Below are 57,671 nucleotides of genomic sequence, written 5' to 3' on the forward strand. Positions count from 1 at the left end.
TGAGGCGCGCCAGTGTCTGCTCCACCGGCTCGCGCAGCGCCATCGCGCGGATGAACACCATGTTGATGTCCGAGAACGGGTGGTCGTAGCCCTCGTCGAAGGCCACGCCCGAAGACATGGTGAGCGCGTCCTCGATCGGCACGTCGCCATACGACGAGTCGGCCAACGCCGGCACGTAGGCGCCGATCGGGTCGCGGACGGACGCGATTCGGCCTTCCTCTACGGCGATGCCGATTAATGCCGACACGACCGACTTCGCCACCGACCAGGAGGTGAAGGGCGAGGTCTCGTCGGCGCCCGGGTGATAGGCCTCATGGGTGATCGCGCCACGGTGAACAACGATCAACCCGGTCGTCACCGTACGGTCGAGAAAGGCCTCGAGGTTCCGCTCGGCGCCGTCGTAGCGGTAGGTGGCGGGCAAGGGGCGCGGGTCGACATCGAAGGCCCAGACGCTGCCCTCACGCGGAATCGGACGAGTTGGGAAGATCCGGTCCATTGCGCGAAAGTTCTCGACCCGATGGGCCTCGGCGAACAGGGTGAATCCGGCCCAGTACGGGCTCTGCCGCAGCCAGAGGACACCGGCCAGCCCCAGCACCAGCAGGCCACCCAAGCCCCACAGCGCGATGCGCACCACACGTCTTCCAAGTGTCATCGAACCAAATCCAAGGCGTCCATTCATGGCACAGCATCTTGCCTGCAGCGCTGGGTTAACGCACGCTCGGCTGACTTCGCCCACCGATTCAACCGGCGCCTCGACAAGGCCGACTTGCTGCAGCGCCTTGTCAGACCCCCATACCAATTGGCGGTTGATGACCGCCCAGCATGAGCCCACTCACCGTGGACAACAAAAAGGTCATGATGAGCCCCGCAATGACGGCCCGGTGGAAGATCGGTATCGGGCGCTCGCCCACATGCTTCAGGAGTTGCCAGGCCAGGAAGCCCTGGGTGGCCGTCAAGAGGATGGCTGCTACCGCCATCAATCCAAACATCGCCGCGTGGAACGAGTCTGCGACGTTGTAGTGCGAAGGAGAGCCTGAGCCCGCCTGAAAACTGATATAGGTCACTTCGAACAGTGAGGTCAGGATGAGGGTCCAAACCATCTTCCGGTTGGCCGGCGATACCCTCGCATGCTGGGGCAAAAGCCCCATGAACCACGCAGTGCTGAGTGAGAACAGCGCCGTGGACGCCATGAACTTCAGCGGCTTGGCCCATACGCTGACGTCCCCGATGGTGCGCGAGTCAATCACCAGCAACACGAGCGTGGGCACCATCAGGGCGAGCATCATCAGCGCATAAATCGTCAGTACGCGCTGGCGCCGCATGAGCTCGGTGATCGCTCTCCTGCCTACAAAGACCCGTGGAAGGACCATCTCTCTGCTGAAGTGGATCAAGGGACACCTTGCTAGTTGACACCGTCAACAATGTTGTTCTAGTGTGTAGACACTGTCAACAGCCTGGAGCGTCTGATGTCCACACACCCCTCATTCTTGAACCGGTACGGCCCATGGGCATTGGTGACGGGTGCATCGGACGGCATCGGCCAGAGCTTCGCCGTGGCACTGGCCCGGCGCGGTATGGACGTGGTACTGGTCGCCCGCAGGCGAGAAAAACTCGAGTCTCTGGCCCAAAAAATGAGACAGGAGCACTCGGTTCAATGCCGGGTGGTCGCTGCTGATCTCACGACTGCCGAGGGGCTTGCCGCCGTACTGGAAGCCACGTCGGAACTGGAAGTGGGTCTCGCCGTTTGCGCAGCGGGTTTTGGCACCGCCGGCCCGTTTCTCGACGGGGACCTGGACAACGAACTCAACCTGCTGCAGTTGAACTGCGGCGCGACCACGGCATTGAGCTGGCACTTCGGCAAGCGGCTTGCGACGCGCGGACAGGGCGGCCTGATCCTGCTGAGTTCGATCGTCGCCTTTCAAGGTGTACCCCGTTCAGCCCACTATGCTGCCAGCAAGGCCTATGTCCAGACCCTTGCGGAAGGTTTGCAGCTTGAGTGGCGAGGCCGTGGGATCGATGTGTTGGCCGTAGCGCCGGGGCCGGTGAACACGGGTTTTGCCAGCCGATCCCAATTGAACATGGGGAAAGCGGAGAGCCCGGACGTGGTAGCCGAACAGAGTCTGAAGGGGCTCGGCCGGGGCGGCACGGTGCGCCCGGGCATGCTGTCCAAGTTGTTGGGCTACTCGTTGGCCATGACTCCGCGCTGGGGTCGCACCCGAATCATGGGCCTGGTGATGCGAGGCATGACCAGGCACCAGCACGCCTGACCGGCCAAGACCACTTCGCGAGAAACCGCCCCATGCCCACAGCGAAAGCCAAACCAACCGATCTGAAAGAAGCGTGTGTCCAGGCCGCTCACGAAGTCATTGCCGAGCACGGTGTGGAAGGCCTGAGCATGCGTGACGTGGCACGCAAACTGGGGATTTCCCATCAGGCACCCTACCGGCACTTCGAGAGCCGCGATCATCTGCTGGCTGAAATCATGCGTCGATGTTTTGCCGATTTCGCACTGCACCTGGATCAACGCCCTCCCAGCACCGAGCCGCACGCGAATCTGGAGGGGATGGGAGAAGCCTATCTGTCGTATGCAGAGCTCAAGCCTCTGGAGTACCGGTTGATGTTCGGCACGCCTTGGCCGGAACCCGCGCAGCACCCGGATCTGGTCAAGCACGCCCTACACGCCTTCGACATCTTGCGCGACAGCTTGCGGAGGATGCATGGCGACGGCCCAGGTCGACGGGCCCAGGCCGACCTGGACGCCTTGTTTATTTGGTCCACGTTGCATGGCATGGCCAGCATCAAGCAGGCCAACGTGATGCAACACCTCGAGCTCGAGCCCGATGTCATGGACCGCTTCAAGGCGGACTTGATGGCCAAGATCGGTATCGCCCTTGCTGGAGGAGAAGCGACAAACAGCGCATCCGAGAAGGCGAAGCGATGACACTGACGAGGCTTTTGGCGCTGGGTGGCATCAGCGTCACGATGATCGGGTGCGCGGCCTTCAACTACGTTGAGTGCGAGGCAGTCGCTGCCAGCGCTGGTTGAACATCTTCGGCGTGCCGGTGTGTCTGGACCCATCGACTCGAACCCTGGTGCTTGCGTGCCAGATGGGCGGAGGCCACCTGGGCCCAGCGCCGCCGTTGTCTCCACGGGCTGATTGGGGAGCCTCACACGTGCGGTCTGTCTCGACGGTCCGGCGGACACGGTTGTTTGGGAATACTGCAAGCGGGCGGAGGTGTTTATGGGGGCCTTGAGCCGCTCGATGGGTATTGCGGGACTGGCGTTGGTCGGTGCGCTCAGCGGATGCGTAGACCACGCCGGCTCGGTGCCGGCGCTGCAGCCACCGGAGATGGCCGTGCGGGCCATGGCGGCGCAGTCCCTCGAGGACACACGTGTTCTCCACTTCGCCGGGGTGGTGGAATCCCGGGAGCGGGCCACGCTGACGTTCCAGGTCGGCGGCGTGCTGCGCGAACGCGTCGTCGAACTGGGCCAGAGAGTGACCATGGGGCAGCCGCTGGCCCAGTTGTTCAATCCTGAACTGGACCCGGCACGTGACGTGGCCCGGGAACGCTTGCGGGAGGTGGAGGCCGAGGCTGAGCAGGCCCGGGGTGATCTGATCCGCGCCCAGCAGTTGTTCGAGCGCGGCGTGCTGGCGGAACAGGAACGCGATCGGCAGGCCGCCCGGCTCGATGCACTGGAGGCGTCCATGGGCAGCGCCCGCGCGAGTCTGCGCCAGAGTGAGCAACTGCAACAGGAAACGCGCCTGTTCGCCCCGTTTGCCGGAATCGTAGAGACGGTGTTTGCGGAACCCGGGGAGTACGTGGGGGCCGGCCAGCCGGTGGTCCGACTGGCGGCCGCAGACGGGCTGAAGGTCGAGGTGACGGTGCCGGCACGGATGCTGGACGGCCTTCGGGTGGGCGACACGATTCCAGTCGGGAGCCCCCTCGAAGGCTGGAGCGGCCAGGGCCGGGTGACGGAAATCGGTGCCAGCGGTTCCGAGGGTCGCGTGCTCTACCCCCTGGTGGTGGGCCTGAACGGCGTCCCCGCGCGGGCCGGCGACGCCGTGGAAGTGATCCTGACCGACCGTCGGCCAGCTTTCGTGGCAGTGCCGTTCCAGGCGGTGATGCGGTCCGCTAACGGGCTTGCGGTGTTCCGGGTCGAGGGTGGACAGGTGCGGCGGGTACCGGTGACCGTGACTCGGGTGCAGGGAGAATGGGCCCTGCTGGAGGATGGCGCACTGCAGGTCGGGGACGCGGTGGTGTACTCTGGCCTGACCCGGCTCGCGGACCGCGATGCCGTGAGATTGCTGCCATGATCTCCTGGTTGCAGCACCGGGTGCGCCTGATCGGACTGGTGGTGGCGGCGCTCAGCGTGTTGGGACTGTTGTCCTACCTGACCATGGCGCGTCAGGAGGACCCCAGCTTTCCCTATCGGGCCGGGTTGATCACGGTGCCGTATGCCGGCGCCACGGCCGAGGCGGTCGAACGTCTGGTACTGACCCCACTGAGCGATGAGCTCCTCCAGGTGGAGGAAATCGACGCCTTCTCGGCCACCGCGCGCACCGGTGTGGCGTTGGTCAGCATCGGCCTCAAGGATCGCATCTACGACACCGACGCCGCCTGGGAGCGGGTTCGGCAGGCGATGGAACGCGCACGGGCGGAGTTTCCGAGCGGGGTCGGCACCCTGACGCTGGACGATCGCCAGATCGACATCCCGGCCGTGGTGCTGGCCGTTCGTGGCGATGCCTCCCTGACTCGTCTCACGCTGGAGGCGGAGCGGCTGAAGCGTGCGCTGATGGACCTGCCCGGGCTGTCCCGCGTCGAACTGCTGGGCGACGTGGACGAACAGATCGTGATCGCCATCCGCGATGCGGAACTGGGCCGCCTCGGCCTGAGCCCGGATCGCCTGGCGCAGGTGCTGGCCTCCCGCAACCAGGTGATCCCCGGGGGATTCATCGTCGTCGGTGACACCCGCCTGGGGCTCCTGCCGAACACGGAATTCCCCGACCTTGAGGCTCTCCGAGGCACCCAGATCTCCCTGCCGGGCGGGGGCAGTGTGCCCCTGTCCGCGATCGCCGACCTGTGGCGGGCGCCCCGCGAGCCGGCGCAGCCCAAGGCGTGGTACGACGGGGATCAGACCGTGCTGGTGACCCTGATCGCCCAGCGCGGTCAGGTGGATGCGATTCGCTTTGGCGCCGAGTTGCGCCAACGGCTCGACGAGCTGCGCAGCGACTTCGCGCCGCTCGTGATCGACGAGATGTTCTTTCAGCCGGACCAGGTCGAACAGCGGCTCGGCGACCTCACGCGGAGCCTGCTTCTGGCGCTGCTGATCATCAACACCGTGGTGTTTGTCGGCATGGGGTGGCGCATGGGGCTGGTGGTCGCCACGATGCTGCCGCTGGTGGCCCTGATCAGCCTAGGCCTGTACAACCTGGGCGGGGGCATTCTCCACCAGATCGCGGTCATCGGGATGGTGATCTCGCTGGGGATCCTGGTCGACAACGCGATCGTGATGGTGGAGAACATCCAGGACCGGCTCAACCGCGGCGAGGATCGCGGGCAGGCCATGGCGAATGCCGTACGCGAACTGGTGGGGCCCCTCGGGGCGGCCACGGCCACCACTCTGGCGGCCTTCGTGCCCCTGCTCCTATCCCGGGGTGCGACTGCGGATTTCACACGGGGCATCCCGGTGATGATCATGCTGACCCTGAGCATCAGCTACCTGCTGGCCGTCAGCGTGGCGCCCGTGGTGGCCGCCCGGTTCCTGCGGCCGGCACCCCGCGTACAGAGCGTCTGGATGGCGGGCCTCGCGGGTTTTCTGGCCCGACTCAGTACCGGGCACCCCTGGATGGTGATCGCGCTCGGGCTGGCCCTGCTGCTGGGTTCGCTCGCGCTGACCCCCTGGATGAAGCTGCAGTTCTTTCCCAATGCCGACCGGCCGCAGGTGGTGGTGGAACTGTATCTGACCGAGGGCACCGACCAGGCCCTCACCGAGGGGGTGGCCACGGACCTTGAGGCCGCGATTCGCGAGCGGCCCCGGGTGCGGCAGGTGCACCGGTTCGTCGGGTCCAGCGGCCCGGCCTTCTACTACAACCTGCCCCGGGCCAACGAGGCCCCGAACCAGGCCCGCCTGGTGGTGAACATGGCGAGCCTCTCGGATACCGAGGGCCTGATCCGCTGGGTGCGGGCGTACGTGGCGGAGCAGCGGCCGGAACTGGACGTGGTGGCCACCACGCTGGGTCAGGGACCGCCGCGGGTCGCCCCGATCGAGGTGCGCGTGTTCCATCCGGACGAGCGCCGCCGCATCGCCGCGGCGGAACAGATCTTCGCCTGGTTGAAGGCCATCCCTGATACTGCGGACGTGCGTCACGACATCGATCTGGGCGTGCCCGCCCTCGCGTTCGAGGTCGACGACGCCCAGGCCGCTCGCCTGGGCCTGAATCGGGCGGATGCGGCCCGGGCCCTGTTTGCACGTTCCCTCGGGCAACCGGTGGACATCTACCGGCAGGAGGCAGATCCGATCCCGATCGTGCTGCGGACCCCGGAAGGCGTCGCGCAAACTCCCGAGCAACTGCTGTCGACCCGGGTCTTCAACGCAGCGGGGGATGCGATTCCACTGCCCGCGCTGGCCCGGGTCGAGGCGCGGTGGCTCCCCGCCACCATCCAGCAGCGCAACGGTGTGACCCTGTATACGGTGACCGCCCACCTGGAGCGGGGTGTCGGCTATAACGAGGTGTTGCGCGCCCTGGAAGCGAACATCGCGGCGGCACCCTTGCCGGCCGGTACGCGGATCGAGTTCGGGGGTGACGCCGAAGGGTCCGGGGACGCCAACCGTGCCATTGCGACCACGGCTCCCGTCGGCCTTCTGTTGTTGCTGTTCTTCCTGCTCCTGCAGTTCAATTCCTACCGCCGGATCGGCATCATCCTCGTCACCGTTCCGCTCGCGGCAGTGGGAGTGATCCCCGGCCTGGTATTAACTGGCCAGCCATTCGGGTTCCAGTCGCTGCTCGGTGTCATCGCGCTGGTGGGCATCGTGGTGAACAACGCCATCGTGCTGATCGACCGGATCGACCAGAACCTCCGCGAGGGCCGTCCGGTGCATGAGGCGGTGGCCGAGGCAGTCCGGCGGCGCACGCGCCCTATTCTGCTTACCACCGCCACCACCGTCGCCGGCCTGCTGCCGCTCGCGTTTTCGGCATCGACCCTCTGGCCGCCCATGGCCTGGGCGATCATCTCCGGTCTGCTGGCCTCCACCCTATTGACCCTGCTGGTGATCCCTGCGCTCTGCTGCACGCTGATGAGGGCTCTAACCCAACCGACAGCAACCACGCCAGTACCATTGCATGCATGATGATGATGGTTTGGGCAGTGAGATCGAACTTCGCCATTTGCCACGACTCGAATACCGAGTGCTGTTGATCTGACGCCCGAAGCGCGATCAATGCCGCTCCTGCGAAGGGCACCCAACGACAAGTCAAATCCTGTCATGGTATACACCACGTGCCTCGGTCACAAAAGCTTTCGAGCAACAGATGCTTTTGGAATGGATCAACAGCACGCTTGAGGATGAGAGCCGGAAACAGGCCATTGGCTTCGATACACGACAAGGTATCCTCAATCGTCGGATGACGTCCAAGGTTGAGTGGGATCACATTCAAACCATTGAGGTCGCCGGGCTCGACGAGATCGCGTTGAAAACAGGACATCGTGATGTGATCGTCGTGGTCAGTGCCGATATTGATGGTGCGCTGCAGGTGATTGGCTTGCTCAGTGAGCGCACCAAAGCTGCCGTTCAGGCATTTTTTAAGAGCATTCCCAAGCGGTTACGACGTACCGTCAAGGTCATCTGCACGGATCTCTATGCCGGTTTCATTGGGGCTGCGAAAGCCGTTTTCGGAAAACGTGTGCTCATTTGTGCAGATCGTTTTCGTATTGCTCTCCGGTATCGAGAGAGTTTTGAGACCCTACGGAAACGGGAATGGAAGCGGTAACGGCGGACGTTCACGAAATCGACATTGGATCGGTTCAAAAACGTGCATTGGCTCTTGCGCCATCGCCGCGCGGATTTCACCGACGATGAGCGTCGTATCCTCAATCGTTTGTTTGTTCACTCGCCCCAAATCAAAGACGCTCACGATGCGTGCGAAGCGCTCACCGTGATCGATGAAAGCCCTCTCTCAACAGGACAAGGAAAACGTCAAATTCGTCGCTGGATGCGACAGGTCTCGAATCGCGGAATCAGGTGTTTCGATCGCTTTCTTGGGACGCTTGGAACGCATTTCGCTGAGATCACCAATGATTAGGTCAACCGTCAGACGAGCGGGTTTGTTGAAGGCCTCAACAATCAATTGAAAGTCCTCAAACGACGCTGTTACGGCATCACCAACCTCGCCCATTTGTATCAAAGAGTGTGCTTAGATCTCAGCGGATACGCTCGCTTCGGCGTGAGACCAATATGAATCAATGCGTTAGATTTTTCGTGTTCAGCGACTTTTCGTAGTTGATGTGTACGCAAAATATAGCGTTAAATAATTGTTTTTAAATCCTTTTTACATTCTCCTGAAATCCGGGAGAGCACGGCTCTCGGAATTTTATGTCATTAATTCAATAATTTAGTTCCTATACCGCCTCTCAACGCTTATCTGTCGCCCACGCGATATCCCGCACCGTCAAAAAACGTTCACATCGGTTCTCTGAAATTGCCCAATTTAAGTGGCCTGGATAGAGGTTGCCGTGATGGGTTTCGAGATTGTTTCTCGCTACAGTCATTAATGTGCGTCAGCGTACCGAACAACGCGAGGAGCCGGCCTAAAGTAAACACCTGTTCGCCGCAAGTGCGACGAACAGTTTTCCGGTGCTAGGCCGCTGGAAACCACGTAAAAAAGCAAGGTCCATGACCGTAATATGAATGGAGATGACCATGAACTACACAGAGCGCGATACCCTCGGCATGTATCGAGGCGGGACCGACGCAGGCCCCGGCCCCGAGTTGATGGGAGCCGATACCCTCGTTGGCAATGATGTCTACAACCAGCAAGACGAGGATCTCGGTGACATCAAAGAGATCATGTTGGACATGCGCAGCGGTCAAGTGGCTTACGCCGTGCTGTCCCTTGGCGGTTTCCTCGGCATGGGTGAGAAATTATTCGCCGTGCCATGGAGCGCCTTGACACTCGATACCGAGAACAAACGTTTCGTGCTGAACGTCGACAAGGATCGCCTCGAAAGCGCCCCGGGATTCGACAAGGACATGTGGCCGGATATGGCAGACCCGTCTTGGGAACAGGGCATTCAGGCGTACTACGGGACCACGCCCGATTCGGGCGAGCGGCCCCAGTAAGGAAGTACTGAACTATCCATTCCCGGGATGATCAACGGCCGGGCATCCTGCCCGGCTGCAAACGCGGATGAAACATCCGAAACCACACACTGACTGCGACTCAGGCCCTTGGGTCGATCCGACAACATATTGGTTTCATCCGATGATGTCGTGAATAAAAAACCGAGCTTCTCGCAACCGGAGACTAACAATGAGTGAGACTCTTCCGAACCATCCCTTAACTGATTCATTCAGCCGGCATAATTCATTGACTGCGACCGATGCAGATATCTATCGCGGTACCGATTCCATCGCGACAGCTTATTCCAAAACCCCTTATCGAGGCGATCGCGCTTTGTCTTGGGGCGCGATCTTTGCCGGTGCGGCCGCGGGCGCAGCCCTGTGGTTGATTCTGCTGATGCTGGGGGTCGGTTTAGGTCTGTCCGCGGTCTCTCCCTGGCAGTTCGAAGGCGTCACGGCAACGACCCTCGGCGTCTCGACCATCCTCTGGTTGACCTTGTCCCATCTCGTGGCCGCCGGGCTGGGTGGGTACCTCGCCGGGCGGTTCCGCACCGACTCGATCTCGGCTTCCAAGGACGAGGATTACTTTCGCGACACCGCACATGGCTTTCTGTCGTGGGCTGTGGCCACGCTCGTGAGCGCTGTACTGCTGACGTCCGTCGTTGGTTCGATTGTCGGCGGGGGCATTCAAGCCGGAGTAGCCGGCAGTGTCGCGGTGGGTCACGCGATCGTCGTCGGCTCCGAGAACGAATCCGAATCGCCGAACAACACTCTGAGCTATTTCATCGACTCGCTCTTCCGCGCCGGCACTACGGGTGGTGCTGCAGACCCGAGCTCGGCCGCGGCGACAATGGAGAGCGCGCGCATCTTTATCAATGGAATACGTGTGGGAGAACTACCCGACGAGGATCTGCGGCATATCGGGCAGGTGGTCGCGGACAGGACCGGCCTGAGCCAACGCGACGCGCAGGAGCGAGTGGCGAATACCTTTGCACGCCTGCAGACCACGCTGCAGGAGACCGAGACGACCGCGCGAGAAGCGGCTGACGAGGCCCGCAAGGCGTCAGCCTATGCGGCGCTATGGGCGTTTATCTCGATGCTGATTGGCGCATTTGTCGCCAGTCTCGCCGCCACCCTCGGCGGCCGTCAGCGCGAGGCATGACGCCTTCACCCAACCATCAACTTCGGAGACTGCCATGCGTTCGATCCTACTGCTCTTTCTTGGGGTTCCCATTCCGATCATCATCCTGATCGCGATCTTCTTCCGCTGAATCTCGCCACCCCATTGATCGGCTGCCGGGCGAAGGTACTTGAGGGCGCTCGGCCCGACAGTCGTGCATCGGTTGTAATCAGCGAGAGCAGTATGCATTGGCGGATCTGCACTTCGCTGTCGCAACACGCTATTGCTCGTCACTGCCTTGCGCAGCACGTCCGCGATGCGCGATGCCCGGTCGCTGCGGGATGACGTCTTGCCGAGAATGGCGCCCTTGTGCAATTGACCTGCATAACAGGCCGACCGGGGACCGAGCCGGCCGACACCAATCAGCTCGCTCCATCGAGATAGCCCGGAGACTGTGGTTTGTTCCCGTGGCATCACCTTCAATGGCCACGCACCGATGACCGGCAGGCCGCCCCGGCTCACGCCGTGCTGATCTCCTGATCCACACCGACTGCCGCTTGGATGACGGTCTGTGCGATCGCGGTCTCCTGCTCCGATTCGGTCTGCGCGACCAGCACGATCTGGTCGCTCGCAATCGCATCCCTGATCAGATCCGCAAACCGCCGTTCCTCGTTTCCGGCGTCGCCCGAGGCCCCGGCCACGGCACCCACCACACCGCCGACACTCGCACCCCAACCGAGCAGCATGAGAGGCGCGAGCAGGGGGCTGGCGATGAACAGCGTCACATTCGTCGCCACCAGAGCCATTCCCGCAAGGGCACCGAGACCGGTGCCAACGGCGGTACCGATGGCGCCGTCGACGACCACGTCCTTCAGAACGGCGTCGCTGCGCTCTTGAACCGCAGACGGCGGCGGAAGCGCATCGCTTGCAAAAATCTGCATCCGCTCCCGCGGCAGCCCTTGCTCGGCAAGGCGGGAGAACACGCGCTCAGCGTCGTCGCGGTGGGCAAAAAACCCCGCGACGTAATGGTGGTATTCACTCATGTGCTTTCTCCTGTGCCGAAAATGTACGCGACAGATGGACTTTGAGCCTATCCGATCACAGCGGATTCATCCGTGCGACAGCGTACAGAAGGGAAGCGATGGCCTGTCGCCACCGGGTACGAATCCAACCTCTAGGGTCGCAAAGCGGGCTGGTGCTCAAGTCTGAGCACATCACTTGTGACAAGAGCCCATGGCCTCAGGATAAACCGATCCACCGTCCGAACTTCCGAATCGCGCCTACCGGTGTCGAAGGCATAGCTGGTGACCGACCCGTCGGAGGTATCGAGGATCGAAAAGAGCGTGAGCCGATTGCTCGCGACAAAGGGCAGGACTTGGTCGCCGTCGGTTTCGGGGGCAATACTCGGCGCAATAGGTTCGAGTCCGTTCGGGTCGCCCTGAGCGGTGGCGTTGGAGGCGTCCCAGGGGGTCGACGGCAACGGACGGGTTTCGCCGCCGAGGACATGGAAGGCCCCGAAGCTGTTGCCAACATTCGAGGTTTCCAAATAGTGCACCCCTTGATCGAAGAAGCGGTTCCAGAGGTGCGAGTGTCCGTTCACGACCAGCTGCACACCGGCCTGTCGAAGCAGCGGCTCCAGGTCCCGAACCAGATAGTCGTCTGCGCGCGGATACTCGTAGCGCACGCCGGTGAGTGCCCCGTTCGTGTCGCGCTCTTCGATGCGCACCGGATCGGTAAAGGGCGGCGAGCTGTTGGCGCCTAGGCTATGGATGGGTTGATGCATCAAGACGACGCGATACTTTGCGTTTCGGAATGCGGGACTCGCGACCTCGCGTTCGAGCCACGCAAGCTGATCGCTGCCGCGGTCGATCCGCTCGAAGATGTGCTGTCCCCAGCCTTGGTCGAGTGGGTCGTCCGGGAGCGGGTCGACCTCGCGATAGCGGCCCGGTCGAGCGGCGTCGAGCTTGGGCGTGCGCCAGATCTGCGTAACGTAGAGTCCGACGACGCGGATGTCGCCGAAGGTCTCGGCCCAATAGGTTTCGCCGCCGGGCGAGTCATCCGGCAGTGCGAAGAGTTCCAGATAGCTGTCGAGATTGAAGCTGTTGTCCGTGATCCAGCGCGCGCGGATCTCGGGATCGCCGTTCGGATTGATTTCCCCGGCACACTTTTCGTACGCCGTCTCGGCAACCTTGCGCGGCACCGCCGCGTTGAATTCGTCGGCGAGACCCCGGCCGGGCAGCGACCGCCCCATGACCTCGTGGTTGCCGATGATCGTATAGAGCGGCGCATGTTGGATCAGGCGTCCGCCGCGATAGCGGGTCTCGTGTCCATCTTGATCTTCGATGATGGCCGAAGCGCGACCCTGCAGGGCCGGGAAGAAGGCGGTCCCGCGGGCATCGTCGAACCACTGGGAGGCGCGATCCGGATGATTGACCAAGTCGCCGACGACGAAGACGGCATCGACCCGCCCGACCGTCTCCTCGACCTTTTGAAGATTGGCGGGGGTCATGGGGAGCGTTTGGTGATCAGACGTCAGCAGGATCTTAACGGCCTGACCGGGCGGCGGTTTGGGCGCGAGCGTGAAGACATCGCTCAGGACCGGGCGACCCGTGTTGTCGAGACTCAACACGCGGTAGGGCACCCGCTCGCCCGGCCGAAGCCCCTCTGCCCGAGCGGCATGCCGCCGAAGCTGTCTTTCGATCGGGCCGTCCGGCGCGTCAACCGGAGGCCGAGAATCGCCGTCTTCACGCATACGCGAGAGCCGTCCGGTCGAAGCTGCGGTCACCCGAACCGCGAGATCGGCAGGGATGACATCGGCCGGGCCGTCCGCAATTCGCGCGGGATCCGGCTCCGCGATGCGCGCGGCATCCGAGCCGAACAGCAGCCAATGGCCCTTGCCGGTGAATTCGGTGACCCAAGCCACCTCGACCGAGTCATGGGTCGGACGCTGCAGGTAGGGGTCGGTGAGGAGTTGCGGCTTGATGGGTAGATCCTCGGCAGATCCGACGCACATGGCCGGGGCGCTAGTCAGGAGCAATCCGGTTAGGATACATCGGACCACCAACCCGGTTACCGGAGAACCGGCGAGCGGTTTTGGCCGAAGGATGTTCGGGGGGAATGTTTCTTGGCACATGATGGCATCCACCTCTCTATCCCGTTGCCGCTTCGGCCATCACGGACTCTATCGGCTTGGAATGACGCTTCGGTGACACCCGATGATTCGTTCGACCGCTCGGAGATTCGGTCGAGGCCCGGGGTACGGCATCGAGCTGATTGACCTGGCATGTTGCCTTCGTAACGTTCTTCACGACCAAGGTCGACGGGAACGGGGCGGGCTATCGATCGTGGACCTCGAAGGTATAGTCGTCGGCCCGGGGAGCTTTTGGCACGGCAGCGAGGGCGGCAACCTCGGGGGCCGCGAGAACCTGGTGCCGGAGGTTAACCCGGGTCATCCAAGCGATCGTCCCCACCGTCAAAGAACGGTCACATCGATTCTCTACAATCACGCAATTTCCTTGACCGGGAAGGAGGTTGCCGTGATGGGTTTCGAGAGATCGCGCCGTGTGTTCTTGGTTGGGGTGGCCGCGCTGGCCGTGGTATTGGCCGCGCCCGCGAATGCCATGGATCCGCGCTACACGGACGCCGACGGTGATCTCACCGCCGATCCGCCCGCGGATCCCAAGGACTGGCTCGACCCAGATGTGCTGATCTTCGCCTACACGCCGGTGGAGGATCCGGCGGTCTATGCGAAGGTCTGGGATGGCTTTCTCAAGCATCTGGAAGAGAAGACCGGCAAGCGGGTTCAGTTCTTCCCAGTGCAATCGAACGCGGCTCAGATTGAGGCGATGCGGGCCGGCCGGCTCCATGTTGCCGGCTTCAACACCGGATCCAACCCGCTCGCGGTCAACTGTGCCGGCTTCGTGCCCTTTGCCATGATGGCCTCGGCCGACGGCAGCTATGGCTACGAGATGGAGATCATCACCTATCCCGGCAGCGGCATCGAGACGGTCGAGGACATCAAGGGGAAAAAAGCTTGCCTTCACCGCACCGACCTCCAATTCGGGCTACAAGGCACCCTCTGCAATGCTCAAGGCTGAGTATGGTCTGGAGGCCGGGAAGGACTTCGAGCCGGTGTTCTCCGGCAAGCACGACAACTCCATCATCGGTGTCGCCAACAAAGACTATCCGGCGGCGGCGATCGCCAACTCGGTGCTGCAACGCATGATCGCGCGCGACGTGGTCCAACCCGAGCAATTAGTGAGCCTTTACACATCACAGACCTTCCCGACCACCGGGTACGGTCTGGTCTACAACTTGAAGCCGGAGCTTGCCGAGTCGATCAAGGACGCTTTCTTCAGCTTCCCGTGGGAGGACTCGGCGCTGGCTGCCGAGTTCGAGAAGTCCGGCGAGGCCCAGTTCATCCCGATCGATTACAAGACCCATTGGGAGGTGGTTCGACAGGTCGATGCGGCGATGGGTGGGAGCTACGAGTGTCGTTAAGGCGCCGACTCTCAGCCGCGGATCCCGTTGTCTTGCCGGTTTGCAATGATCCCGCCCATGGGATAGACAAGCGCAGCGCCGTCTATCCTCGGGTGTTCGTTCGTCCCACGGCCGCGCTCAGCGGCTGATGTCGGCTAGGTCCTACCCGAAATCCGAGCACGCCCGAATGACCCCATGCTCCGTCTCGAATCCCTGACCAAACGCTATCTCACCGGTGATCTGGCGCTCGCCGATGTGTCGTTCGAGATCCCGGCAGGGCAGGTGGTCGGGCTGATCGGGCCGTCCGGGGCGGGGAAGTCGACGCTGATCCGTTGCGTGAATCGTCTGGTCGAGCCGACCTCGGGTCGAATCTGGTTGGGGGATCTGGAACTGACGCGGCTCGGCCGCCGGGGGCTCAGGCGCGCGCGCCGTCGCATGGGGATGATCTTCCAGGAATATGCCCTGGTCGAGCGGCTGACCGTGATGGAGAACCTGCTTTCGGGCAGGCTCGGATACGTCTCTTTCTGGAGCAGTCTGATCCGTCGGTTTCCGCCTGCGGATATCGAAAATGCCTTTCGGCTCTTGGATCGCGTCGGCCTGACGGAGCAGGCGGACAAGCGTGCCGATGCACTCTCGGGCGGTCAGCGCCAACGCGTCGGGATCGCTCGCGCGTTGGCCCAAGAGCCGGAGATCCTCCTGGTGGACGAGCCGACCGCGAGCCTGGATCCGAAGACCTCGCGCCAGATCATGCGGTTGTTGCGCGAGGTGTGCGCGGAGCGGGGCCTGGCGGCGGTCGTGAATATCCATGACGTCGTGCTGGCCCGCGAGTTCATGATGCGCATCGTCGGCCTGCGTGCCGGGGCGATCGTCTACGACGGCGGCCCCGATGGACTGACGCCGGCGGTCCTGACCGAGATCTACGGCGAAGAGGATTGGACGGCCTCGAGCGATCTGTCCGACACCGGGCCGTCCGCGCGCCCGGTCGTGCCGGGTGCCGACGAGCTGGTCGGCGCCTTGTGAGCGGACCGGCGGTACTGCCCGATCCGGCGAGCGAAGGGGCCAGGCGCTACCCGAGACACTGGCGGCGTCCCCCGCTTATCTCCGATGGCCGACTGCGCTGGGCGATCTACGCCGGCGTCCTCCTGTATCTGGTCGTCGGCATCGGCGCCGTCGAGGTGAATTGGGGCCGCCTGAGCGAAGGCTGGGAGCGCGGTCTGCGCTTTCTCGGCGGCTTCGTCGAGCCGGACTTCATCTCGCGCTGGGACGACATCCGTGCCGGTTTGATCGAGAGCCTCACCATGACCCTGACCGCGACGGTGGTCGGGGTCTTGATCTCCATCCCGGTCGGGATCGGCGCGGCGCGCAACATCGCCCCGTCCCCCGTCTATCTCGCCTGCCGTGCCTTGATCGCGCTCTCGCGATCGCTCCAGGAGATCATCGTCGCCATCCTCTTCGTCGCCATGGTCGGGTTCGGTCCGCTGGCGGGCTTTCTGACGCTGGCCTTCGCGACGATCGGATTTCTCGCCAAGCTCCTGGCCGAGGACATCGAGGATATCGACGCCGCGCAGGTCGAGGCGATCCGCGCGACGGGTGCGGGCTGGTGGCAGGTGCTCGATTACGGGATTCGCTCCCAGGTCACGCCGCGTCTGATCGGACTCTCGCTCTACCGGCTCGACATCAATTTTCGCGAATCGGCGGTGATCGGGATCGTCGGCGCAGGCGGGGTCGGGGCGACCTTGAATACGGCGCTCGACCGCTATGAGTACGACTCGGCCGCGGCCATCCTTATCCTCATCATCGCCATCGTGTTGGTGACCGAGTACGTCTCCGGTTGGGTGCGCGCTCGGGTACAGTGATGGCGATTCGGCAAACCCCCGATGGCCCGATCTGGCGCAAGCGCACGACGCCGCAGTCCCTCGCGCTCTGGTTCGGCTGGCTGCTGCTGGTGCTGCTGTTCGTCCTGGCCTGGGAGGCCATGACCCGCAACCAGATCTGGGCCTTCGTGTGGGACGCCCCGGAGCAGGCCGCGGATCTCTTCGGGCGGATGGTGCCGCCGCGCTGGTCCTACATGGACCAGCTCTGGGTGCCACTGTGGGACACCATCAACATCGCCACATTGGGCACCCTGCTCGCGATCGTCCTCGCCGTTCCGGTCGCCTTCCTCGCGGCGCGCAATACGACCCCGAGTCCGCTGCTCGTGCGTCCGATCGCCATCTTCATCATCGTGGGCTCGCGCTCGGTCAACGCGCTCATCTGGGCGCTTCTGCTGGTGGCCATCCTGGGTCCGGGCTTGCTCGCCGGGATCATCGCGATCGCCCTGCGCTCGATCGGCTTCATCGGCAAGCTCCTCTATGAGGCAATCGAGGAGATCGACCCGCGGCAGGTCGAGGCGATCCGGGCGACCGGGGCGGGGCCTGCGCAGGTGTTGGACTTCGGCATCGTGCCTCAGATCATGCCCGCCTTCGCCGGTATCACCCTGTTCCGCTGGGACATCAATATCCGCGAGTCGACCGTTCTGGGTCTGGTCGGCGCGGGTGGGATCGGGCTGCAGCTCAAGTCGTCGGTCGACAGCCTAGCCTGGCCCCAGGTGACCCTCATCTTTATCGCCATCCTCGCAACCGTGATCCTCAGCGAGTGGGTCTCCGCACGGGTGCGTGCGGCCTTGATCTGAGCGGTGCCCGGCTGCGGGTACGCGAACCGTCACTCGGAAAGTCGGCGATGCTTTTCGCTCATTCCCGCCTGTTCTTTCTCGACCGAGCGGATGGGGTTGGTCCGGTGGCCTTGAGGCAGTGGATCGGCCCGATGTCCTCGACACCACTCCCACGGCGCTCGGTCCACACATCACCGGTGCGTAGCCGCGAGAATCGTCAAGCCGCCTGCCATTTGTCATCAAACATTCATGCCAAGGTCACGCGTTTGGCAGAAAACTCCGAGAGAATTCGGGCCGAAAGAATCCGTCGCCTTTCATCTCGACCGTTCCCGGAGAACATCTCTCATGCCAATGTTATCCCTTGTGAAAACCGCTATCGCGGCCGGTTGCTTGTCGGCAGTTGCGTTCTCTCCCGCCGCCTTCGCGGACGTCAAGCTCATGGGCTCCGGCGCGAGCTTTCCCGCGCCCATCTACGCGAAGTGGTTCAAGGACTTCAGCGCCGCGAACAAGGGCGTGCGTGTCGACTACCAGTCAAAGGGCAGCGGCGCGGGCATCCAGGATTTCATCAACCAGGTCGTCGACTTTGCCGGCAGCGACGCCGCCATGAGCGACGAGGAGATCGCACAGGTCAAGAACGGCGTCGTGCTGCTCCCCGTGACCGCGGGCGAGATCGTCCTGACCTACAACCTCAAGGGTGTGGATGAGCTCAGGCTGCCCCGCGACGTCTATCCGGCGATCTTCTCCGGCGAGATCACGAAGTGGAACGATCCGAAGATCGCCGCCGCCAACCCGGGCGTCGAGCTGCCGGACCAAGAGATCACGGTCGTGGTCCGTTCCGACTCCTCCGGCACGACCTACGTCTTCACAGGGCATCTGGCCGAGATCAGCGAGTCCTTCAAGACCACTGTCGGGCACGACAAGTCGCCGCAGTGGCCGAAGAGCACCAAGTTCGTGAAGGCGCCCAAGAACGACGGCGTCACCGCCACGGTTAAGCAGACCCCGGGCTCGATCGGATATATCGAGTACGGTTTCGCGAAGCTGACCAAGGCCCCGTCGGCCATCCTCGAGAACCAGGCCGGCAAATTCGTGGCCGGTGGCGCCGAGACCGGCGCGGCCGCCTTGGCGACCGCCGAGTTCCCCGGAGGCACGCTGCCGGGCTCGAACGTCCCGGATCTCCGCGCCTGGATCATGGACCCGGCGGGCGATGACGCCTACCCGATCGTCAGCTACACCTGGCTGCTCTTGCCGGAGACCCAGGACGCCGACAAGGCCCAGGTGGCGCGTGACCTCGTCGAGTATGTCCTGACCGAGGGTCAGAAGAGCGCCGACTCCATGGGCTACATCCCGCTGCCCGCGAATGTGGTCGAGAAGGTCCGCGAGGTCTCTCAGCTGGTGCAGTAATCCGTCCTCACGCCAGGACCGCGGGCTTCGGAGTATTTCGGGGGGATGGGGCGCGCCGGTTGACATGGGGTGAGCCGGCAGATGCGCCCGTGCAGATGCGCCCGTGCGGATCCGCCGTCCGGAACGCCGTCACAGGCGATCCGGACGGATGGGCCACCGCATCCGATCCGCCCGGCAAGGCTCAGCAAACCGCCAGTCCTTCGTTCCGATCGACGCACATCCAGGCAGATTCAAACCCATGGCAGTGAATCCATTCCAGCATGCCGACTCGGCAAGCAGTATCTCCGGACCACCCTCCGGAAGCGACTATCTTGCCGATTCCATCTTTCGCGTCATCGCGCTCTCCTGCGCGTCTCTGATCGTTGTCCTGATCCTCTATATCCTTTGGGAGATCGGCGGTTTGGCGTTGCCGGCCATGGCGCAGCACGGTCTCGGCTTCGTCTCTGGTACGACCTGGAATGTCGGCTCACAGGAGTTCGGTGTCCTGCCGGAGATCTGGGGAACCCTCTACAGCTCCTTCCTGGCTTTGATCCTAGGCGGGACCTTCGGTGTGGGCATCGCCATCTTTCTCACCCAAGATTTCATCCACGCCCGTCTCGCTGCGGTCTTTCGGACCATCGTCGAGCTGCTGGCCGCAATCCCTTCGGTGGTCTACGGCCTCTGGGGCATCTACGTGGTCATCCCGATGCTGCGCCCCGTGGCCGAGTGGCTGCACAGCGAGCTCGGCTTCATCCCGATCTTCGGCACCGAGCTGAGCGGTCCGGGCATGGCGCCCGCGGCACTGGTGCTCGCCATCATGATCCTGCCGACGGTCGCGGCCATCACGGTCGATGCCTTCCGGCGCATCCCCTACAAGGTCAAAGAGGCCGCTTACGGGATGGGCACGACGCGCTGGGAGGCCATCCTCAAGGTGATGCTGCCGACCGCCTCCTCCGGCATCCTCGCCGCCTTGGTTCTGGGATTCGGGCGTGCGCTCGGCGAGACCATGGCCCTGGCGATGCTGATCGGCAACAGCAACCAGATCAACCTGTCGCTGTTTGCGCCGGCCAACACGCTCGCCTCACTGCTGGCGTCGAGCTTCCCCGAAGCCGGCCAGATCGAGGTGCAGGCGCTCATGTATGCCGCCGTGGTGCTCCTCGTGATCACCCTTATCGTCAACATCCTCGGACTGGGCATCCAGCAATACACGGTCCGTAAATTCGAGGGCAAGGCATGAGCGACATCGACCTGACCTCACGTCCACCCGCGATGCAGCCGTTGAGCCTGGAGCGTCGGCCGTTCGAGCTGCGTGCCCTGACCAGCGGATTACTGACGGGACTGACCTGGGGTATCGCCATCCTCGGCAGCATCCCGCTCTTTTCGGTCATCATCATGTTGGTGGCCGAGGGCGGTTCCCGGCTGGATATCGAGGCACTCACCGCCCTGCCGCCCGCCGGGTTCGAGATGGGCGGCGGCTTCGGCAACGCCATCATCGGCACACTGGTGATGGTCGCCATCGCGGCCGCCATCAGCGTGCCGCTCGGTCTGCTCGCGGCCATCTATCTGGCGATCCTGGATCCCTACAGCGTCGTGGCCGGGACCTCTCGCTTCGTGGCGAAGACCCTGACCGGCTTCCCCTCGATCCTGGCAGGTGTCTTCACCTACGCGGTGCTGGTCATCAACTTCGGTTATTCGGCAGTGGCGGGCGGTGTCGCTCTCGCGGTTCTCATGCTGCCGACCGTGGTGCTGGCCGCGGAGGAGTCCATGAAGCAGGTGCCTCAAAAGATGACGGACGCCGCCTTCGGCATGGGCTGTACCCGCAGCCAGGTGATCTGGAAGGTCGTGCTGCCGACCGGGCTTCCCGGCATCCTGACCGGTATCATGCTTGCCGTCGCCGGCGCGGCGGGCGAATCCGCGCCGCTGCTCTTCACCGCACTCTTCAGCAACTACTTTATGTCCGAGCTGATGGAGCCGACCGCGTCGCTTTCTATTCTCATCTATAACTTCTCGGCCATGCCCTTCGACAACCAGATCGAGCTCGCTTGGGCCGCGTCGTTGGTCTTGGTTCTCATGGTCCTTGTCTTCAATATCCTGGCGCGCCTCATCGGGCAGTCCAAGGTGTAACCCATCCCGAGGAATCAGTCATGAGCGCGACAGCAGAAGCAATGGCGCAATCCATCTTACCCACGGCGGCCGCCTTCTCCCCGGTCGGACCGACGGTGATCGACTGCCAGCTCGAAAAGGTCTTTTACGGCGATTTTCTCGCCGTCCGCAACAGCAACGTCCCGATCGAAAAAGGCAAGATTACAGGCTTCATCGGCCCCTCGGGTTGCGGCAAGAGTACCGTCCTGCGTAGCCTGAATCGGATGAACGATCTCATCCCGATCTTCCGGTTCGAGGGCCATGTCAAATACCACGGTCAGGACGTCTACGGGAAGAATGTCGACCCGGTCGTGGTTCGGCGTTACATCGGCATGGTCTTCCAGCAGCCGAATCCCTTTTCCATGAGCATCTTCGACAACGTCGCCTTCGGTCTGCGCCTGAACCGCTACAAGGGCAACCTCGAGGAGCGTGTGCAGAAGGCGCTGGAGCGCGCAGCACTCTGGAAAGAGGTGAAGGATAAGCTGCAAAAGAGCGGGCTCTCCCTGTCCGGCGGTCAGCAGCAGCGGCTGTGCATCGCCAGGGCGATCGCGACCGAGCCCGATGTCCTGCTGATGGACGAGCCCTGCTCGGCCCTCGACCCTATCGCCACCCGTCAGGTCGAGCAGCTCATGCTCGAGCTCAAGGAGCGCTACACGGTCGCCCTGGTCACGCACAACATGCAGCAAGCGACCCGCGTGGCCGATACCACGGCCTTCTTCGGTGTCGACATCTCGCAAGGCGGACGCACCGGCTATCTGGTCGAGATGGGCGAAACCAGCCGGATCTTCGAGGACCCCCAAGAGGAGCTCACCAAGCAATACGTCTCGGGCGAGTTCAGCTGATCCTGTCGCAGCGCGCGCGCCGTCGTGCGGCTTGGCGCGCGCCCAATCCATTTCAGTTCACGAGGACGGGCCATGACGAGTCTTCCCGGGTTTAAGCGCGCCGCTTCGGCAGTCGTTGTCTCGATCCTATTGACAGCATGCGGCGGGGAGTCGACCGATACGACGATGGAGTCCCCCACCGGGCTGCAAGTCACGGGGGCTGGCGCAACCTTCCCCGAACCCCTCTACCAAGAGTGGATTCGCCGCTATAACGCGAAGCAAACCGAGGCGCACTTTGTCTACGAAGGCGGAGGCAGCGGCGAGGGCGTCAAACGCTTCATCGCCGAGAAGGTCGACTTCGGCGCCAGCGACTCGGCCATGACAGACGAGCAGATCGCTCAAGTCGCCCGGGGCACCACGCTGATCCCGGCCACCGCCGGTATGGTCGTGCTCGCCTACAACCTGCCGGGCGTGGAAGGCGAGCTGCGGCTGCCACGCGATGTCTATGTCGATATCTTTCTCGGCAAGGTCTGGAAATGGGACGATCCCCGGATCGTCGCGGCCAATCCGCACCTCGACCTTCCCTCGAAGCTGATCCAGACGGTGGTGCGCCGCGACGGCTCCGGGACCACCTTCGTCTTCACAAACCATCTCGGCACCATCAGCCCGACCTGGCTGACCGAGGGGCCGGGAATCGGAACCCTCATGAACTGGCCCGGCGGGGCAATGACCGGGAACGGCAACGAAGGGGTCGCGCACAAGATCAAGATCAGCCACGGGTCGATCGGCTACATCGAATATTATTTCGCGAGCCGTCTCGGACTTCCGATCGCCACCCTGCAAAACAGGGCCGGCAATTTCGTCAGACCGGACGCCGAGAGCGGACGTCGCACACTCGAAGCGGCAGCAACGGCTGGCATGCCCGAGAATCTGCGGCTCTTCGTCCCGGATCCCGAGGCAGAAGACGCCTACCCCATCGTCAGTTTGTCGTGGCTATTACTATACGGACAGTACCCGGAACCGGCGAAGGCGACGGCACTGAAGGCTGCCGTGACCTGGGCCCTGGACGCCGGACAGCCGATCGCCGAGGAGTTGGGTTACATCCCGCTTCCGGCCAACATCGTCTCCGCAGCGTCACGTGCCCTCGACACGATCCGATAGTCAAAATCACATCGGTCGAATAGGTCGATCCAGGGATGGATCCTTCCCGAACCCAAGCCGCGCATCGGCATGGCCGACGTTCTTACCCACACGATCACAACAGTCATCCGATGCGACTGAACCTGACGGCAATCGATACGTCTCTGTACGCTGTCCAGAACGATTTCGATCGCATCAACCGGACCTTGAGCACGCCCCGGGATCCGATGACCGACATGGTCCGCCGGAACATGATGGCCGGCTACCGCATGGTCGACGAGGCCCTGGAGAGCGGGCTCGACCCCTTCGATGTAGGACACTCGCAATGGCTTCTGGAGCTCAATACCTGCGTGCTGTGCGGACAGGATGCCGAAAGGCGCAAGGAATATTCCATTCACATCGCCTTGACCCAGCAGCACTTCTACGAGCAGGACGGTGCCGGCATCGGCGGCTTGATGGAATGGCTGGCGCATCATCGGAGCGACAACGTCTGGTTCCGGGCTGCCGGTGTGTACGTCTACATCCTGAGCCGCCCGCAACTCTATATCGAAGGGAACCACCGCACCGGCTCCCTGATCATGAGTTATCTGCTCTCGCGTGAAGGTCAGCCACCCTTCGTGCTCTCCGTCGAGAACGCCAAGGCCTATTTCGATCCCTCCACGCTGGTCAAGGACTCACGCAAACACAGTCTCGACATGCTGATCACGGTGCCGAAGCTGAAGAAACGCCTTGCTCGACTCCTCAAAGGCAATGGCGCTCCCGGGTACCTTGTCGCTGACATTTGAAGCCCCGGCGGGGGCTACGGTGGGTGCCTCATGTGCCGTAACACAACCGTCGTATGATTTATTGGACTTAGGCCGGCACCCTCCCACCCTCCAGCGGATTCCAACCTAGCAGGCACTCTCCCCATGACCACGACGCCGACTTCTCGCCAACTGGAAAGGCCGATCGCCCAACTCGTCGCCCTCCGCAAGGGTGCCCTTGAGTTCGAGCGAGCCTACAACACCGAGATCGAGAAGGTTGAGCCCGGCCATCGCGACAGCACACGCAACTTCCTTCACTATCTCAGCATCCGTCAACACGACATCCGCAGTCTGCAACAGGACCTCGGTGCCTTGGGACTCTCCTCGCTCGGCGTTCTGGAGCCCCATGCCCTGGCGAGCCTCAACTCGGTGATGGCCATCCTGGAGCAGCTCAGCGGCAAGAATCTCGGTCCAGCGCCGGAGCCACCGGTGGATTTCCGCTCCGGGCCATTGCTGCTCCGGGATCACACCCGCGCACTCCTGGGCCCCGAGCCGAACGACCGCTTCGTTCGCATCATGGTGACCATGCCGAGCGAAGCCGCCTGGGATGCGCAACTGGTGCAGGATCTCCTCATCGCAGGGATGGATGTGATGCGCATCAACTGCGCCCACGACGGTCCTGATGCCTGGCTCGCAATGGTGGAAAACCTCCGTCGTGCGGAACGGATCGTCGGGCGCAACTGCCGCGTGCAGGCCGACCTGGCCGGTCCCAAGCTTCGCACGGGCGCCATTCGAGCGAGCGGCCGGGTGATGCGATTGGCGCCCGAACGCGATGTCTTCGGTCGCATCGCCAGACCCGCTCGGATTTGGCTGACCACGGCAGCCGCGGCCGAGCCGACTCCCGAGGATGTTCGCTTCACCCTCGGGATCGAGTGTCGTCTGCTCGCACGCCTCGCTGTCGGCGATTGCATACGTCTGACCGACACGCGCGGTCAACACCATGAGCTGAAGGTCGTCGAGGCAGTCAGTCAATCATTCATCGCCGAAAGCGATCGGACCGCCTATCTTCAGGATGAGACCCAGGTGATAGGGATCCGGAACGGCGAGCCGGTCGGCGCGGGACGCATCGTGGGAATACCCGAGGTGGTCAACCCCATCTCCCTCCTGCCAGGCGATATCCTGATCTTGACCCGTCACAACGAGCCCGGCATGGGGGCCGAGCGCGACGCCTCTGGTCGTATCGTCGCGCCGGCACAGATCCACTGCACGCTCGATGCGGCGTTCGAGCAGGTCGCACATGGACACCGTGTCTGGTTCGACGACGGAAAGATCGGCGGTCTTGTTCAGGAAAACGACGGTCAACGCATCTTGGTGAAAATCACCCATACCGGGCCGCGCGGCGCCAAGCTTCGCGCCGAGAAGGGCATCAACTTCCCCGACACCGCACTCGCGATGTCCGCCCTGACCGACAAAGACCTCGAAGACCTGCCGGCGGTCGTGAAGTTTGCCGACATGGTCGCCCTCTCCTTCGTCCGTGGACCCGAGGATGTCAAGCGTTTGCACGATGAGCTTTACCGACTCGGCGCCAACCGACTCGGTGTCGTGCTCAAGATCGAGAACCGTCAAGCCTTCGAGAACCTCCCCCGAATCCTGCTCGCGAGTCTCAACTCGCCTCCCGTCGGGATCATGATCGCGCGGGGCGATCTGGCGGTCGAGGTCGGCTTCGATCGCCTCTCCGAGGTCCAGCAGGAGATCCTTTGGCTCTGCGAAGCGGCGCACGTGCCGGTCATCTGGGCGACTCAGATCCTCGAGGGGATGGCCAAAAAAGGGGCACCGTCACGCGCGGAGGTCTCGGACGCAGCCATGAGTATTCAAGCCGAATGCGCCATGCTCAACAAAGGTCCGAACATCGTCGAGACCGTCCAATTCCTCAACGGAATCATCGGACGCATGGACGAGCATTACGTCAAACGGCGCGCGACGCTGCGCAAGCTTTCGGTCGCACAGATCAAGTAAAGGCGCGTTCGCGGGTCCGCTCGGGGCTGCGCGCCCAAAACGTCATCGAGAACGTCAGATTGCCGGTGCGTGAGACCACCTTGCCAACCGAGGTCTGTTCGGAGAGATTCTACGAAACCGATGCCATCCATGCGGTCGACCTCTGCATCGGCGGGACCGTCTTAGCCCGGCTCTCCGACCCGGCGGACGGACCGACGGCGAGCGACCCGCTTCCCCGCTCGCACATTGAACGTTCTTTAAGGCCCTGATGGATTTCTCGGACCCGGGCGAGTTGGAGCACTTCAGTCCTATCTCTACGCCTTGAAACGAGGGCCGCTCGATGGACAAACCAACCGGCAAACTCTTCCGCAACTGCAAGCTCCTGTTGCTGGATTTCGACGGTGTCGTGACGACCGAGGCCGAAGACGTCGCACTAAAAGCCCAGACGCTTTCGGTCTTCGCCGCGATCGGGACACGATTCGGCGAGCGTCCCTTAAAGATGGTTCGATTAGCCAGCCGCGCGATTCATGACGCCGGTGGCACGGTCCAGCTTGGCCCCCTGCTCTATCACGCCGCCAGATTGCTGAAACCCGATGGCGAACCCCTCGAGCCAACCCTTGCCCGACTCATCGACGCCTGCACCGATGGACTGAACTATCGCAGCGTTGCGCGCGCTGGCACCGTGCTTCGTCAAGGACTCGATCTCATCAGGAGTCGGGGCATCGAGGTTGCGATCCTAACCAACGGCGTTAGAGAAAACGTCTTTCGCGTCTTGGCGATGAAGGGGCTGACCGAGGCATTCGCCCCCGAGCACATCTTCGACGCGATTTCGACACTGGACAAGCGGGGCAAGCTCCACCCCAAACCCGACCCTCAAGGCTACAGGTTCGTCCTCGAGGAACTGGGGGTTAAACCCCAGCAGTGCATCGTCGTGGACAATCGCCGCAAGAATCTCCGATCAGCGAAAGGCGAGGTCGGATGCTTCGGAACGGTCTATATCGGCACGAGCCTCAAACGAAAGGACCGAGGGGTGATCGACCACCTGGCGCCATCGTTCGAGCAGTTCATGGTGGAGGTTGTCGATGTGCTAGGAGCGGAGGCCTGAGTTGCGCCGGCCATCATGAGCTTGTCGATCTTAATGAAGCGTCACGACAGCTTCTCGCCCGCGGAGACACGACTTCGAGACTAGTCGACAGGTCCAAGTTGTTGGAGAATCAAGGAGACCGCCTGCCCGCTCAACGGGATATAACCCAATTTCGTCGCCTCGGCTTGCCCGTCGGTAAGCGCGTAGCGCAGCACGTCGCGCATCGCCTGCGATTTGGCGTCATCCCCCCCAAGGCGTGTCACCAGCCAGGACAGGGACAGGATCGGATAGGCCCCCGCACCCTCCGGGTCGCCAAACTGCGAGAGATCGAGCTTCGTCCGGAAGTTCTCGACCGCCGCCTGGAAGGAGTCGCTGTCGGCCGAGACGAACTCGCCCTCGCGATTTTCCACCAAGGCGATCTGCATGCGGGGCAGATGCGCGTAGGCATATTGAACATACCCGATGGCACCAACTGTCGCCTGAACAAAGGCCGCAACGCCCCCGTTGCCATGTCCGCGGATCAGACCGCCTCGCTCCAGCAGCAATGCAGGCCATGCAGGGGACTGGCTCTCGCCGACCTGCTTCGCGAACGCCTCGCTGATCGCGCTCAAGTGCCGAGTCATGACCAAGGAGGTCCCACTCGCGTCCACTCGAGTCACTACCACGATCGGCAGATCCGGAATCTCGACTCCCGGGTTGGCCGCGAGAATCAGTGGATCGTTCCAACGGACGACCGAGCCGAGAAAGATGCCGACGAGGGCCTCGCGTGAAAGACGGAGCTCGTCGATCCCCGGAAGGTTGTAGGTCAAAACGACCGCACCCGCCGTCAACGGGAGTTGCAGGACGTTGTCCCCGGCCCTTTCCGCCAGCTCGCCGCTCAAGGGCTGATCTGACCCCGCGAAATCGAGCCGACCTTCGATGAAGCTGTTGACGCCGGGTCCTGAGCCAATCGGCTGATAGTCGACCTGAATGTTCGGGTGCGCCACGAAATAGTCCCGGAACCAGCGCTGATAGAGAGGGGCCGGAAAGCTCGCCCCCGCGCCGTGAATCTTGATCGGGTCCGACGCCATGGATGGCTGCCACAAGGATGCGCAGAACAGCGCGCCGAAGGCGAGCGTCAGAACACGCGGGACAGGAGACAACGGCATCAGGGATTCCTCGAGTGATCGATCTAGTCGGTATTAGGTCCGGTCATGCCCTTTCCGGGCGCAGTGTTCGGGAGCACGCACAAAAATCGTCAAAACACCTTTTTGCCCTCGCCTCGGTTGGCTTCGAGGATCTGCGCGTAGCGCTCGGGATCCTGCTTGAGCATCAGGACGTAGTCCTCGACGAGTCCTTGCCACCCGAATCCGCCATGCACCTTGAGCTTGAGGAGGCCAATCATCAGCAGCTTGGATGCGGCGCGAATCTCGCGATCCGAGCCGTCCTCATACCAGTCGACGAGCTCCTCGTAGAGCGCTTCGACCTTCTCGAGGGGTGTTTTCCGATCCGAATCTGCCATGTGATGCCCCGAGTAGGCGCGTTCGGGAGACCTTGGAAACGCCCGGTCCATCCCTGGGACCGAGCGCTCGACTCGGTGCTCGGCCGCAACGCGCGTGAGGACATACGATAGCTGGTGAATGTGTTCAACAGATGACGGGCATCGGATTAGCCCTTCATCGGCTCGATTCCACGGCTAGCCTCGTCACGGCTCTCGTAGATATGCGGGGACAGACCCCGCGCCGCGAGCGACTCACCGAGTTTCATACGCAGGAAGGCGCTGGTGGTGTAACGCGTGATAGCCCGGTAGAAACGAGCCATCAGTTCCTCGACCATCGACATGTAGGGGCCGACGAGATCCGGCCGAATCGTAAAGTTGTCGTAATTCACGATGACATCGACCTGGTGCCCCAAAGGCTCGACAACCGACTGGACCGCAGCGCGGATCCGCGCGATGTCGCTCGGCTCATTCACCGCGAAAGCCTCGAGGTTGATGAAGAGCAGATTCTGCTCGGGCTCATAGACCAGACGATCGACAAGCGGGATCTCCAGCAAGTCCTTCTCGAGCCCCATCGGACGATCGGCGAAGATCCGCGGATCCATGGAGATCAGGGGCTCTGCGATCAGCGGACGGAAACCCATGTGAGCGAGGATGTCGCGATCCAAATCCACACCCGGAGCGATTTCGACCAGTGTCATGCCTTCCGGACGCATCGCAAAGACACAGCGCTCGGTAATGTAGAGAACGGGCTGCCCGATCCGGCGGGCCCGCTCACCGCTGAAGGTCACCTGCTCCACCTGCTCAAGGAATTTGCGTCCGCCATCGCCCTCCCCGATCGAAATCCGCCCGTCGGCGATCTCAAACACGCCTTTGGCCGTGGTAAAGGTCCCCACAAAGACCAGTTTCTTGGCGTTCTGGCTGATGTCGATGAAGCCACCGGCCCCGGCCAGCTTGGGACCGAAGCGGCTAACATTGACGTTGCCCCGGGCATCGGTCTGCGCCAGACCGAGGACAGCCAGATCCAACCCGCCACCGTCGTAAAAGTCGAACTGGGCCGGCTGGTCGACTAGCGCCGCGATATTGGTCCCGGCACCGAAGTTCAGACCGCCGGCCGGTAGGCCGCCGATCAGACCCGGTTCGGCCGTGAGGGTGACATAGTCGAGAATGCCCTCCTCGTTCGCGATATTGGCGACCCCCTCGGGCATCCCGATCCCGAGATTCACCACGGCATTCGGCCGCAGCTCGAAGGCGGCACGCCGTGCGATCGCCTTGCGGGCATTCAGCGGCAAGGCGGCGATCGACTGCATGGGCACGCGGATCTCGGCGCTGAAGGCCGGACTGTAGGGCTCGGCAAAGGTCTGCCAATGATGCTCTGGCGGTGCGACCACGACACAATCCACCAGGATCCCCGGGATCCGCACTTGGCGCGGGTTGAGGGTGTGCCGATCTGCGATTCGCTCAACCTGTACGATCACCATGCCACCCGAGTTGTGCGCCGCCGTCGCCAAGGCGAGCGACTCCAGAACCAGGGCCTCCTTCTCGATGGTCACGTTGCCGTCGGGGTCGGCGGTCGTCCCGCGGACGATCGCCACATCGATCGGGAACGCCTTGTAAAAGAGATACTCTTCGCCATCGATCTCCAGAACGCGGACCAACTCCTCGGTGGTTCGCTCGTTCAAGCGACCGCCGCCGTTGCGCGGATCGACGAAGGTCTCCAGACCGACCCGCGTGAGGGTACCCGGCTTGCCGGCCCCGATATCACGGAACAGATGGGCGAGGACCCCCTGGGGCAAGTTATAGCCCTCAATCGTCCCGGAGTTAACCAGGCTCTGGAGCTTCGGCACGAGACCCCAATGGCCGCCGATGACTCGACGCAGCAAACCCGTGTGCCCGAGGCGATTCAAACCCCGCTCCTTGCCGTCGCCCTGGCCAGCCGCGTATACCAGGGTCAGGTCACGCGGCGCACCGGTGTCGAGGAAGCGCTGTTCCAGGGCTAGCGCCACCGCCTCGGCGAAACCGATCCCGACGAATCCACCAGTCGCGACCGTATCGCCGTTGCGGATCAGTCGAACGGCATCCGCCGCGGTGACGAGCTTGCCGCGTTCGGCTTGGCCACCGGAGGGACGCACGGTCATCGGGTGCGCCTTGGGCGCCAGGTTGACGGTGGCGTCGGATTCGAAACGGCCGGGGCCGGATATGGTGCTCATGGATGGATCTCGACTGCTATTGGAAGTCGGATGCGCCGCGCATCGCATCGCGTGCCGATCTGGGCGATCATGCGCGCAAGAAGGCGCCGATCATGACGTAGGCCTCGGCACAGGTCTCCGGGACCATGCCCTCGAGGTTCAGGAACCCATGGATCATCCCCGGCATGACCCGCTTCTCTGCTCTGATCCCGTTACGCCCCAAGCGGTCGGCGTAGGCAATCCCCTCGTCGCGTAGCGGATCGAATTCACCGGTGATCACCAGAGTCGCGGGATAGTCCAGGGTCAGGTCCATATAGAACGGCGAGATGGCGCGACGGTCCTCGGCATTCTGGAGATAGGCATCGAACATCCAGAGGATCCGCTCGCGCTCGAGAAGGTAACCGTCCCCGTTCTCGATGACCGAGGGCTGCGACAGGGTGTAATCCAGACTCGGGTACAGAAGCACCTGACGCTCGATCGTCATGCCCCCATCGAACTGCGCCAAGTGGGACACGGTTGCGCAGAGCGCGCCCCCACCGCTGTCGCCCATCAGCGCCAATCGCGGTTCATGGGGCATATCCAGATTCTCGAGCAGCGGAAAGACCCGTTTGGCACAGGCCATGGTGTCCTTCAGCGCGGCCGGATAGGGGCATTCGGGTGCCAGCCGGTATTCGATCGAGACCACCACACGCTTTGCCGCAAGCGCCAACCGTCGGGCGATTGGATCGTAGAGAGAGACGCCTCCGGCAATATGGCCGCCGCCATGGACAAAGAGGGCCACGGGGAGCGGGCGATCCGGTTGTGGGTGATAGACGCGAACCGGAACCCGATAGTCCGGCCCTGGAATCAGGTCATCGCGCACCCAAGGAATCTCGGGAGACTCGGTCACGAACCGCCGGGTGAGCAGATCCCATCCCTCGCGGGTATTGGTGGCCGTGCGCCGATAGCCGTGCTCGCGAGCCTTGTGCTTGGCCTCACGTTGAGCAAAGAGCCAATCCCGCAGGGGCTGTGGGATCCGCAGGTCACGCTCGTTCGTCATTCACGCTCCTCGCTCGATCGCGATTTAGCCTCGCCGGCATGTCGGCTCGGCTGCGATTGTGGGGGCCGGTCAATCCGCTATCGACCGGCCTGCCCTGCTCCGCGGTGTCAGGCGATCTTACGCAGGGGCTCGGTTTCGCCCAACCCGGGCGACGGCTCGAGATCCAGCACCCGTGCCAAACGATCGAGCATCCCAAGCGTCTCCGGACTCATCTCGTCGCGAGCGCCAGCGATCTCCTCGCAGAGGGCCATCGCGCGGCGCCGATCCTCGATCGAAACGATCAGCTTCGGCAAGGCGGCCAGTGCCGCCTCGGGCTCGTAGCCGACGATCAGGCTCTCCTTGTGGATCATGCGCGTGCGATGTTTCGGCTTCATGCTCGCGAAAGGCTCGGTCGCCATCAGCATGCGGTTGGAGCGCTCCAAACGAGAACGCCGCACCTCTTTGCGCGACTGAGCCAGGAAGATCAGCATCCGGATCACGCCGTCCGCGAAGTCGCCGAGCTCGATCCGATCGAGCGCATCCTGGACCGAGGTCAGAGTCCGCAGATCCTCGCGCGGCGCCTCGCTGACGGTGCGGCTGAGCTGCTCGCCCATGGCCTGCACGGCCGGCGCACCCCAGAGCAGGTGGAAGTTCCACTCGATCATGGCGTTCTGCATGTCGCGCGCGTTATCCAACCACTGGGTGACCAAGCCAGCGCCGGCCCGCTCCATGATCCGAAAGGGGTTGTCGTCCGCCGCCGGGCGGCGTTGCTGACGGACCTCCTCCGCCAAGCCTTTGAGAGGCTGCATCAGCGGGTTGCGATCGCTTTCGAGCCAGCGTTGCATCCGCATCGGGCTGGTATCGGCAAGCAGTTTGGCAGTGGTCTCGTTGCTCATCGCCTGGACGAAGGGACGCAGGGTCAGGTCATACAGCTCGGTGCCGATCTCGGAGAATCGTGCGACCGCCGCGAAGGAGCGATTGGAATCGTCCCCGCCGGTCTGCTCCATCATCTGCGCGATGCTGCGCTCGGCGAAGGAGACCTTGAAGGACTTCTCCACCCCTTCGCCCTGCACCTCGGCGATGTCCAACTCGTAGAGTCCGGGCGCCAGGGCCTCGATCGCCTTGAGTGTGGAGATGATCTGGTCGTGCTCCTTTTTGGCGACCGACGAGGACACAAAGATCCCCAGGTGGCCGACGTTCTCGTGCAGCGTGTAGAGGATGCGCTGTCCGCGGGCGCGGATCTCCTCGACATCCTTGTAGTGATCCGCGATCCAACCGAGCGCCTGTTGGGGCGGCGTGATGTTGTCCCCGTGCGAGGCGAAGATGATGATGGGGGAGTTGATGTTGCGCAGATCCACATGGGTGCGCTCGTTGAGATTCGCACAGCCGCGTCCGAGACGATTGCCGACGAAGAGATTCTCGACGATCCAGCTAATCTCCTTCGGGGTCATGTAGTAAAAACTGCCCCACCAGCGCTCAAAGCCGACGAAGCGCGGAACCTCGGTGTCGACCTGATCCCAGAGGCTGTAATACTTCGACCACCAGGTATTGCTCGGGCTCAGGCGCTCGAAGTTGGAGACCAGGCTGGCCCCGTCGAACTGGCCGTTGCCCAGATCCGACAGGAGCTTCACGGTCGTGGCGCCGCCCACCAGGCCGCCCAGATACCGCATCGGGTTCTTGCCCTTTTGTCCCGCCCAATAGGAGAGCGGTGCACCGTTTGCGACGACCGGACCCGTAATGTCCGGGTTGGTCGCGGCCAGCAGCATGGCCGCCCAGCCGCCCTGACAGTTGCCGATCACAACAGGTTTGGGCGAATCGGGATGGCGCCGACGCACCTCGCGGACGAAGTCGGCCTCGGCCGCGGTGACGTCAGCGAGGGTCTGGCCGGGCACGGGCAGACGCGTAAAGGTCACGAAATAGGTCGGATGGCCCTGATGGATGGCGGCGCCCACTTCGCTTTCGTTCTTGAACCCCCCGATCCCCGAGCCGTGGCCCGCACGCGGATCAATGATGATGTAGGGCCGGCCGTCTTCGCGCACCGTGACGCCGGCCGGCGGGACGATCCGCACCAGCGAATAGTTGACCGGACGCGCCAGCGTGGTGCCGTCGACGACCATCTCGTGATCCCAGCTCAGCACCGTCTTGTCGCTGCCCTCTTCGTGCTCGACGAAGAGGTTGCCCCGCTGTCGCAACGCATCGGTGTAGAGCACGGAACGCTGCGACGCATCCAGTGTGTAGTCCAGCCAGTGCTTGCCCAGCATGGGCGTCATGAAGGCACCGCTGACCTTGGTCCAGGCGTCGATGTTCTTGCGCATGCTGGCCAGTACACTCTCGGAGGCCTGCCAACTGTGCGCCTGTAGGATGCGCTCCAGATCCTTCGCATAATCGGCGTACTCGTCGACCTTGAGGTCGGGCAGACCTACGTCGGCGGGCTTGGCCTCGGCGTTGTTCTTCGTAGGTTGAGACATCGGCAGGACTCGGGCCCAGGCATCGAAGACGCCCTTCGGGTCGAGGGGTTGAGCGAGCAGCTTGAAAGGATCCGAATACTTGGCGAAATCGGCGACATCGAACATGGCATTGCTCCGCTGAATTAGTGCGTTTCTCGGTATGGATCCGGTGACGACCTCAACCCCCGACCGAAGCCTCCTTCTCGATCTCATCCCTTGATGTGGTAGCCGCCGTCCACGTAGATGGTCTGGCCCGTCAGCATCACGCCCGTGCGGGTTGCCAGCATGGCCGTGACCGCGCCCACGTCGACGATGGTCGCGAGACGACCGAGCGGCGACTTGGTGCGAGCCTCGTCCATGAGGGCGTCGAAGTCCTTGAGGCCGGATGCCGCGCGGGTCGCCAGGGGTCCGGGCGAGACGGCGAAGGCGCGGATGTTCTTTGCGCCCAGCTCGTCGGCGGTGTAGCGTACCGCCGCCTCGAGCGCCGCCTTGATCGGGCCCATCAGGTTATAGGTCTTCACGACCCGCTCGGAGCCGTAGAAGGTCATGGCGAAGAGGGAGCCGCCGTCGGTCATGAGGGGCTCGGCGAGCCTGGACATCCGCAGGAAGGAGTGGGCCGAGACATCGACGGCCACGCCGAAGCCGTGCGCGGAGCTGTCGACCAGCCGACCCTGCAGATCCTCACGCGGTGCAAAGGCGATGGAATGGACGGCGAAGTCGAGCCGACCCCAACGCTCCCGAATCGTCTCGAAGACGCCTTCGAGCTGGCCGTCCTGGGTCACGTCGCACGGCAGAAAGAGGCCGGCCTCGACCGCTTGGGCGCAGGGCTCGACGAAGGGCTTCGCCTTCTCGTTGAGATAGGTCACGGCCAGATCGGCACCCAGGGTTTTGAAGGCGCGGGCACAGCCGTAGGCGATGGAATGCTCGTTGGCGATCCCGAGGATCAGGCCCTTCTTGCCGGCAAGTGAGAAATAGTCTTGATCGATCATGTGCGATTCCGGTGAGATGATTCAGCAAGAAACGATTGATTAGGCCGCAGCGCGCACGACCCGCAAGGTATGTATCGCGATCATCCGCTCCTCGTCGGTCGGGATGACCCAGACCGAGGGCTGATGACCCTCGCGACTGATGCACAGCGCCCCGGCGGCATTCGCCTCGGGGTCGATGGCGATGCCGAGCCAGGCGGCATCCCGACAGACGCGGGCACGGATTGCGGCGTCGTTCTCCCCGACGCCGGCCGTGAAGACGAGTGCATCCAGTCCACCGATCGCGGCGCAGAGCGCGCCCAGGGTCTGTCCGATGCGGTAAACGAAATAGTCGATCGCCTCGGCCGCCTTGGGATCGTCGCTGCGATGCAGGTCGCGCAGATCGTTGCTGACGCCCGAGAGACCGAGCAGACCCGATTCCTTGTAGAGCAGCCGCTCCAGATCCTCGACGCCCATGCGCTCCTCGCGTATCAGGAAGAGGAGCACGCCAGGGTCCAACACCCCGCACCTTGTCCCCATCGGGATACCGTCGAGCGCCGAGAAGCTCATGGTCGTCTCCACACTGCGCCCGTCCTTGATGGCGGTCATGCTGCATCCACTGCCGAGATGCGCGACGACGACCCGACCGGAGGCCAGGTCGGGGACCAGCTCCCGGAGCCGCTCGACGATGTACTCGTAGGAGAGACCGTGGAAGCCGTAGCGCTTGATCCCGCGATCGAGGAGCGCGCGCGGCAGGGCAAACTGCTCGGTCACCGCCGGACGACCCCGATGAAAGCCGGTGTCGAAGCAGGCGACCTGCGGCAGATCGGGATGATCCGCCGCGACCGCCCGGATGGCGGCGAGGTTGTTGGGCTGATGCAGGGGGACCAGCGGGATCAGGCCGGTCAGGACATCGATCACGGCCTCGTCGATCAAAACCGGCTGAGCGTAGGCCTCGCCACCGTGGGCAACGCGGTGCCCGACAGCCAGGATCCGAGCGCCTTCCGCGACCGACGCGAGCCAGCTCCAGATCTGCTTGAAGGCACGCGCATGGCCCTGTGCGCCCTCGACCGGCTCCCAGTAGCTTTCGCTCAATAAGGCCCCATCCGCGGATTTGACGACGAAATGCGGACGAGTGCCGATCCCTTCGACCTGCCCCTTCATGGTCTGTTGGAGGAGGTCGCCGTCGATCGCGTAGACCGCAAACTTGATGCTCGAGGAACCGGCATTCAGTGTCAGGATCAAGTCGCTCATGGCTATCTCCCGAGCCTTCTAGAGTTCTGCCTGATGAAGGCCGCGTCGTATCGCATGGGCATGCAGGACTGCCGTGGCCGCGGAGGCACGGCGGGTCCGCACGCTGTCGGCACGCGAGGTGAGGACGATGGGCACCCGTGCTCCCAGCACGATCCCGGAGGCCTCGGCGTTGGCGAGAAAGATGAGCTGCTTGGCGAGGATATTGCCGGCTTCCAGGTCCGGAGCGATTAGGACATCCGCCACCCCGGCGACCTCCGAATCGATCTTCTTGATGCGGGCTGCCTCGAGATTAATGGCGTTGTCCATCGCGAGCGGTCCATCCAGGATGCCGCCCCTGATCTGGCCGCGATCGGCCATCTTGCAGAGCGCCGCCGCATCCAGCGTCGACTGGATCTTGGGACGTATCGTCTCGACGGCGGAGAGGATCGCGACCTTGGGTCGTTCGACCCCGACCGTGTGGGCCAGATCGATCGCGTTGCGGCAGATGTCGGCCTTGGCTTCCAGGTCGGGGGCGATGTTGACCGCCGCATCCGAGATCAGCAGGAGCTTGGGATAGGTCGGCACGTCCATCAAAAAGATGTGGCTGATCCGTCGCTCGGTGCGGATCCCGGTCGCACGGTCGACGACAGCAGCGAGCACCTCGTCGGTATGAAGACTGCCCTTCATGAGAATCTCGGCGGTCCCTTCGCGCGCCAATTCGACCGCTCGGACCGCCGCCGCGTGGCTGTGCTCGACGTCGATGATCCGCACATCCCCCAAATGGATTCCGGACTGATCGGCGATCGATCGAATCCGCGCCTCCGGTCCGACCAGGATCGGCAAGATGAAGCCGCTCTCCGCCGCCTCCATCGCACCCTCCAGCGACACCTGATCGACGGGATGCACGATCGCGGTCGGCACGGGTTCCAGCCGCATCGCCTGTTCTAGTAGCACCCCGAAGCTGTCGTGATGATGGACTGAGATCTCGGCGAGATCCGGGATCTCGATTCGCAGCGACTCGGACGGCGCCATGACCGACGCACGGCCCGTCATCACCGGCTCTTGGCGCTGGTTGACGACCTCGCACGCGAAGGTCACAAGGGTCTCGGGGCCCTTTTCGATGACCTTGACACGACCAGTCAGGGTATCGCCGAGATCGACGGTCCGATGAAAGACTGCGTCCTGGGTGCGGTAGACCGTCCCGGGGCCAGGCAGAACGTTCGCGAAGAGGCTAGAGATGAGGCTGGTCGCCCAAAGGCTGTGTCCCACGACGCCCTTGGCGCCACGCGCCTTCGCATACTCCTCGTCGATGTGAGTGGGGTTCAAATCGCCCGAGACCTTGCTGAAGAGTGCGATATCGTCACGTGTCAGGGTGCGCTGAAGTTCTGCGGTCTGACCGACTCCGATCTCGTCGAAGACCCGGTTCTCAAGGTACTCGGCCATGGTGAAGACCTCCGGTTGAGAGGATTGGCGGCTGACAGGCTCTGGACCATCAACCACAAGGCACTGCTGGATGCTGCGCCGCACAACAGACTAAAGGGCGCCGATGAAGGACGCATGTCGAGGAGGTTTCGATTCGGAGAAATTCGCGGGGGCTGGACGGTCGGCGCCCGACCGGCATCGCTGCCGGGCGGGAGCGAAACGATCAGGGCGAGTGCAAGGGCACGAAGGACTGCGTCGAGAAGTCCAACCGCGGCGGCACGAAGAGGTTTCCGCCGCCGAGATCCTGGACCAAGTAGTCGACGAATCCCTGAGCATAATTGATAAAGGTATCGGTCGCTCGTCCGCTCTCCACGGCGGCCTTGAAGGTGGCGTACCCGTCCCCGCCGTTGGCCAGGAAGCTGTTGGTGACAACAAGATAGGTCTGCGAAGGGTCGAGCGGCGCCCACATCCCGGTCGCTCGATCCTTCACCTCAACGGCGCTGATCCGTGCGCCCTTCGCTTGGGTCATATCGAGGTCCCAACGGATGTGCGATCCGTACGGAAAGGCCCCGGTGTTGCCGCCGGGATTGGACGCGTAGAAGTCAAGCCCGTCTTCGATGCTGTCGAGCACCTCCTGCCCGGACAGCTCAAGCTCGACCAGTGTGTTGGTGAAGGGCAACAGGGTGTAGGCGGTCCCGATCGTAATGTCTCCCTCGGGGATCGTGATGCGGACGCCGCCGCCGTTCTGCAGCGCGAGGTCCGCGCGGAACGCACGTGCCAGGAAGGCATCGGTCACAACCTGTTGACTAAAGCCTCCATTCACGTTCAGCTCCGCCCCTGAAAAGGACACAGCGTTGTCGTCGCAGGGTGCACTCCCGCGGGGCAGCGTTGGAACACGACGCTCGCAGATGACCTCGGCGGCGACGCCGATGACCTCCTGACTCAGTTCGTCAACCTGCGCGGCATACTCGGCAAGGATCGCCTCAGCCGTTGGATCCGGAATCACGACACCGAGGCTCGGATCCATCTCGATGAGCGCCAGAATCTCGCTCCGTTCCGGCTCGGGAATCAGCAGCCGGTTGCGCTGGAAGTTGTCACCGACTAAGAGGTGAGGCGTGCCGCCGCAGGTCTCGACCTGACCCTCGCGGAAGGTGACGGCAAGCTCGCCGACGACCTGGGAATACTGCCATGCCTGCACCACGCAGACCGGGTCGCCGTCGGCGTTCAGGGTGAGGGTCGGGTAGTCACCGGCTGCGGGCAAACCGTATTCGCCGAGATTCCCGAGCAGGGTGTGTGAATCACCGCCGACGATGACGTCCACACCGGTCACCGCCCGCGCCAGCGCCAAGTCGTTTTCGTACCCGTAGTGGGTCACCAGGACGATGTTGTCGATCCCCATCGCTGAGAGCTCATCGACATAGGCTTGGGCGGTCTCCACTTCGTCGAGGAATTGCGTGGTCGGCAAGGGCTGCGATGAGAAGCGTGTTTTCTGGGCGATGTCGATCCCGATGAAGGCGACTTTTTGGCCTTGAAACTCTTTAATCACATATGGCTGGATGTAGTCGTTCGCCGTCACGGGCGCCAACGGCGTGCCGATCTGGGGTACCACGTTTGCGGCGACGGTACTGGTGTTGCACGCGGGGTCCGACCCGAGAAAATCGAGGAACCTCGCCAGGTTCGCATCACCGTCGTCGAACTCATGGTTGCCGAGCGCGAAGACATCGAAGCAGGCCGTGTTCATGAGATCGGCGTCGGCCGCGCCCTGGAACAGGGTGTAGAAGAGCGTGCCGGTGATGGCATCGCCCGCATGGATCTTCACGACGTGGTCCAGTTGCGACTCGAGCGCCTTGATCTTGGACGTCACGCGCGGGAAGCCCCCGATGGAGGCCGTGAATGGACCACCCGTTGTGCCGAGGTCGAGCGTGGTGCTGATGGGTTGCAGATTCGAGTGATGATCGTTGATGTGGAGCAGATTGATCGTCAGCGGCTCATCGTCGCGGATGGTGCCGATCGCCGTGCCCTTCGCGATGGTCGCACCAGGCGCGGCGGCGATCCGTAGGGTCAAGGTGACATCCGGACCGACGACCTTGTTGTCGCGGATCGGCACCGTGAGGGAACCCTCGGTGGCGCCGGCCGGGATGGTGGTCGACACGACGCCGGGACGATAATCCTTGAGCGGCCTGGCCGTCCCGCGGAGCGGCACGGCGATGACGCGCAACGCCATCGGCGCGGGTCGGTCGAGGGTGATGGGGAAGGACAGTCTTCCCTCGCGCTCGTAGGCGGCGGCATCCTGGACCGAAAGAACAGGGCGGGCTGACTGGCCGGGCCAACCGGGGCTCGCGGCGCAGGGCACGGCGAGGACAATACCCGCGATCAACGCGGTCGCCAAGACGAGCCGAGGGGCTCGGATGCTGATCATGCTGGATTCCTCCGGTCGGTCCGATTCGAGTCTGGATGGCCCCCGGCCGGTGAGTCGCGAAGCTGTGCTCGAACCGCGATCCAGCCGTTCCACGCACGTCTTAGTTTGGCAAGGTTCGGTGACAGTCGATCGAAAGGAGGATGACGTTTGGATGACTCGTACGCGCGATTGCGAAGCAGGCGTGGGTGTTGGCTCGATCACGGCTTCGCCGACCGTGCACCAGTGCCAGTGAGCGGGACAGGCTAGACCCGAATGTCATCATCATCTGCTACCAGGCTGGCAGGATGGGTCCAGACACCCGGCCGAGCAGGCCCGCAAGCGACTAGAGAACTCATCCGATTCATATCATCGATCAGTAAACGTTACGGACGCCGCCGGATTGGCAGGCTCGACGCTCTATGGCGACGAATCAATTGAACGGATCGGGCTTATACTGCGAGGGGATACAAAGGGCGGAAAACTGCGGCGAAACGGGGCACGCAGCGATGCGCAGCCGCATATGTGTTCCCTATCCGGATCACCATACCCGCGACAGTCGGGGGAGACTCGCTCCATGGGTAACATTAAGGCGAGGGCGCAAGTGCCGCTACACAAGGGGATGACGGTCAGCGCCGCGTTGGCGGAGATTTTGCGCCACAACTTCGATGACATGATGCAATGGGAAGCGAAGGCCCGATCTTGGGATGATATCGAGGGCGTGCACCAGATGCGCGTCACCTCCCGGCGTATGCGCGCGGCCTTGTCGTCGTTCCGCTCAGCGGTGCCGAAGGAGGTCAGCCGGCACTGGAGCGAGGAATTAGGCTGGGTGGCGAGCCAGCTTGGTCGGGCACGCGACCTCGATGTCTTCATCGCCGAAGGCCTGGCATCCATGCAGGAGAAGCTGCCGCTACCCGGCGCAGACAAGCTGTTAACCCTGGCCGAACAGCACCGCTCCGACGCCTACGAGGTGGTTCGGGCACTGCTCGACAGCGATCGCTATGCGGAGATTAAGCTCGACTTTCCGCAGTGGGCCGAGTCCGCAGCCTGGGAACAGGCAGATCTCTCGGAGAAACAGCGCATTCAGCTCGACATGGATATCGCCAAGTACGCGCGCAAGCGCTTGGACCGTTCGGAGCGTAGGGTCCTTGAAGCCGGCACGGACCTGGACAAGAACGACACCCGGCAGATGCATCAGCTGCGGATCCAATGCAAGAAATTGCGCTATGCCGCCGAGTTCTTTTCCACCATCACCCCTGGACTCGACGTCTATATCCGCCAGTTGAAGGAACTCCAGGACCTGCTGGGCGTTCTCAACGACGTGTCGATCATGAGCGACCTGCTCACAGACCTGCTCGCTGGTGGACAGTCAGACCCTGACGTCATGCGCTATTCGGGCGGCCTGGTTGGGTGGCGGATGAGGCAGTTCTACGAGCTGTTGGACGGCTTCGAGAACCGCTGGCAGGCCTTTGTGCTCGCCAAGCATCCGTGGCGGCACTCAGCCCATGGCCACGGACAACACCGACGCTGAAATGACTCGCGCAAGGGCCTTGCTGAGCGGGCGTCGGCTTGGGCTTGATCAACGCCATCGCTTCCGCACTAGGGATCCGTGCACCTCCGCTGCAGCAGAAGTCGGTACGGCTACTCCTCATGTCGACAACATGGCCTTCCTCAAATTAGAACTCTCGGGTAACATCTGGCGGAAAATCAGTTCCAAGGTGCTCGTATGGCATTCGCCAGACCATCAAGCGAAACATCCCGCTCCAGGTTGTTCTCCCTAACCGCCGTCGACCTTTTCAAGTAAAAGCGCTGGAGCATGCCGGAGATCATATTGGGGGAACCCAGGAACAGCGCAGCCGTGATACGGCTGGAGCCTTTCTGGTGCGAAATGCCAATCCGGAAGATGAGTCGAATTTCGTATACCGATCCACTCGAAAAAACGACCAAGACCCGCTTGCTCGATCTGTAACTGCGCTTTGGTTTCCATTAGATCGCCAATCAGAAGCGTTTTCTCGTTGTGCGAATGACTCGCGCGTCACCAGCCAGCCTGGGACGAAAATAGTCTGTTTGGTCGATGCGGTACACCCACAAGGGCTGGGATTGCGACCCAGATGCCGCGCGAAAGCGCGTTGAAACCGAGTTAGCAGGTATCATCACGGCCTGCTTGGTTTGAACGTCGGGCCCAACCATACCGCGCCGCATTCATGCGCTAGCGAATCAACCTCGACTCGACAGGTACGGATCGACTGAAGAGAATCGACATCTCGGAGCACCTCACTCACCCTCTATCGTCGGCCTGCCTTTTGACCCGGCCCAGCCATGCACACGACCTGGAAAGACAGTATTTTTCGCCAGCGCGAACAACTCGCGCGCATTCTCCATCAGCCCATGGCCTCTCTCGCAGAGCGTTGCGTGGCTGTCTGGAACGACCGAGAGGGCCTTAATCGGGTCCTCGCCGAAGGCTTCCCAGAGATTCCGCATCGTGCCTTTTTGTATTGCCTGGGGATCGATGGCGTTCAAATCTCCGACACTCTGGGAGCCGAGGGCGTGGAATCGGAGCACTTTGGACGTGATCGTTCGGACCGTCCCTACATGCGTGAACCGGTGCCTCCCTGGGGGTTTCTGCTCTCGGACGCCTATATCAGCTTAAGGAAGCGGCGGCCGTCTCTGACCGCGCTCCAGATGGTGTGGGGAGATCAGGGCAGCCTTGGGTACCTGGGGGCCGATTTCGATCTGCGCGACCTGCCGGTGACTGCGGAGCTTTACAGGGAGCCCGACGCCTGGCGTCAGGTCAAGGGGGATCCGGCGATCCGAGGCACCCTGTTCCTGCAGTGTCGGGTCGAGAGCCCTATGGACCGCAACCTGGATCGCGCGCTCTCGATCCTCGGCGAGCTGCTGACCGAGCGCGGGATCTTTCAATGCCAGATCCATTTCTCCAGCAGCCAAGCCACGATCTGGACCCTGGACGACCCCTACCGCTATCGCATCCTGGACCAAGAGGCCCTGCAGGACCCGGACATCTGCCTCCTATATCCGCCGTGCCGCTATCCGGTCGATGCACTGATTCCGAGCACCGACATCGTTCAAATCCTCGATCGCCTCAAAGGCTTGCGACTGGTGGACGAGAATATTTACCTCCGTCAGGCGTCCCTAAACCTCTTCAACGGCATGGTGGGACTGACCTTCTCCTGCGACGGTTCTCATTACATGTCTCACGGACAATTCTTGGGGGCGGATACGGCCTTTTGGTTCGGCGTCGTCTTGTGACTGCCGTTGCCGGTGGCGGCAACCTCTGAATTCCGCCTCACCAGCTAACCGAGCCGGTCGGATCCCGAACACCGCGCTCGACACGGAGCCCACTGTTTCGAATGCCGCTGAGGCACCACACGGAACCCACACCGTTGGCATTCCAGGATCGCCTTCGAGTTCATGAAAGGGTCATTTCCGTCTGGTTTACTCTGGTCCCAGAAGTGGCGTGAATAGCGTGTCTTTGGGATCAAGCGCACCGTTCCCAGCAGCGAAGATCGAAGTGGCCAGCTCGATGCCTGGTACGTGCGCGTCCGTCATCACGGCCGAGGAACAGCAACTGCGTTTGCTCATGCGGATCCATGATCCGCTTGACCGGTTTCGGTCAGTCGGATCGGCGATGCTGCCCGCCGAGACCTGATCCAATCCCACCAAGAGGCAAGCCTCTCGCGCCACGATTGAGAATGGGCCGGGTTCAGCCCCCAGGTTCAGACATAGAGCGGCGCCATGCGCCGCCAATCGTAGCCGCGGTGCGCCCGGCCATCCCACACGTGCAGCGCGTGCCAAATCCCTTTCGCCCAAAGCAATTGACTGAACCTGTGATTGTGATCGAGAAACGGATCTTCGTTGCCGACAACCAAGATGATGTCCATGCCGCGCAGGGCGGCAAGGCGTGTCGGACAGTCTAGGTTTGCGAGGAACTGAGCGGGGCTGTGGAAGTAGACCAAATCGTCGCGGTGGCCACTGAAGAGATCGCGAAAGCAGTCGACCTCCAGGGTCAGGTCATAGCGTCCCGAAAAGGCCGCGATCTTCTTGAAGAGGTGGGGGTGGCGCAACGCGATATTCACGGCGTGATAAGCACCCAGGCTACAGCCATGCGCGATGGTGCAGGGGTGCGGATTCTTGCTTGCCATCAAGGGCAGGACTTCGTTGAGGACGTAGTCCTCGAACGCGCAATGCCGGCGAATCCGATCGGCCGGGTGACACCAGTCGCAGTAGAGCGACTCCCAAACGATACTGTCCACACAATAGAGCTGAAGATGGCCGGCATCGATCTTGTGGCCGAGTGCGTCGATCAAGCGCAGATCTTCATATTCGTGAAAACGACCATCGCGAGTTGGAAACACGAGAACTTTCGCTCCCGCATGGCCAAACACCAGCAGTTCCATGTCCCGGCCGAGCCGGTCGCTGTACCATCGGTGGTATTCGCGCTTCATCGCCCCCCCTGACGACAATGGTATTACAAGCGAATGGACGATGACCTTCGCCGGAACCAAAACGGGCGACGTCTTGGAAAACGAAACGCCCGAATCGATCGGTGGAACGACCTAAGTTGACCCACCGCATCTCGGTGGAAGTGTAGGCATGCATGGTTGCAATGGTGTGACGCCAGGGGCGGGGGCGCGACCGTTGCCGGCCGGAATCACCGGCACACGGCAGTACGAACGGAGACTCGACGCAGGACGCGGAACGGGTCTCTTGCATCGCGAAACCCGTGGATTCGAAGGAATCCTCAAAGCGGCGCAAAGAAGGCCCAGAGCTGGGCAAGGAGATCCTGTGTCTGGCGCGCCCGTCCGGGATAGTCGAAGTGTCCTGCCTCGAGCACGAACAGCCGCTTGTCTCCGGGGATGGCGTTGTAGACCGCAAATTGCCCGGGCGGCGCGACGGCCGGATCGAAACGGGCGGCGGCAACATGCATTGGCTGACGGATCGACCTCGCGGCAACCGCGGCATCGAAATAGGCGAGGGTTTCGCTGATTCGACCCTGGGTGCCGACGAAGCGTTGGACGGCTGCTGCGCTGCCAATGCTCGGTAACGCAAGCCGCAGGGACTGGTGGCCGAAACTCGGTACATTGAGGTGGCCGCGGGCAATGCGCGCATCAGAGGCGATCGCCATGGCTCCGATCCCTCCGCCGAAGCTGATGCCGAGATACCCGACATGTCCGGACAATTCCGGAAACAACAGCAACAGGGTGGAGACGCCGACCCACAGGTCGTCCACGCAGCCGCCCAGAATGTAGTTGTCGCGACTGTCGATATCGTGGAGCACATGCCAATTGGGATCTGGCGAGATCGGCGGGCGCTGGCTGCGGCCTAACCCTCGGAAGCAGGGCACGAGATAGACCCCGTCGTCGCGGGGAAGATCGTAGGGTGGAGCCTCGAGGCCGCCGTAGCCGTGCCCCAGCACGAATCCGCGCCGAGGCGAGCCGACGCGCGGTGTCAGGAGCCAGCCGCGAATCGGGAATCCATCGGTCGAGTCATATTCCAGGTTGTGGATTCGGAAGCGCGGGTGGGTCTTGCTCGAGATCCGCAAGCGGGGGTTGGGCTCGACCGCCAATGCACGAGCGTAACGGGTGCGCCAGAAGGCGCCAAAGTCAGGGGGCTCGACCGGCGGCTCGACTGCCAGAAGCGCCTCCAGGCTATAGCCGTAGCTAGGATCGAAGGCATAGGGATGGGCGAAAGGCATCGCAAGGGGAACTCGTCGGGCTTGATTGACATCCTCCGCGCCCTGAACGACGCGGATTCCCAGGCTACGGCACCTGGCCGGACCGGCTTCGCAGCCTGATCTTTCCTGCTTCGACGCGGGGGTCACTCAGCACCGGCGAGATCCCGGCCTGCCGTCAGTGCCCACTCCACAGGCATTCAGTCCCGGACGTCCTCCGGTTTGCCTACACATGCACGCGCTGCGCTTTGTACTGGATCTGGCGCCGGATCTCGCCGAAGCCGACATCCAGGATCGCGCGGTTGAGCCCGGCTTTCTGCTTGACCTGTTTCCCTGGTTGTTCCACCAACCCTTTGGCGCTGGCGGTCATGCCGGCGACGTAGAGGTCTTCCATCGCGATCACTTGGTTCTCGCGCACGATGGCGGTGGTGGTTTGGTGCTGCCAATCCCGACGCACGTTGGCGATGCGCTCGGCCACCCGACCGACTTTGCGGTGGGCCTTGCGCAGGTTGTTGGAGATCGGCAGGCGCGTGCCCCTGGGGAGCGATGCCTGGGGGTCCAGGCCCATGGCGCGTTTGGCGGCAGCCACCTTGCGCGTGCAGGCGCGCTGATCGCGACGCTTGCGGGCATCCAGGGTCTGGAGCTTGGCTGGCGTGCGATAGCGCTTGCCGGTACTGAGCACCATCTCCTGGACGTTCAGATCGATGCCGGTTGCGCTCGCCACCGGGGCGAGCGCGGGGATGTCCTCCTCCACCAGCAGCGCGACGTAGTATTGCCCGCCGGTGGTGCGCGTGACCGTCACCGAGGACGGCACCGCGTTCGCGGGCAACGGCCGCGACCAGCGGATCGCCAGGGGCGCGTCTTGCTTGGCGAGCGTCAGCGCCCCGTTGCGCCAGGAGAAGCCGTTGCGCATGTAGGAGCACGACTGATTGTCGCGCCGACGCTTAAACGTCGGATAGGCGCTTTCCTTGCGGAAGAAGCGGGTGAAGGCGTTGTCCAGGTGCCGGAGCGACTGCTGCAGCACGACGTTGGAGACCTCCGTCAGCCACTGCGTTTCGGGCGCCTTCTTGAGATCCTTGATGCTCGCGGCGAGGTCTTTGTAGTAGACCCGACGACCCTCGTTGTAGAACGCGTCGGTGCGCGTCTTCAGGCCCCAGTTGTAGATCCAGCGCGCGCAACTAAACGAGCGCGCCAGTTGCTCGGCTTGCGCCTCGGTAGGGTAAAAGCGGTAGCGGTAGGCGCGCTTGAAGTTCATGGTGCGCACGCTAACATGCTCAACATAGCATGTTAAGAAAAAAGATCGCTATCCTTCCCCACCCTAAAAAAGACAGGGTTTGCCGCGAGTTCTGATCAGGATGCAGAGTATCGCGCCGCCGGTCCGTCGATGTCGCTGCACGATTCCCCGGTCGGCCCATCACCTGTTGCGGCGACCATCCTCCCCGAGTGTCACTGAGACAGGACGATGCGTGTAGGGCCGATCAACCCAGCACACCGGGCACCACACCACGACCAAAACGCTCTTCGCGATCTTGGCAGGATGCGCAATGAGACGCGTTCGGCACGCAGATCAAACACTTCGCGGGAATCATGGCGCCACAGTCGAGACAATGGTCGCGACCAGAAACCAGCCTTGCCTGATCACGTATTGCAGCGACCGCCAGAGCAGTCAGCTGATCGATTCGAAACTGCGTCAGGTCGAGCTCATCTGCAAAACGTTCCATTTTCGCTGCCCCCGGATCAGTCACCCATGGCCGGGAGCTTCGCAGATGGTCGTGACAAACGTCTGACTCCCACCCACACTGACTGAAGGCGGGGATCCGCGCGATCGACTGAACCTTCACCTGAAGCTCGTCGATTCAAATCTGAGCCATTCCTATCGACAGCGAATTGGCCAGGCATCTGCTGCGCACACACCGACGGCCTGCGGTCACACGGCGGATGTGCTCGACGGACTCAAGCGCACCCGAAACCAGAGTGCATAGAGCGCCGGCAGAAACAGCAGCGTAATCAAGGTCCCGATCAAGACCCCGCCGATGAGCACGAAGGCGAGCGGCCCCCAAAAGGTGTCGGTCGTCAGCGGGATGAAGGCGAAGACGGCCGCCGCCGCGGTCAGCACCACCGGACGCGCGCGCTGCACCGTGGCCTCCACGACCGCCGCGGAGCGCTCCAGACCCTGGTGCAGGTTATCCTCGATCTGCTTGGCCAGGATCAGGGTGTTGCGCATCAGGATGCCGGCCAGACCGATCAGCCCGAGCAGCGCGACAAAGCCGAACGGACGATCGGCGAGCAGCAAGGCCAGCGTGGCCCCGATCACGCCGAGCGGCGCCGTGGCCACCACCATGAGCGTGCCCGAGAAGCTGCGCATCTGGAACATGATGACGATCAGCATTAGGAGCAGCATGATCGGCTGGACGCGTTGGATCGAGGCGTCGGCCTTGCCCGATTGCTCCACGGCACCGCCAATGTCGATCCGATACTCAGGCGGCAGCGCGGCGATCAGCCCCTGCAGCTCGCCCCAAATGGCCTGTGTCACGTCCGGTGGCTGGGCGCCCCGAACCTCGGACTGCACGGCGATGAAGGGCTCGCGGTTGTACCGTTTGAGCACCGGATCCTCGAAGGCGATCATCAGCTCGCCGGCCTGCTCGAGTGGGATAGTCCGGCCGTCAAGCGTTTTGAGATTGAGGCCAGCGAGGCTGGTCGGCGTGATCGCGGCGGTGTTGTCGTTTGCTCCAGATCCGCCCGCACTTGCCAGACCATGCTCGCGAAGCCCGCGCAGGATCAACTGCACATTGCGGATGTCCTCGCGGATCTCGGTTGCTGGCAGCCCGGAGAGCTGATACTCCAGTTGCCCGGCCAGCTCGCGCGGGGTGAGCCCGATCAGACGCAGCCGCTCCGGATCGAGCGCAAGGCGCACCACGGGGACGCGCTCGCCCCAGTCCAGATGTGGATCGACCGTATAGGGATTCGCCGCAACCACCTCACGCACCTGCTCGGCGATCCGGCGCAGTTCCAGCGGATCGGGCCCCACCACACGAAAGGTCACGGGCCAAATGACCGGCGGACCATAGAGCAGTTTGTGCACGCGCACCCGCGCCTCGGGAAACTCACCGGCATCCACATGCGCTTGGAGTTGCGCGATGAGCGCGTCGCGCTCGGCCGCGCCCTGTGCCACCACGATCAGCTTGGCAAAGGCGGGATTCGGAAACTCGGGGTTCAGCGCCAGAAAGAATCGTGGAGCGCCGGCGCCGAGATAGGCGGCGCTCGATCGCACGCCCGGCGCATCCACCAGGATGGCTTCCACCCGCTCGACCACGGCCGCCGTCGCGCGAATCGCGCTGCCTTCGGGGAGCCGGATGTCGATCAGGACCTCGGGACGATCCGAGGTCGGGAAGAACTGTTTCTGCACGCTGCCGGCCAGGCCGATGATCGCGAGAACCAAGAGCCCGAAGGTCGCGGCCACGACCCAGATCTTGTAGCGGACACAGCCGCGAATCAACCCGCGCAGCCCCCGGTAGAGCGGCGTCGCGTAGGCACTCTCCGTGGCATGCTCGCCCGAGCATGGCGGCGCCTTCAGGAGCCAGGTGCCTAGGTAAGGGGTGAAGGTTACCGCCACCACCCAGGAAGCGAGCAGCGCGAAGGCCAGCACCCAGAAAATATTGCCCGCATACTCGCCCACACCCGAGCGCGCAAAGCCGATGGGCACGAAGCCGATCACGGTCACCAGGGTGCCGCTCAGCATGGGCGCCGCGGTCACCGTCCAGGCGTGCGCCGCGGCACGCAGCCGATCCCATCCCGCCTCCATCTTCACCAGCATCATCTCGATGGCGATGATGGCATCGTCGACCAGCAGCCCCAGAGCGATGATGAGCGCACCCAGACTGACCCGATCCAGGTTGATGTCCTTGATCAGCATCAACAGAAAAGTCAGACCCAGGGTCAGCGGGATGGTGATGCCGACGATCACCCCCGCGCGCCAACCGATGGCGACGAAGCTGACCAGCATCACCACCGCGACCGCGACCAGGAATTTGATCTGAAAGAGGTCGACGGCATGCGTGATGGCGTCGGCCTGATTGGTCAGCTGCGTGAAGCGCACACCCAACGGCAGACGGGTCTCCAACCCCTCCTGCAGCTCGGCCAGGCGCTCGCCGAGCGCCAACCCATTCTCGCCGCGTTGCATCACCACGCCGAGTAGGACGGCATCCTCCCCGCCGGCGCGGATCAGAAACTCGGGCGGATCCTCGTAGCCACGGCTGACCTCGGCGATCTCACCCAGCGTGATGAGATGCTCGCCGACCCGCAGCGGGACATGGCGGATATCCTCGAGCTCACGCAGCTCGGCGTCCGGACGCACATAGAGCCGCGGCCCGTCGGTCTCGACCAGACCGGCCGGAGCAAGCCGGTTTTGGGCGTCGAGTGCCTCGCGCACCTCGGCGGGCGACACCCCGAGATTGGCAAGACGCGCCTGATCGAGCTCCACGAAGAACCGTTGCGGGCGTTCGCCGAGAATACGCGCCTTCTGCACCCCCTCGACCCGCGCCAGCCGATCGCGGATCCGCTCGGCCTCGCGCACCAGCAGGCGGTTCGGCAGATCCGGTGCCGACAGCGCATAGAGCGCAAAATAGACATCCGAGAAGTCGTCGTTGACGAACGGCCCGAGCACCCCGGCCGGCAGACTCGCGGCCGCATCCAACATGCGTTTGCGCACCTGGTAGAACAGATCCGGGATCTGCTCGGAAGGCGCATAGTCCTGAAACTCGACCAGCATGTCGACCCGTCCGGGACGCGCCGTGGTCTCGAGCCGGTAGAAGAGCTCGACCTCGCCGATGCGCTTCTCCAGTGGATCGGCGACCAAATCCTGCATCTGTTGCGCACTTGCCCCCGGCCAGAGTGCCGAAACCACCATCACGCGCACGGTGAAGGCCGGGTCTTCCGCACGGCCGAGCTGCAGGAAGGCCACCAGACCGGCGAGCGCGGTCACCAGGATGAGAAAAAGCGTGACCGAACGCTCGCGCACGGCGAGCGCGGAGAGGTTCAACCGCTCCCCCGCTGACCTGTCGTCGGAGGTGCTCATCGCTCAAGCACCCGCACGGCCTGACCGGGGAGCAGGAGATGGGCGCCCAATGCCACCACCGGCGTCCCTGGCGCTAAGTCGGTTCGGATCTCGGCCTGCTCGCCGACGATGCCGATCAATTCGACCGGCTCGGGCGCGACCCGCCCCTCCTCGATCCGCCAGACCAGCGGTCCATCGCCGCGCTCCAGGATGGCACCGAGGGGCACCCGGGCGATGGGCATCGACGTCTCGCGGACCGTCTCGAAGGTCAGGGTCACGGTCGTGCCGAGCCCGGGATCGCGCGGCAGCTTCGGCAGACGATAGCGCGCACGCCAGGTCCGGCTGAGCGGATCCGCGCTGCCGGCGATCTCGCGCAGGGTCACCCGTCCGGACGCCGGCCCGCCCGCCGGTCCCGCCCCATTCGCGAGTCGTGCCGTCGCCTCGGTCGGCAGATCGACACGCCGCGCCTCGGGCACCTGGACCTCGATCTCGCGCGGCCCGTCCTCGGCCAGCCGCGCCACCACCTGACTCGGCGAGACCACCTGTCCGACCTGTCCGTCCACGTCCAGGATCACACCCGATGCGGGCGCGACCAGGTCGGCATAGAGGATGGCGTTACGCGCCTGCTCCAAGGTTGCCTCGGCCGCGACCAGCCGTTGCTCGGCGGCGCGAGCGGCGGTCACGGCCCGATCATGGTCCTGCTCGCTGGCGAGCCGCTTGGTGAGAAGATCCCCGAGACGCTCGCGCTCGCGCTCGGCGTTCTCGTGCTCCGCCCGGGCGCTCGCTACCGTGGCCTCCGCCGCCAGGCGTTGCTGCATCACGTCGCGCGGATCGAGCCGGAACAGGACGTCGCCGGCCGCGACCTGCGCCCCGGCATCGACCAGACGCGCCTGAATCTCGCCGCCGATACGGAAGGACAAGGGAATCTCATGGCGGGAGCGCACCGTGCCCGTGAGCGTCCAGACGCTGTTCGGCGCGGGCTCCACCCGGGCCGACAACACCCAAGGCACGGATTCGCGACCGGACTCCGCGGTGGGCGCAGCCGACTCGTCGGCACTCGGCCCGCATCCCGAGCCGAGTAGCGCCGCGATGAACACGGCTCCGATCCTCTTCATCCTGGTCGACAAGGGTTACTCCTGCACCGCAAGCGCGGGTTTTGGTTGCTGGTTCACCGCGCCATTATTACTGTACGATAGCGTTTAGTAAATGCCCCAAAACAGGTATAGAGGACACAACCATGCCGACACCCGAAGCTGGTACGTCCGGAGCACCCGAGGCGCAGCGCGCCGCCGGGCGCGGCCGACCGCCGGATCCCGTCAAGCACGCGGCCATCCTCGACGCCGCTCGCAGGCTCTTTTTTTCGGGCTCGATCCAGGCACTCAACATGGAAGCCGTCGCCCGCGCCTCCGGAGTTTCGAAGGTCACGGTCTACAGTCATTTCGGTGATCTGCAGGGTCTGATCCGCGCGGTCGTGCTGCGGCAGCGCAGCGACATGACGGCGGCGCTCGACGATCTGCCCTCCGCTCAGTGCGGGCTGAGACAAGCCCTGATCGATCTGGGATGTGCGCTGATGAGCTTCCTGAGCAGCGACGACTATGTCGCCCTACAACGGATGTTGGCGACCCTCGCCGGGAAGGAGACCTGGCTTGGCACACTGGTCTATCGCGACGGCGCGGAGGCGACACGTGATCGCCTCGCCGCGCGCCTCGTCGAGGCGTCGGCGCGCGGCGACCTGCGTGCGCACGACAGTCGCCTGGCCGCCGAGCAACTGCTCGGCATGTGGCAGGGGATTCAAACTACCGGGCTCTTAAGCGGGGGCTGTCCGCGACCGGACGCCGAGGAGCTGCGCTGTCGGGTCGAGTGCGGGGTCGATGTGCTGCTGCGGGCCTATGCACCCGAGTAGAGGGCGACTTGACCGTCCGTGGAAAGATCATCGACGGTGTGCGGTATGATCGTGATGGGGACAACTGGAGTCTCGGCGTCAGGGATCCCCTGATCGATCGATCCGAGCTGTTCACCGCTTGGAACCAACGGATCGACAACACCGATCACCACAATTTGAATTCCTTCACACCCAAGTGAAGGCAAGGTTCGGCGATTGACCGAGCGGACTGGAACCGGGAGATGGCATGCGCCCGGCCTGCATCGCCAACATACGATTCAACCATCCACTAGAGGAGACGTTCATGTCGCATCAGCTGTATCGGGCCTTTCCGCAATTTCGCTACGCCGCACTGCTCGCGTTGCTGCTCATCCCGCTCCAAGCGCTCGCCAATCCGGATTTTCTGGTCGATGCCGACTGGCTCGCGGACCAGTTGGACGACGAGAACACCGTCATCCTCGAGGTGCGCTACCATCCTCATCGTTATTTTACGGTCGGACATATCCCAGGCGCGGTCCAGGTCCAGCGCTTTAAGGATCTCGGCGATAACGATGCCAGCCCGATCATGCGCTTTCCCTCCCGCGAAACCTTCCAGGAGACCCTGCGCGGTTGGGGTGTGAACGACGACTCGACCCTCGTGATCTATGACGACTCCAGCACGGCGCTGGCGGCACGCCTCTATTTTTTGCTCGACCTGTATGGCTATGACATGGATCGCGTCAAGATCCTCAACGGCGGGACCATCGAGTGGACCGGCTTCAACCAATTGGAGAAGGAACCGACGTCGGCGACGACAGCGGGGACCGTCACCCTGCAGGATGCCAACCCCGCGCTCTTCGTCGAATGGTCCGACATCTATGATGATGTCGTCTCGCGGCGCGATCCCGAGGTCGTGCTGCTCGATACCCGCCCGCGGGACATGTACACCGGCGAGATCATTCGCCACTCCATCATGGGCGGGCACATCCCTGGCGCGATCAACATCGTGAGCCTCGACGGCGTGGACGGTCAGACCGGTCAGTGGCGGAGCGACGAGAGCCTCGCCGCGCTCTATGCCGACATCCCCCAGGACCAGCGCGTCTACGTCTACTGCCACGACGGTTTCCGGATGGGACTGGCCTATTTGCAGCTCAAGCACCTCGGCTACGAGGACGTGCGGCTCTACAACGGCGGTTGGTCGCACTGGGGTAATGAGTTGACCCTGCCGGTCGTCGAAGGACCAGAACCCTATGGTGGAGACTTTGCCCTCTAAGAGGTCGCGCATCCTCAATGACGTCGCGCCCGGCATCCCGCCCCGAGCGGGATGCTCGCCTCGCCGGGCGGCGTTCAGACCCCTCCGGAGACAGCCGTTGACCTCTCTGATTGATCCCAGCCCACGTCCCTCGAGTCTGTTCCGGAGCGCGACTCACACGCGACTCGGCATCCTGACCTGCCTCCTCGGCGCCCTGACCCTTCCGGGCGCGAACGCCCTCGCCTGGGAGATGCAGACTCAAGCCGTCGCGAAAGATGTCTACGCCCTCGTCGGACCCACCCAGAATCGCACCTACGACAACTATGCCATCAATGCCAACCTAGGCTTCATCGTCACCCATGAGGGCGTGGTCTTGATCGATAGCGGCGCGACGGTTCAGTCCGGCCCGCTGATCGAGCAAGCGGTGGCGGCGGTCACCGCACAGCCGATCCGTTGGGTCGTGAACCTCGGCAGTCAGGATCACCGCTGGCTCGGCAATGCCTACTTTGCCGAGCGTGGTGCCCAGATCATCGCGCTCGCGCGAACCGTCGAGACCCAGGGTGCCTATGCCGACTCGCATCTCGTGCGTCTGCGCGAGACGCTGGGCGATCGGCTCGAAGGAACCCTGCCCTTGAGCGCACCCGAGCCGATCGAGGCGGACCGCGCGGCACTCGATCTCGGCGGCGTGAGCATGGAGCTGCTCTGGCTCGGCGATGCCCATTATGTCGGCGATGCCCTCCTCTGGCTGCCCGAATCCAGCGTGCTCTTCGCCGGTGACCTGGTGTACCTGGATCGTATCCTCGGGGTCTGGCCGCACAGCCGGATTCGCGACTGGCGCGACACCTTCGATGCGATGGAGGAGTTGCAGCCGAAGGTCGTCGTCCCCGGACACGGCGCCCCGGGTGATCTCGCCAAGGCCAAACGCGACACCGGCGACTATCTGGACTGGCTGGTCCGGGAGGTCGAGGGCGCGCTCGACAACTGGGAGCCGATCGACGAGACGGTGGAGCGGCTCGCCGACGCACCGGAATTCGAGCATCTGGAGCACTTCGACGACTGGAACCGACGGAACCTCAATCAGACCTATCTTCAGTTGGAAGCCGAGAGATGAGCGAGCGTCCGTTCACCTGTTCCAGATCAACTGCATGGATCATCGGTTTTCCATATATCTGATCAACCAGATATGATCCTTCGCAGTCGCCGTGCCGGTTCGAGTGCCGGCCCGGGACTCCTTCTTTTGACTCCAGCCGCGGAGCGCTTGATGAGCACTCACGTCCACACCATCGATCACCCCGTTGGCGATGCGCCCAGGACCCCGATCGCAGTCACGGTCGCAGACATCAGAGCGGCCGCTTGAGGAACCAAAATGGACATCGCCACACGCCTTCTTCCTGCCCTTGTCGTCGTGCTCCTGGTGCTCGCCGGTGCCGGACTCTACCGCTGGCTGGGCAGTCCCTCCGGTGCCCCAGCAGCTCCGCTGGCAACCGAGATCACCGTCGACGGTCGGCCGGTGCTGGTCGAACTGGGCTCCAACTCCTGCGCCAGTTGCGTGGCCATGCACCGCGTCCTCGAGGCGCTTCAAACCAGTCACGGCGACCGCCTCCAGCTGGTTTCGATCAACATCCTCGAGCAGCCCGAGTTGGTCGGTCAATGGAAGGTTCTGGCCATTCCGACCCAGGTCTTTCTTGACGGGGAGGGACGCGAGCTTGGAAGGCACATTGGGTTCCTCTCGGCGGATGCCATCCTTGAGCGCTTTGCAGCGGCCGGACTGCCGCTCGACGCGACCACTCGCGACGGCTCCTGATGGAGTGGCTCGCCCCCCTGTCGCAGGCGCTGTCGGGTGCGGTCTGGTTGGCGGCACTGGCCGCACTCACTTGGGGGTTTGCCAGCATCTGGCTCAGCCCCTGTCATCTGGCCGGGATTCCGCTGCTGGTCGGCTATCTGGCGGGCACGCCCGAGCCGAGCCGGGAGCGCGCGCGCCGCGAGTTGCTCGTCATCCTCGCCTTTGCACTCGGGGTGCTGATCAGCTTGGTGCCCCTCGGTGTCGCAACCCTCTGGCTCGGGCGCATCGCTGGCGATATCGGGGTTTCGAGCAATTATTTGGTCGCCGGCCTCTGCCTCTTGGCGGGACTCTATCTCCTCGACTGGCTGCCGATGACCTGGAGCGGCGGTCTGCCCCAGCCCAAATCCAGGGGACCGACTACCGCCCTACTGCTCGGCCTCATCTTTGGCCTGGCCCTGGGTCCCTGTGCCTTTGTCTGGATCGCACCCTTGTTAGGCGTGGTCTGGATGCAGTCTGCCGAGGGTCTGGTGGCCTTGCCGATTCTTCTGCTCGCCCTGTTCGCCTTGGGACATTGCGGTGGCGTGCTGCTCGCGGCCGGATCACTGCATCGCGTCCAACGCTGGCTCGACACCCTCGGACGGGTGCGAGGCTTCGGCTACGGACGGGCCGCTTGCGGTGTCCTACTCTTAATCGCCGCCGGCTACTTGATCGCGAGCGCTTGAACCTAGAACCATCAGGTGATCGTTTCGGCCAGCCGAATCTGATCCCGACCATCCTGCTTGGCTTGGTACATGGCCTGGTCGGCACGACGCGCGAGTGTGATGGAGTCACGCCCATGCAGGGGGTAAAGGGCAATCCCGATGCTGCAGGACAACCGCAGCTGAAGATTCCCGATACAGACAGGTTCGCGCAGCGCGCAAACGATCTGATCTGCCACCCCGATCACCGCCTCAGCCGTGGTCATTCGACGCAACAGGACGAGGAACTCATCGCCACCAATGCGCCCGACACAGTCGGATTGACGCAACACGGAAACCAGCCGTTTCGCGACGCACTTGAGCACGAGATCTCCGATATCGTGACCATGGTTGTCGTTGATCGGTTTGAAACGGTCGAGGTCGATGAACATCAAAGCGACCTGAAGATGATTGCGCTCGGCATCGCACAAAGCCTGCTGCAAACGATCGAAAAAGAGGGTCCGGTTGGGCAGATCGGTCAGGGCATCGTGGTGGGCTAGATGCTTGATATAGGATTCGTTGGCCTTGCGCTCGCTGATATCGTGGGCGATGCCGAGCATGCCCATGAGTTTGCCATCGGGTTCGAACAGGGGCGAAGCATTGGTGACATGCCAGCGCCAATGACCATCCTGATGCCGAACGCGGTACTCAAGCCCACTCTGCTTTTGACGGGTCTCGAGCAAACGCATTAAAAAGTCCTGGCAGCGCTGCAGATCCTCGGGATGGACAATGGACGCGATGCCTTGGCCGAGAAAATCAGCCGGGTCAAATCCGAGGATCTCGCGCAGATTGGGCGACAGATATTGGAACTCACCGTTCAGATTCAGAGTGTAGATGATGTCGTTGGCATCCTCGACTAAGGTGCGGAATGTCTGCTCGCTCAGACGCAACTCCTCCTCGCTGCGCTTTTGCCGGGTGATGTCGTGGACCAATGCCACGCATTCCGTGCTCGGCAGCTGAGGTGCACCCATGGCCGCGATCGACAACTCGTACCAGGCCTCGCCATGCGGCATCGGCAGTGAATAGATGCCGCCGCGATGGCAACCCCGGGTCGCCGCCTCCTCGATGGCGGCCATCACGATGTCAGCCGCCTCGGCGGGCAGAACCTCCGCGACCCGCTTGCCGAGAAAGGACTCGGGCGGCAGATAGAGTTGTCGCATCGAGGAGGAATGAAACTCATGAATCAGGCCCGAGCGATCGACTCGAAACATCAGTTCGGGCATCGCCTTGAGCATGGCATCGAGACGCTCCTGTGAT

Annotated in this window: 47 protein-coding genes and 1 pseudogene (1 of these 48 running past the window's edge); 28 read left to right on the plus strand and 20 right to left on the minus strand. The window is 63.2% G+C overall.

Features of this window, described 5'->3' with window-relative positions:
- Window positions 1–679: serine hydrolase (locus tag CKO25_RS16140; protein WP_200388981.1), on the minus strand; the 679-nt coding region annotated here is incomplete at its 3' end.
- 103 nt (window positions 680–782) lie between these two features.
- Window positions 783–1,322, minus strand: a complete 540-nt coding sequence (locus CKO25_RS16145) for a hypothetical protein (protein ID WP_200388982.1) — start codon at window positions 1,320–1,322, stop codon at window positions 783–785.
- Between the two features lie 144 nt (window positions 1,323–1,466).
- Here CKO25_RS16145 and CKO25_RS16150 point away from each other — a divergent pair, with 144 nt between their 5' ends.
- The 7 genes and pseudogenes from CKO25_RS16150 to CKO25_RS16190 all read left to right on the plus strand — a co-directional run bounded on the left by CKO25_RS16150 (window position 1,467) and on the right by CKO25_RS16190 (window position 10,501).
- On the plus strand, window positions 1,467–2,267 hold the full coding sequence (locus CKO25_RS16150) for an SDR family NAD(P)-dependent oxidoreductase (RefSeq protein ID WP_200388983.1): 801 nt from the start codon (window positions 1,467–1,469) through the stop codon (window positions 2,265–2,267).
- A 32-nt stretch (window positions 2,268–2,299) separates the two neighbouring features.
- On the plus strand, window positions 2,300–2,941 hold the full coding sequence (locus CKO25_RS16155) for a TetR/AcrR family transcriptional regulator (protein WP_200388984.1): 642 nt from the start codon (window positions 2,300–2,302) through the stop codon (window positions 2,939–2,941).
- 321 nt (window positions 2,942–3,262) lie between these two features.
- The gene (locus tag CKO25_RS16160) at window positions 3,263–4,315 is read left to right on the plus strand and encodes an efflux RND transporter periplasmic adaptor subunit (RefSeq protein ID WP_200388985.1); all 1,053 of its coding nucleotides are present in this window, start codon (window positions 3,263–3,265) and stop codon (window positions 4,313–4,315) included.
- The gene (locus CKO25_RS16165; RefSeq protein ID WP_200388986.1) at window positions 4,312–7,350 is read left to right on the plus strand and encodes an efflux RND transporter permease subunit; all 3,039 of its coding nucleotides are present in this window, start codon (window positions 4,312–4,314) and stop codon (window positions 7,348–7,350) included. Before CKO25_RS16160 ends, CKO25_RS16165 begins: the two co-directional genes overlap by 4 nt.
- A 274-nt stretch (window positions 7,351–7,624) precedes the next feature.
- Window positions 7,625–8,458 (plus strand): annotated as a pseudogene (locus CKO25_RS21300) (ISL3 family transposase).
- 461 nt (window positions 8,459–8,919) lie between these two features.
- A complete protein-coding gene (locus CKO25_RS16185) occupies window positions 8,920–9,339 on the plus strand; it encodes a PRC-barrel domain-containing protein (RefSeq protein WP_200388989.1) in 420 nt (139 codons plus the stop codon).
- Between the two features lie 190 nt (window positions 9,340–9,529).
- The gene (locus CKO25_RS16190; RefSeq protein WP_200388990.1) at window positions 9,530–10,501 is read left to right on the plus strand and encodes a hypothetical protein; all 972 of its coding nucleotides are present in this window, start codon (window positions 9,530–9,532) and stop codon (window positions 10,499–10,501) included.
- 476 nt (window positions 10,502–10,977) lie between these two features.
- Here the strand turns inward: CKO25_RS16190 and CKO25_RS16195 are convergent, their stop codons facing one another.
- On the minus strand, window positions 10,978–11,502 hold the full coding sequence (locus CKO25_RS16195; protein ID WP_200388991.1) for a hypothetical protein: 525 nt from the start codon (window positions 11,500–11,502) through the stop codon (window positions 10,978–10,980).
- A 131-nt stretch (window positions 11,503–11,633) separates the two neighbouring features.
- Window positions 11,634–13,472: a metallophosphoesterase family protein gene (locus CKO25_RS16200; RefSeq protein WP_200388992.1), complete on the minus strand. Its 1,839-nt coding sequence runs from the start codon at window positions 13,470–13,472 to the stop codon at window positions 11,634–11,636.
- Between the two features lie 526 nt (window positions 13,473–13,998).
- On the opposite strand from CKO25_RS16200, the gene phnD (CKO25_RS21650) reads away from it, so the two are divergent.
- The 13 genes from phnD (CKO25_RS21650) (at window position 13,999) to CKO25_RS16265 (ending at window position 26,914) form a co-directional block, all read left to right on the plus strand.
- Window positions 13,999–14,556, plus strand: coding sequence for a phosphate/phosphite/phosphonate ABC transporter substrate-binding protein (gene phnD, locus CKO25_RS21650; protein ID WP_200388993.1), 558 nt, complete (start codon window positions 13,999–14,001; stop codon window positions 14,554–14,556).
- Window positions 14,444–14,959: a phosphate/phosphite/phosphonate ABC transporter substrate-binding protein gene (gene phnD / locus CKO25_RS21655; protein ID WP_338115152.1), complete on the plus strand. Its 516-nt coding sequence runs from the start codon at window positions 14,444–14,446 to the stop codon at window positions 14,957–14,959. Before phnD (CKO25_RS21650) ends, phnD (CKO25_RS21655) begins: the two co-directional genes overlap by 113 nt.
- Window positions 14,960–15,133: 174 nt before the next feature.
- Window positions 15,134–15,958, plus strand: a complete 825-nt coding sequence (gene phnC / locus CKO25_RS16215) for a phosphonate ABC transporter ATP-binding protein (protein ID WP_200388994.1) — start codon at window positions 15,134–15,136, stop codon at window positions 15,956–15,958.
- Window positions 15,955–16,794 (plus strand): phosphonate ABC transporter, permease protein PhnE, encoded by an 840-nt coding sequence (phnE, locus tag CKO25_RS16220; protein ID WP_338115151.1) that lies wholly within the window; start codon window positions 15,955–15,957, stop codon window positions 16,792–16,794. The genes phnC and phnE (CKO25_RS16220) overlap by 4 nt, the downstream gene beginning before the upstream one ends.
- Entirely contained in the window at window positions 16,794–17,609 is an 816-nt protein-coding gene (gene phnE / locus CKO25_RS16225) for a phosphonate ABC transporter, permease protein PhnE (RefSeq protein ID WP_200388995.1), read from the plus strand. The genes phnE (CKO25_RS16220) and phnE (CKO25_RS16225) overlap by 1 nt, the downstream gene beginning before the upstream one ends.
- Window positions 17,610–17,933: 324 nt before the next feature.
- Window positions 17,934–18,989 (plus strand): phosphate ABC transporter substrate-binding protein PstS, encoded by a 1,056-nt coding sequence (pstS, locus tag CKO25_RS16230; protein WP_200388996.1) that lies wholly within the window; start codon window positions 17,934–17,936, stop codon window positions 18,987–18,989.
- A 238-nt stretch (window positions 18,990–19,227) separates the two neighbouring features.
- A complete protein-coding gene (gene pstC, locus CKO25_RS16235; protein WP_200388997.1) occupies window positions 19,228–20,205 on the plus strand; it encodes a phosphate ABC transporter permease subunit PstC in 978 nt (325 codons plus the stop codon).
- Entirely contained in the window at window positions 20,202–21,092 is an 891-nt protein-coding gene (gene pstA, locus CKO25_RS16240; protein ID WP_200388998.1) for a phosphate ABC transporter permease PstA, read from the plus strand. The genes pstC and pstA overlap by 4 nt, the downstream gene beginning before the upstream one ends.
- Before the next feature lie 20 nt (window positions 21,093–21,112).
- The gene (gene pstB / locus CKO25_RS16245; protein WP_200388999.1) at window positions 21,113–21,952 is read left to right on the plus strand and encodes a phosphate ABC transporter ATP-binding protein PstB; all 840 of its coding nucleotides are present in this window, start codon (window positions 21,113–21,115) and stop codon (window positions 21,950–21,952) included.
- Window positions 21,953–22,024: 72 nt separating this feature from the next.
- The gene (pstS, locus tag CKO25_RS16250; protein WP_200389000.1) at window positions 22,025–23,092 is read left to right on the plus strand and encodes a phosphate ABC transporter substrate-binding protein PstS; all 1,068 of its coding nucleotides are present in this window, start codon (window positions 22,025–22,027) and stop codon (window positions 23,090–23,092) included.
- 110 nt (window positions 23,093–23,202) lie between these two features.
- The gene (locus CKO25_RS16255; protein WP_242467671.1) at window positions 23,203–23,856 is read left to right on the plus strand and encodes a hypothetical protein; all 654 of its coding nucleotides are present in this window, start codon (window positions 23,203–23,205) and stop codon (window positions 23,854–23,856) included.
- Window positions 23,857–23,979: 123 nt separating this feature from the next.
- Window positions 23,980–25,830, plus strand: coding sequence for a pyruvate kinase (locus tag CKO25_RS16260; RefSeq protein ID WP_200389001.1), 1,851 nt, complete (start codon window positions 23,980–23,982; stop codon window positions 25,828–25,830).
- 319 nt (window positions 25,831–26,149) lie between these two features.
- Window positions 26,150–26,914 carry an HAD family hydrolase gene (locus CKO25_RS16265; protein WP_200389002.1) on the plus strand — a complete coding sequence of 255 codons (765 nt, stop codon included), beginning with the start codon at window positions 26,150–26,152 and terminating at the stop codon, window positions 26,912–26,914.
- Window positions 26,915–26,994: 80 nt separating this feature from the next.
- Here CKO25_RS16265 and pstS (CKO25_RS16270) read toward each other — a convergent pair whose 3' ends face one another.
- The 9 genes from pstS (CKO25_RS16270) to CKO25_RS16310 all read right to left on the minus strand — a co-directional run bounded on the left by pstS (CKO25_RS16270) (window position 26,995) and on the right by CKO25_RS16310 (window position 40,063).
- Window positions 26,995–28,041, minus strand: a complete 1,047-nt coding sequence (gene pstS / locus CKO25_RS16270; RefSeq protein ID WP_200389003.1) for a phosphate ABC transporter substrate-binding protein PstS — start codon at window positions 28,039–28,041, stop codon at window positions 26,995–26,997.
- A gap of 89 nt (window positions 28,042–28,130) precedes the next feature.
- The gene (locus tag CKO25_RS16275; RefSeq protein ID WP_200389004.1) at window positions 28,131–28,394 is read right to left on the minus strand and encodes a hypothetical protein; all 264 of its coding nucleotides are present in this window, start codon (window positions 28,392–28,394) and stop codon (window positions 28,131–28,133) included.
- A 146-nt stretch (window positions 28,395–28,540) separates the two neighbouring features.
- Window positions 28,541–30,580, minus strand: coding sequence for an acyl CoA:acetate/3-ketoacid CoA transferase (locus tag CKO25_RS16280; RefSeq protein WP_242467672.1), 2,040 nt, complete (start codon window positions 30,578–30,580; stop codon window positions 28,541–28,543).
- Window positions 30,581–30,647: 67 nt separating this feature from the next.
- Window positions 30,648–31,598: an alpha/beta hydrolase gene (locus CKO25_RS16285; protein ID WP_200389005.1), complete on the minus strand. Its 951-nt coding sequence runs from the start codon at window positions 31,596–31,598 to the stop codon at window positions 30,648–30,650.
- A 107-nt stretch (window positions 31,599–31,705) separates the two neighbouring features.
- The gene (locus CKO25_RS16290; RefSeq protein WP_242467673.1) at window positions 31,706–34,150 is read right to left on the minus strand and encodes a DUF3141 domain-containing protein; all 2,445 of its coding nucleotides are present in this window, start codon (window positions 34,148–34,150) and stop codon (window positions 31,706–31,708) included.
- 83 nt (window positions 34,151–34,233) lie between these two features.
- Window positions 34,234–35,013 (minus strand): enoyl-ACP reductase FabI, encoded by a 780-nt coding sequence (gene fabI, locus CKO25_RS16295; protein WP_200389006.1) that lies wholly within the window; start codon window positions 35,011–35,013, stop codon window positions 34,234–34,236.
- Between the two features lie 39 nt (window positions 35,014–35,052).
- Complete coding sequence (locus CKO25_RS16300) at window positions 35,053–36,243, minus strand: acetate/propionate family kinase (RefSeq protein ID WP_200389007.1); 1,191 nt, start codon at window positions 36,241–36,243, stop codon at window positions 35,053–35,055.
- Between the two features lie 18 nt (window positions 36,244–36,261).
- Complete coding sequence (locus tag CKO25_RS16305; RefSeq protein WP_200389008.1) at window positions 36,262–37,665, minus strand: bifunctional enoyl-CoA hydratase/phosphate acetyltransferase; 1,404 nt, start codon at window positions 37,663–37,665, stop codon at window positions 36,262–36,264.
- Window positions 37,666–37,867: 202 nt separating this feature from the next.
- Window positions 37,868–40,063, minus strand: coding sequence for a 5'-nucleotidase C-terminal domain-containing protein (locus CKO25_RS16310; RefSeq protein WP_200389009.1), 2,196 nt, complete (start codon window positions 40,061–40,063; stop codon window positions 37,868–37,870).
- 553 nt (window positions 40,064–40,616) lie between these two features.
- Here CKO25_RS16310 and CKO25_RS16315 point away from each other — a divergent pair.
- Entirely contained in the window at window positions 40,617–41,570 is a 954-nt protein-coding gene (locus CKO25_RS16315) for a CHAD domain-containing protein (protein WP_200389010.1), read from the plus strand.
- Window positions 41,571–42,358: 788 nt separating this feature from the next.
- On the plus strand, window positions 42,359–43,306 hold the full coding sequence (locus tag CKO25_RS16320; protein WP_200389011.1) for a PDC sensor domain-containing protein: 948 nt from the start codon (window positions 42,359–42,361) through the stop codon (window positions 43,304–43,306).
- A 467-nt stretch (window positions 43,307–43,773) separates the two neighbouring features.
- On the opposite strand, the gene CKO25_RS16325 is transcribed toward CKO25_RS16320, so the two are convergent.
- The 6 genes from CKO25_RS16325 to CKO25_RS16350 form a co-directional block, all read right to left on the minus strand.
- Window positions 43,774–44,502 (minus strand): esterase family protein, encoded by a 729-nt coding sequence (locus CKO25_RS16325; protein WP_200389012.1) that lies wholly within the window; start codon window positions 44,500–44,502, stop codon window positions 43,774–43,776.
- 296 nt (window positions 44,503–44,798) lie between these two features.
- On the minus strand, window positions 44,799–45,752 hold the full coding sequence (locus tag CKO25_RS16330) for an acetylxylan esterase (RefSeq protein ID WP_200389013.1): 954 nt from the start codon (window positions 45,750–45,752) through the stop codon (window positions 44,799–44,801).
- Window positions 45,753–45,954: 202 nt separating this feature from the next.
- A complete protein-coding gene (locus CKO25_RS16335; protein WP_242467676.1) occupies window positions 45,955–46,983 on the minus strand; it encodes an RNA-guided endonuclease InsQ/TnpB family protein in 1,029 nt (342 codons plus the stop codon).
- Window positions 46,984–47,206: 223 nt separating this feature from the next.
- Window positions 47,207–47,449, minus strand: coding sequence for a TraR/DksA C4-type zinc finger protein (locus tag CKO25_RS16340; protein ID WP_200389015.1), 243 nt, complete (start codon window positions 47,447–47,449; stop codon window positions 47,207–47,209).
- A 206-nt stretch (window positions 47,450–47,655) separates the two neighbouring features.
- Complete coding sequence (locus CKO25_RS16345) at window positions 47,656–50,802, minus strand: efflux RND transporter permease subunit (RefSeq protein WP_200389016.1); 3,147 nt, start codon at window positions 50,800–50,802, stop codon at window positions 47,656–47,658.
- Window positions 50,799–51,896 (minus strand): efflux RND transporter periplasmic adaptor subunit, encoded by a 1,098-nt coding sequence (locus tag CKO25_RS16350; RefSeq protein WP_242467674.1) that lies wholly within the window; start codon window positions 51,894–51,896, stop codon window positions 50,799–50,801. The genes CKO25_RS16345 and CKO25_RS16350 overlap by 4 nt, the downstream gene beginning before the upstream one ends.
- Window positions 51,897–52,018: 122 nt before the next feature.
- Here CKO25_RS16350 and CKO25_RS16355 point away from each other — a divergent pair, with 122 nt between their 5' ends.
- The 6 genes from CKO25_RS16355 (at window position 52,019) to CKO25_RS16380 (ending at window position 56,399) form a co-directional block, all read left to right on the plus strand.
- Window positions 52,019–52,684 (plus strand): TetR/AcrR family transcriptional regulator, encoded by a 666-nt coding sequence (locus tag CKO25_RS16355; protein WP_200389018.1) that lies wholly within the window; start codon window positions 52,019–52,021, stop codon window positions 52,682–52,684.
- A gap of 8 nt (window positions 52,685–52,692) precedes the next feature.
- Window positions 52,693–52,863 carry a hypothetical protein gene (locus tag CKO25_RS16360; protein WP_200389019.1) on the plus strand — a complete coding sequence of 57 codons (171 nt, stop codon included), beginning with the start codon at window positions 52,693–52,695 and terminating at the stop codon, window positions 52,861–52,863.
- A gap of 104 nt (window positions 52,864–52,967) precedes the next feature.
- Window positions 52,968–53,915: a sulfurtransferase gene (locus tag CKO25_RS16365; RefSeq protein ID WP_200389020.1), complete on the plus strand. Its 948-nt coding sequence runs from the start codon at window positions 52,968–52,970 to the stop codon at window positions 53,913–53,915.
- Between the two features lie 97 nt (window positions 53,916–54,012).
- A complete protein-coding gene (locus CKO25_RS16370) occupies window positions 54,013–55,005 on the plus strand; it encodes an MBL fold metallo-hydrolase (RefSeq protein WP_242467675.1) in 993 nt (330 codons plus the stop codon).
- A gap of 255 nt (window positions 55,006–55,260) precedes the next feature.
- Complete coding sequence (locus CKO25_RS16375) at window positions 55,261–55,698, plus strand: thioredoxin family protein (protein WP_200389021.1); 438 nt, start codon at window positions 55,261–55,263, stop codon at window positions 55,696–55,698.
- The gene (locus tag CKO25_RS16380) at window positions 55,698–56,399 is read left to right on the plus strand and encodes a cytochrome c biogenesis CcdA family protein (RefSeq protein ID WP_200389022.1); all 702 of its coding nucleotides are present in this window, start codon (window positions 55,698–55,700) and stop codon (window positions 56,397–56,399) included. Before CKO25_RS16375 ends, CKO25_RS16380 begins: the two co-directional genes overlap by 1 nt.
- Before the next feature lie 11 nt (window positions 56,400–56,410).
- Here the strand turns inward: CKO25_RS16380 and CKO25_RS16385 are convergent, their stop codons facing one another.
- On the minus strand, window positions 56,411–57,671 hold the 3' portion of the coding sequence (locus CKO25_RS16385) for a PAS domain S-box protein (protein WP_200389023.1). It continues 1,178 nt past the right edge of the window; the window shows 1,261 of its 2,439 coding nt (coding positions 1,179–2,439); its start codon lies beyond the right edge, outside the window — the gene reads right to left on this strand; it ends in the stop codon at window positions 56,411–56,413.

Source organism: Thiocapsa imhoffii (genome assembly GCF_016583985.1).
GTDB lineage: Bacteria > Pseudomonadota > Gammaproteobacteria > Chromatiales > Chromatiaceae > Thiocapsa > Thiocapsa imhoffii.

What these genes read in the sequence shown, in the direction of transcription:
- CKO25_RS16145 (WP_200388982.1), bottom strand. Translation starts at nt 1,322, where the DNA reads ATGCGGCGCCAGCGCGTACTGACGATTTATGCGCTGATGATGCTCGCC.
- CKO25_RS16150 (WP_200388983.1), top strand. Translation starts at nt 1,467, where the DNA reads ATGTCCACACACCCCTCATTCTTGAACCGGTACGGCCCATGGGCATTG.
- CKO25_RS16155 (WP_200388984.1), top strand. Translation starts at nt 2,300, where the DNA reads ATGCCCACAGCGAAAGCCAAACCAACCGATCTGAAAGAAGCGTGTGTC.
- CKO25_RS16160 (WP_200388985.1), top strand. Translation starts at nt 3,263, where the DNA reads ATGGGTATTGCGGGACTGGCGTTGGTCGGTGCGCTCAGCGGATGCGTA.
- CKO25_RS16165 (WP_200388986.1), top strand. Translation starts at nt 4,312, where the DNA reads ATGATCTCCTGGTTGCAGCACCGGGTGCGCCTGATCGGACTGGTGGTG.
- CKO25_RS16185 (WP_200388989.1), top strand. Translation starts at nt 8,920, where the DNA reads ATGAACTACACAGAGCGCGATACCCTCGGCATGTATCGAGGCGGGACC.
- CKO25_RS16190 (WP_200388990.1), top strand. Translation starts at nt 9,530, where the DNA reads ATGAGTGAGACTCTTCCGAACCATCCCTTAACTGATTCATTCAGCCGG.
- CKO25_RS16195 (WP_200388991.1), bottom strand. Translation starts at nt 11,502, where the DNA reads ATGAGTGAATACCACCATTACGTCGCGGGGTTTTTTGCCCACCGCGAC.
- CKO25_RS16200 (WP_200388992.1), bottom strand. Translation starts at nt 13,472, where the DNA reads ATGTGCGTCGGATCTGCCGAGGATCTACCCATCAAGCCGCAACTCCTC.
- phnD (WP_200388993.1), top strand. Translation starts at nt 13,999, where the DNA reads ATGGGTTTCGAGAGATCGCGCCGTGTGTTCTTGGTTGGGGTGGCCGCG.
- phnC (WP_200388994.1), top strand. Translation starts at nt 15,134, where the DNA reads ATGCTCCGTCTCGAATCCCTGACCAAACGCTATCTCACCGGTGATCTG.
- phnE (WP_200388995.1), top strand. Translation starts at nt 16,794, where the DNA reads ATGGCGATTCGGCAAACCCCCGATGGCCCGATCTGGCGCAAGCGCACG.
- pstS (WP_200388996.1), top strand. Translation starts at nt 17,934, where the DNA reads ATGCCAATGTTATCCCTTGTGAAAACCGCTATCGCGGCCGGTTGCTTG.
- pstC (WP_200388997.1), top strand. Translation starts at nt 19,228, where the DNA reads ATGGCAGTGAATCCATTCCAGCATGCCGACTCGGCAAGCAGTATCTCC.
- pstA (WP_200388998.1), top strand. Translation starts at nt 20,202, where the DNA reads ATGAGCGACATCGACCTGACCTCACGTCCACCCGCGATGCAGCCGTTG.
- pstB (WP_200388999.1), top strand. Translation starts at nt 21,113, where the DNA reads ATGAGCGCGACAGCAGAAGCAATGGCGCAATCCATCTTACCCACGGCG.
- pstS (WP_200389000.1), top strand. Translation starts at nt 22,025, where the DNA reads ATGACGAGTCTTCCCGGGTTTAAGCGCGCCGCTTCGGCAGTCGTTGTC.
- CKO25_RS16255 (WP_242467671.1), top strand. Translation starts at nt 23,203, where the DNA reads ATGCGACTGAACCTGACGGCAATCGATACGTCTCTGTACGCTGTCCAG.
- CKO25_RS16260 (WP_200389001.1), top strand. Translation starts at nt 23,980, where the DNA reads ATGACCACGACGCCGACTTCTCGCCAACTGGAAAGGCCGATCGCCCAA.
- CKO25_RS16265 (WP_200389002.1), top strand. Translation starts at nt 26,150, where the DNA reads ATGGACAAACCAACCGGCAAACTCTTCCGCAACTGCAAGCTCCTGTTG.
- pstS (WP_200389003.1), bottom strand. Translation starts at nt 28,041, where the DNA reads ATGCCGTTGTCTCCTGTCCCGCGTGTTCTGACGCTCGCCTTCGGCGCG.
- CKO25_RS16275 (WP_200389004.1), bottom strand. Translation starts at nt 28,394, where the DNA reads ATGGCAGATTCGGATCGGAAAACACCCCTCGAGAAGGTCGAAGCGCTC.
- CKO25_RS16280 (WP_242467672.1), bottom strand. Translation starts at nt 30,580, where the DNA reads ATGAGCACCATATCCGGCCCCGGCCGTTTCGAATCCGACGCCACCGTC.
- CKO25_RS16285 (WP_200389005.1), bottom strand. Translation starts at nt 31,598, where the DNA reads ATGACGAACGAGCGTGACCTGCGGATCCCACAGCCCCTGCGGGATTGG.
- CKO25_RS16290 (WP_242467673.1), bottom strand. Translation starts at nt 34,150, where the DNA reads ATGTTCGATGTCGCCGATTTCGCCAAGTATTCGGATCCTTTCAAGCTG.
- fabI (WP_200389006.1), bottom strand. Translation starts at nt 35,013, where the DNA reads ATGATCGATCAAGACTATTTCTCACTTGCCGGCAAGAAGGGCCTGATC.
- CKO25_RS16300 (WP_200389007.1), bottom strand. Translation starts at nt 36,243, where the DNA reads ATGAGCGACTTGATCCTGACACTGAATGCCGGTTCCTCGAGCATCAAG.
- CKO25_RS16305 (WP_200389008.1), bottom strand. Translation starts at nt 37,665, where the DNA reads ATGGCCGAGTACCTTGAGAACCGGGTCTTCGACGAGATCGGAGTCGGT.
- CKO25_RS16310 (WP_200389009.1), bottom strand. Translation starts at nt 40,063, where the DNA reads ATGATCAGCATCCGAGCCCCTCGGCTCGTCTTGGCGACCGCGTTGATC.
- CKO25_RS16315 (WP_200389010.1), top strand. Translation starts at nt 40,617, where the DNA reads ATGGGTAACATTAAGGCGAGGGCGCAAGTGCCGCTACACAAGGGGATG.
- CKO25_RS16320 (WP_200389011.1), top strand. Translation starts at nt 42,359, where the DNA reads ATGCACACGACCTGGAAAGACAGTATTTTTCGCCAGCGCGAACAACTC.
- CKO25_RS16325 (WP_200389012.1), bottom strand. Translation starts at nt 44,502, where the DNA reads ATGAAGCGCGAATACCACCGATGGTACAGCGACCGGCTCGGCCGGGAC.
- CKO25_RS16330 (WP_200389013.1), bottom strand. Translation starts at nt 45,752, where the DNA reads ATGCCTTTCGCCCATCCCTATGCCTTCGATCCTAGCTACGGCTATAGC.
- CKO25_RS16335 (WP_242467676.1), bottom strand. Translation starts at nt 46,983, where the DNA reads ATGAACTTCAAGCGCGCCTACCGCTACCGCTTTTACCCTACCGAGGCG.
- CKO25_RS16340 (WP_200389015.1), bottom strand. Translation starts at nt 47,449, where the DNA reads ATGGAACGTTTTGCAGATGAGCTCGACCTGACGCAGTTTCGAATCGAT.
- CKO25_RS16345 (WP_200389016.1), bottom strand. Translation starts at nt 50,802, where the DNA reads ATGAGCACCTCCGACGACAGGTCAGCGGGGGAGCGGTTGAACCTCTCC.
- CKO25_RS16350 (WP_242467674.1), bottom strand. Translation starts at nt 51,896, where the DNA reads ATGAAGAGGATCGGAGCCGTGTTCATCGCGGCGCTACTCGGCTCGGGA.
- CKO25_RS16355 (WP_200389018.1), top strand. Translation starts at nt 52,019, where the DNA reads ATGCCGACACCCGAAGCTGGTACGTCCGGAGCACCCGAGGCGCAGCGC.
- CKO25_RS16365 (WP_200389020.1), top strand. Translation starts at nt 52,968, where the DNA reads ATGTCGCATCAGCTGTATCGGGCCTTTCCGCAATTTCGCTACGCCGCA.
- CKO25_RS16375 (WP_200389021.1), top strand. Translation starts at nt 55,261, where the DNA reads ATGGACATCGCCACACGCCTTCTTCCTGCCCTTGTCGTCGTGCTCCTG.
- CKO25_RS16380 (WP_200389022.1), top strand. Translation starts at nt 55,698, where the DNA reads ATGGAGTGGCTCGCCCCCCTGTCGCAGGCGCTGTCGGGTGCGGTCTGG.